Annotated in this window: 46 protein-coding genes and 4 tRNA genes (1 of these 50 running past the window's edge); 12 read left to right on the forward strand and 38 right to left on the reverse strand. The window is 61.8% G+C overall.

Features of this window, described 5'->3' with window-relative positions; all coding sequences use genetic code 11:
• The 12 genes from B9Z31_RS13330 to rpe form a co-directional block, all read right to left on the reverse strand.
• Window positions 1-139, reverse strand: a 139-nt coding sequence (locus tag B9Z31_RS13330) for a GTP-binding protein (RefSeq protein WP_233200730.1), incomplete at its 3' end; no start/stop codon positions are given.
• 73 nt (window positions 140-212) lie between these two features.
• Window positions 213-287 (reverse strand) — tRNA-Thr (locus B9Z31_RS13335).
• A 29-nt stretch (window positions 288-316) separates the two neighbouring features.
• Window positions 317-390: transfer RNA gene (locus B9Z31_RS13340), tRNA-Gly, on the reverse strand.
• Window positions 391-475: 85 nt separating this feature from the next.
• A tRNA-Tyr gene (locus B9Z31_RS13345) sits at window positions 476-561 on the reverse strand.
• A gap of 60 nt (window positions 562-621) precedes the next feature.
• On the reverse strand, window positions 622-1,383 hold the full coding sequence (locus B9Z31_RS13350; RefSeq protein ID WP_100120073.1) for a uracil-DNA glycosylase: 762 nt from the start codon (window positions 1,381-1,383) through the stop codon (window positions 622-624).
• Window positions 1,383-2,171, reverse strand: coding sequence for an indole-3-glycerol phosphate synthase TrpC (gene trpC / locus B9Z31_RS13355; protein ID WP_100120074.1), 789 nt, complete (start codon window positions 2,169-2,171; stop codon window positions 1,383-1,385). The genes B9Z31_RS13350 and trpC overlap by 1 nt, the downstream gene beginning before the upstream one ends.
• 136 nt (window positions 2,172-2,307) lie before the next feature.
• Entirely contained in the window at window positions 2,308-3,336 is a 1,029-nt protein-coding gene (trpD, locus tag B9Z31_RS13360) for an anthranilate phosphoribosyltransferase (RefSeq protein ID WP_100120209.1), read from the reverse strand.
• A gap of 79 nt (window positions 3,337-3,415) precedes the next feature.
• A complete protein-coding gene (gene ltaE / locus B9Z31_RS13365) occupies window positions 3,416-4,492 on the reverse strand; it encodes a low-specificity L-threonine aldolase (protein WP_100120075.1) in 1,077 nt (358 codons plus the stop codon).
• Window positions 4,489-5,070: an aminodeoxychorismate/anthranilate synthase component II gene (locus tag B9Z31_RS13370; protein ID WP_199174509.1), complete on the reverse strand. Its 582-nt coding sequence runs from the start codon at window positions 5,068-5,070 to the stop codon at window positions 4,489-4,491. Before B9Z31_RS13370 ends, ltaE begins: the two co-directional genes overlap by 4 nt.
• Before the next feature lie 2 nt (window positions 5,071-5,072).
• On the reverse strand, window positions 5,073-6,572 hold the full coding sequence (gene trpE / locus B9Z31_RS13375) for an anthranilate synthase component I (protein WP_100120210.1): 1,500 nt from the start codon (window positions 6,570-6,572) through the stop codon (window positions 5,073-5,075).
• 253 nt (window positions 6,573-6,825) lie between these two features.
• A complete protein-coding gene (gene gph / locus B9Z31_RS13380) occupies window positions 6,826-7,560 on the reverse strand; it encodes a phosphoglycolate phosphatase (protein WP_100120077.1) in 735 nt (244 codons plus the stop codon).
• Window positions 7,561-7,562: 2 nt separating this feature from the next.
• On the reverse strand, window positions 7,563-8,243 hold the full coding sequence (gene rpe, locus B9Z31_RS13385) for a ribulose-phosphate 3-epimerase (protein WP_100120078.1): 681 nt from the start codon (window positions 8,241-8,243) through the stop codon (window positions 7,563-7,565).
• Window positions 8,244-8,272: 29 nt separating this feature from the next.
• Here rpe and apaG point away from each other — a divergent pair, with 29 nt between their 5' ends.
• Genes apaG through B9Z31_RS13405 form a run of 4 tightly spaced genes read left to right on the forward strand, consistent with a single transcriptional unit; the run spans window position 8,273 to window position 10,666 of the window.
• The gene (apaG, locus tag B9Z31_RS13390) at window positions 8,273-8,665 is read left to right on the forward strand and encodes a Co2+/Mg2+ efflux protein ApaG (protein ID WP_100120079.1); all 393 of its coding nucleotides are present in this window, start codon (window positions 8,273-8,275) and stop codon (window positions 8,663-8,665) included.
• A 26-nt stretch (window positions 8,666-8,691) separates the two neighbouring features.
• Window positions 8,692-9,651, forward strand: a complete 960-nt coding sequence (gene thiL / locus B9Z31_RS13395) for a thiamine-phosphate kinase (protein ID WP_100120080.1) — start codon at window positions 8,692-8,694, stop codon at window positions 9,649-9,651.
• Window positions 9,648-10,187, forward strand: coding sequence for a phosphatidylglycerophosphatase A (locus B9Z31_RS13400; protein ID WP_100120081.1), 540 nt, complete (start codon window positions 9,648-9,650; stop codon window positions 10,185-10,187). The genes thiL and B9Z31_RS13400 overlap by 4 nt, the downstream gene beginning before the upstream one ends.
• Entirely contained in the window at window positions 10,187-10,666 is a 480-nt protein-coding gene (locus B9Z31_RS13405) for a CinA family protein (RefSeq protein WP_100120082.1), read from the forward strand. The genes B9Z31_RS13400 and B9Z31_RS13405 overlap by 1 nt, the downstream gene beginning before the upstream one ends.
• Before the next feature lie 65 nt (window positions 10,667-10,731).
• Here the strand turns inward: B9Z31_RS13405 and B9Z31_RS13410 are convergent.
• The 18 genes from B9Z31_RS13410 to rplN form a co-directional block, all read right to left on the reverse strand.
• A tRNA-Met gene (locus B9Z31_RS13410) sits at window positions 10,732-10,808 on the reverse strand.
• A gap of 18 nt (window positions 10,809-10,826) precedes the next feature.
• Window positions 10,827-11,213 (reverse strand): 50S ribosomal protein L17, encoded by a 387-nt coding sequence (gene rplQ, locus B9Z31_RS13415; RefSeq protein ID WP_100120083.1) that lies wholly within the window; start codon window positions 11,211-11,213, stop codon window positions 10,827-10,829.
• A gap of 82 nt (window positions 11,214-11,295) precedes the next feature.
• Window positions 11,296-12,288: a DNA-directed RNA polymerase subunit alpha gene (gene rpoA / locus B9Z31_RS13420; RefSeq protein WP_100120084.1), complete on the reverse strand. Its 993-nt coding sequence runs from the start codon at window positions 12,286-12,288 to the stop codon at window positions 11,296-11,298.
• Window positions 12,289-12,392: 104 nt separating this feature from the next.
• Entirely contained in the window at window positions 12,393-13,016 is a 624-nt protein-coding gene (rpsD, locus tag B9Z31_RS13425) for a 30S ribosomal protein S4 (protein ID WP_100120085.1), read from the reverse strand.
• Between the two features lie 86 nt (window positions 13,017-13,102).
• Window positions 13,103-13,507, reverse strand: a complete 405-nt coding sequence (gene rpsK, locus B9Z31_RS13430) for a 30S ribosomal protein S11 (RefSeq protein ID WP_019429279.1) — start codon at window positions 13,505-13,507, stop codon at window positions 13,103-13,105.
• Between the two features lie 19 nt (window positions 13,508-13,526).
• Window positions 13,527-13,892, reverse strand: coding sequence for a 30S ribosomal protein S13 (rpsM, locus tag B9Z31_RS13435; protein WP_019429278.1), 366 nt, complete (start codon window positions 13,890-13,892; stop codon window positions 13,527-13,529).
• Window positions 13,893-13,916: 24 nt separating this feature from the next.
• Window positions 13,917-14,030 (reverse strand): 50S ribosomal protein L36, encoded by a 114-nt coding sequence (gene rpmJ, locus B9Z31_RS13440; protein WP_028820150.1) that lies wholly within the window; start codon window positions 14,028-14,030, stop codon window positions 13,917-13,919.
• A 105-nt stretch (window positions 14,031-14,135) separates the two neighbouring features.
• Complete coding sequence (secY, locus tag B9Z31_RS13445) at window positions 14,136-15,455, reverse strand: preprotein translocase subunit SecY (RefSeq protein WP_100120086.1); 1,320 nt, start codon at window positions 15,453-15,455, stop codon at window positions 14,136-14,138.
• A 22-nt stretch (window positions 15,456-15,477) separates the two neighbouring features.
• Window positions 15,478-15,909: a 50S ribosomal protein L15 gene (gene rplO, locus B9Z31_RS13450; RefSeq protein ID WP_100120211.1), complete on the reverse strand. Its 432-nt coding sequence runs from the start codon at window positions 15,907-15,909 to the stop codon at window positions 15,478-15,480.
• A 10-nt stretch (window positions 15,910-15,919) separates the two neighbouring features.
• Window positions 15,920-16,102, reverse strand: coding sequence for a 50S ribosomal protein L30 (gene rpmD, locus B9Z31_RS13455; RefSeq protein ID WP_089951917.1), 183 nt, complete (start codon window positions 16,100-16,102; stop codon window positions 15,920-15,922).
• A 14-nt stretch (window positions 16,103-16,116) separates the two neighbouring features.
• Entirely contained in the window at window positions 16,117-16,635 is a 519-nt protein-coding gene (gene rpsE, locus B9Z31_RS13460; RefSeq protein WP_019429274.1) for a 30S ribosomal protein S5, read from the reverse strand.
• Window positions 16,636-16,652: 17 nt separating this feature from the next.
• The gene (rplR, locus tag B9Z31_RS13465) at window positions 16,653-17,018 is read right to left on the reverse strand and encodes a 50S ribosomal protein L18 (protein WP_062407202.1); all 366 of its coding nucleotides are present in this window, start codon (window positions 17,016-17,018) and stop codon (window positions 16,653-16,655) included.
• Between the two features lie 11 nt (window positions 17,019-17,029).
• Window positions 17,030-17,563 (reverse strand): 50S ribosomal protein L6, encoded by a 534-nt coding sequence (gene rplF / locus B9Z31_RS13470; RefSeq protein WP_100120087.1) that lies wholly within the window; start codon window positions 17,561-17,563, stop codon window positions 17,030-17,032.
• Window positions 17,564-17,576: 13 nt separating this feature from the next.
• Entirely contained in the window at window positions 17,577-17,972 is a 396-nt protein-coding gene (gene rpsH, locus B9Z31_RS13475; RefSeq protein WP_062407198.1) for a 30S ribosomal protein S8, read from the reverse strand.
• 18 nt (window positions 17,973-17,990) lie between these two features.
• Entirely contained in the window at window positions 17,991-18,296 is a 306-nt protein-coding gene (gene rpsN, locus B9Z31_RS13480) for a 30S ribosomal protein S14 (protein ID WP_053172533.1), read from the reverse strand.
• A gap of 8 nt (window positions 18,297-18,304) precedes the next feature.
• Window positions 18,305-18,844: a 50S ribosomal protein L5 gene (rplE, locus tag B9Z31_RS13485; protein ID WP_100120212.1), complete on the reverse strand. Its 540-nt coding sequence runs from the start codon at window positions 18,842-18,844 to the stop codon at window positions 18,305-18,307.
• Window positions 18,845-18,846: 2 nt separating this feature from the next.
• Entirely contained in the window at window positions 18,847-19,167 is a 321-nt protein-coding gene (gene rplX / locus B9Z31_RS13490) for a 50S ribosomal protein L24 (RefSeq protein ID WP_062407194.1), read from the reverse strand.
• A 9-nt stretch (window positions 19,168-19,176) separates the two neighbouring features.
• Window positions 19,177-19,545: a 50S ribosomal protein L14 gene (rplN, locus tag B9Z31_RS13495; protein ID WP_019427444.1), complete on the reverse strand. Its 369-nt coding sequence runs from the start codon at window positions 19,543-19,545 to the stop codon at window positions 19,177-19,179.
• A 327-nt stretch (window positions 19,546-19,872) separates the two neighbouring features.
• Between rplN and proC the strand changes: the two genes are divergently transcribed.
• Window positions 19,873-20,697, forward strand: coding sequence for a pyrroline-5-carboxylate reductase (gene proC, locus B9Z31_RS13500; protein ID WP_100120088.1), 825 nt, complete (start codon window positions 19,873-19,875; stop codon window positions 20,695-20,697).
• 22 nt (window positions 20,698-20,719) lie between these two features.
• Here proC and ubiA read toward each other — a convergent pair whose 3' ends face one another.
• The 3 genes from ubiA to recG form a co-directional block, all read right to left on the reverse strand.
• Complete coding sequence (ubiA, locus tag B9Z31_RS13505) at window positions 20,720-21,571, reverse strand: 4-hydroxybenzoate octaprenyltransferase (RefSeq protein WP_100120089.1); 852 nt, start codon at window positions 21,569-21,571, stop codon at window positions 20,720-20,722.
• A 110-nt stretch (window positions 21,572-21,681) separates the two neighbouring features.
• The gene (locus tag B9Z31_RS13510; protein WP_100120090.1) at window positions 21,682-22,644 is read right to left on the reverse strand and encodes a LysR substrate-binding domain-containing protein; all 963 of its coding nucleotides are present in this window, start codon (window positions 22,642-22,644) and stop codon (window positions 21,682-21,684) included.
• A gap of 16 nt (window positions 22,645-22,660) precedes the next feature.
• Entirely contained in the window at window positions 22,661-24,730 is a 2,070-nt protein-coding gene (gene recG, locus B9Z31_RS13515; protein ID WP_100120091.1) for an ATP-dependent DNA helicase RecG, read from the reverse strand.
• Window positions 24,731-24,841: 111 nt separating this feature from the next.
• Between recG and queA the strand changes: the two genes are divergently transcribed.
• A complete protein-coding gene (gene queA / locus B9Z31_RS13520; protein WP_100120092.1) occupies window positions 24,842-25,969 on the forward strand; it encodes a tRNA preQ1(34) S-adenosylmethionine ribosyltransferase-isomerase QueA in 1,128 nt (375 codons plus the stop codon).
• Here queA and B9Z31_RS13525 read toward each other — a convergent pair.
• The 3 genes from B9Z31_RS13525 to B9Z31_RS13535 are packed head-to-tail and all read right to left on the reverse strand — an operon-like array spanning window position 25,929 to window position 27,984.
• Window positions 25,929-26,246: a non-heme iron oxygenase ferredoxin subunit gene (locus tag B9Z31_RS13525; RefSeq protein ID WP_100120093.1), complete on the reverse strand. Its 318-nt coding sequence runs from the start codon at window positions 26,244-26,246 to the stop codon at window positions 25,929-25,931. The genes queA and B9Z31_RS13525 overlap by 41 nt on opposite strands.
• Window positions 26,243-26,716, reverse strand: coding sequence for an aromatic-ring-hydroxylating dioxygenase subunit beta (locus tag B9Z31_RS13530; protein WP_100120094.1), 474 nt, complete (start codon window positions 26,714-26,716; stop codon window positions 26,243-26,245). The genes B9Z31_RS13525 and B9Z31_RS13530 overlap by 4 nt, the downstream gene beginning before the upstream one ends.
• Before the next feature lie 2 nt (window positions 26,717-26,718).
• The gene (locus tag B9Z31_RS13535) at window positions 26,719-27,984 is read right to left on the reverse strand and encodes an aromatic ring-hydroxylating dioxygenase subunit alpha (protein ID WP_100120095.1); all 1,266 of its coding nucleotides are present in this window, start codon (window positions 27,982-27,984) and stop codon (window positions 26,719-26,721) included.
• A gap of 201 nt (window positions 27,985-28,185) precedes the next feature.
• Here B9Z31_RS13535 and B9Z31_RS13540 point away from each other — a divergent pair, with 201 nt between their 5' ends.
• Both B9Z31_RS13540 and tgt read left to right on the forward strand, forming a co-directional pair.
• Window positions 28,186-29,112: a LysR family transcriptional regulator gene (locus tag B9Z31_RS13540; protein ID WP_100120096.1), complete on the forward strand. Its 927-nt coding sequence runs from the start codon at window positions 28,186-28,188 to the stop codon at window positions 29,110-29,112.
• Window positions 29,113-29,133: 21 nt separating this feature from the next.
• Complete coding sequence (tgt, locus tag B9Z31_RS13545) at window positions 29,134-30,306, forward strand: tRNA guanosine(34) transglycosylase Tgt (RefSeq protein ID WP_100120097.1); 1,173 nt, start codon at window positions 29,134-29,136, stop codon at window positions 30,304-30,306.
• Window positions 30,307-30,747: 441 nt separating this feature from the next.
• On the opposite strand, the gene B9Z31_RS13555 is transcribed toward tgt, so the two are convergent.
• Both B9Z31_RS13555 and B9Z31_RS13560 read right to left on the reverse strand, forming a co-directional pair.
• Complete coding sequence (locus B9Z31_RS13555; RefSeq protein WP_100120099.1) at window positions 30,748-31,995, reverse strand: FIST N-terminal domain-containing protein; 1,248 nt, start codon at window positions 31,993-31,995, stop codon at window positions 30,748-30,750.
• Complete coding sequence (locus B9Z31_RS13560; RefSeq protein ID WP_100120100.1) at window positions 31,992-32,717, reverse strand: PhaM family polyhydroxyalkanoate granule multifunctional regulatory protein; 726 nt, start codon at window positions 32,715-32,717, stop codon at window positions 31,992-31,994. Before B9Z31_RS13560 ends, B9Z31_RS13555 begins: the two co-directional genes overlap by 4 nt.
• A gap of 759 nt (window positions 32,718-33,476) precedes the next feature.
• Between B9Z31_RS13560 and B9Z31_RS13565 the strand changes: the two genes are divergently transcribed.
• The 4 genes from B9Z31_RS13565 to B9Z31_RS13580 form a co-directional block, all read left to right on the forward strand.
• Window positions 33,477-33,983 (forward strand): hypothetical protein, encoded by a 507-nt coding sequence (locus B9Z31_RS13565; RefSeq protein WP_100120101.1) that lies wholly within the window; start codon window positions 33,477-33,479, stop codon window positions 33,981-33,983.
• 96 nt (window positions 33,984-34,079) lie between these two features.
• Window positions 34,080-36,926, forward strand: coding sequence for a DUF11 domain-containing protein (locus tag B9Z31_RS13570; protein WP_100120102.1), 2,847 nt, complete (start codon window positions 34,080-34,082; stop codon window positions 36,924-36,926).
• A 141-nt stretch (window positions 36,927-37,067) separates the two neighbouring features.
• Window positions 37,068-44,120: a DUF11 domain-containing protein gene (locus tag B9Z31_RS13575; RefSeq protein ID WP_143473851.1), complete on the forward strand. Its 7,053-nt coding sequence runs from the start codon at window positions 37,068-37,070 to the stop codon at window positions 44,118-44,120.
• 29 nt (window positions 44,121-44,149) lie between these two features.
• On the forward strand, window positions 44,150-57,671 hold the 5' portion of the coding sequence (locus tag B9Z31_RS13580) for an S-layer family protein (protein WP_158235688.1). Its footprint extends 4,490 nt past the window's final position; the window shows 13,522 of its 18,012 coding nt (coding positions 1-13,522); it begins with the start codon at window positions 44,150-44,152; its stop codon lies off the right edge, out of view.

Consider the following 57,671-nt stretch of genomic DNA (forward strand, 5'->3'; position numbering starts at 1 on the left):
ACGCTTTGGCAGCACCGCCGAACTTGGCAGCCAACACGGTGGTGATGGCGGCAGTCAGGGTGGTCTTGCCGTGGTCAACGTGACCGATGGTGCCCACGTTCACGTGGGGTTTGGTCCGTTCGAATTTCTCTTTTGCCATATCTTCGACTCCGAAAAGTAGTGGTCAACAACCAAGACAGAAGGCGCACAACTTCCATTGCGCGCCCCAAAACTGGTGCCCTTGGCGGGAATCGGACCCGCGACCTCTCCCTTACCAAGGGAGTGCTCTACCACTGAGCCACAAGGGCAAAACTTCTAACAAACTCGAGCAATTGACTGGAGCGGGAAACGGGAATCGAACCCGTGTCATTAGCTTGGAAGGCTAAGGTTCTACCATTAAACTACTCCCGCACTGAATGCGCCGCACGAGTGGATGCAACGCCAATGCTTGGAACCATTTCCAAATGCTCTCATCAACCGCCAAAAGGCAGTTTGCTGGTGGAGGAGACTGGATTCGAACCAGTGTAGGCGTAAGCCAACAGATTTACAGTCTGCCCCCTTTAGCCACTCGGGCACCCCTCCAGAAGCGAGTCTTAGATTATGCCATCTTTTTGTGACACACCGCAAGTCGCTTGAACATTTTTACCATTGGACTTTCTTTTCATGGTGTAAAGCCCAAAATCGAGCGGCTTGCTCAAAATGTCCGCACCCCAAAAAGGGCACAGGGGGACGCAAAGCAGACAGGGGCGAAGGGTGATTGGCCTGCAAAATCAAATGCCGACCCGTCGTATCGGCGGTTTCAATCAGCGTTTTTTTGGCTTGTGCCTGTGCACCCCAGAGCATGAATACGACCGGATGTTCGCTTTTTGCCACCGCCATGATCAGCGCATCGGTCAAAGCCTCCCAACCCCATCGGGCATGACTGGCAGCCAAGCCCTCTTCGACCGTCAAGCAGGCATTCAAAAGCAGCACACCTTGACCCGCCCAGTGCGCCAATGAGCCGTTGACAGGGCTTGCAAGGCCCAGACTTTGCTTGAGCTCTTTGAAAATATTGCGCAAACTCGGCGGCACACGCACACCCGGGGCCACAGAAAAGGCCAAACCTTCCGCTTGCCCTGGGCCGTGGTAAGGGTCTTGCCCCAGAATCACGGCCCGCACCTGATGCAAGGGCGTCAGGCGCAAGGCCCTCAATGGATCGGGCGGGTAAATGGTCTTGCCTGCTTTGAGGGCTTCGGTCAATCGCGCCGTCAGAGCAAGCCCCTGCGGCGAAGCCAAAAAGTCAGCCACCAAGGGTCTCCAGCCCTGGTCCAAGGTGCTCACCTCGGGCGGCCAATGCCGCAAACAAGCCAGGCCTGATGGCTCGGTTTCCAAGGCCAAGTTCAGCTGATCAAGTGGCCGAGACATCAGGCGAAGAGTTTGGCCAGGGCCTCGCCAGGTTCGTTGGCGCGCATGAACGCCTCACCCACTAAAAACGCATGGACCTGGGCCTCGCGCATGCGCTGCACATCGGCGGCCGTTTGGATGCCGCTTTCGGTCACCAGGAGGCGGTCTTGCGGCACGTCAGGCAGCGTGTCCAAGGTCGTTTGCAAGGACACCTCAAAGGTTTTCAGGTTGCGGTTGTTGATGCCGACCAGCCGCGTTTTGAGTTTCAGGGCGCGTTGCAGTTCGGCCCTGTCGTGCACCTCCACCAACACCGCCATGTCCAAGCTGCGGGCCACGGCCTCCATCTCGGCCATTTGGGCATCTTCCAGGCAAGCGGCGATGAGCAAGATGGCGTCGGCCCCCATGGCACGCGCTTCGTACACCTGGTAGACATCGACCATGAAGTCTTTGCGCAGCACGGGCAGGTCGCAACTGGCACGGGCTTGTTTGAGGTAATCCACACTGCCTTGAAAGAACTGCTTGTCCGTCAAGACCGAGAGGCAAGCCGCCCCGAATTCAGCGTAGCTTTGGGCTATGTCAGCCGGAATGAAGTCGGCCCGCAACACACCTTTGGATGGGCTGGCCTTCTTGATTTCGGCGATCACCGCCGCTTGGCCTGCAGCGATCTTGGCACGCATCGCCCCTTCGAAGTCGCGGGTCAGCACGCGGCTTTCGGCATCGGCCCGCACCACGGCCAGTGATTTTTGCTTCAAGGCCGCAGCCACTTCTTCGCGTTTGACCGCAACAATTTTGTCCAAGATGTCACTCATGATTTACTTTCTGTGCGGGCTCGGTGGCGCCGTTTTTCAAAATGCGAACAAAGAGGCGGTGCATCACCCATGCGGCGAGCAAAAACAAAGCCGAGACGCCACAAGCGATCCAGGCACCCTCGTCACGCCACATGGCTCACGTCGCCTTCTGACCAAAGGCCACAAACTGCGCCAGTTTGGCTTTGGCCGCGCCCGACTCGATGGCCACACGCGCACGCGCCAGGCCATCGGCGATGCTGCTGGCCACATTGGCCGCATACAAGGCCGCGCCCGCATTGATCATGACAATGTCCCGCGCCGCTCCAGGCTCATTGTCCAGCACGCCACGCAGCATGGCCATGGATTGCTCGGGGGTGTCCACTTTCAGCGCTCGGTTGCTGGCCATGGTCAAGCCAAAATCTTCTGGGTGGATTTCGTATTCGGTGATCTGTCCGTTTTTCAGCTCACCCACCAAAGTGGCCGCGCCGAGGCTGATTTCGTCCATGCCGTCGCGCCCGTACACCACCACCGCATGCTCAGCGCCCAAACGCTGCAAGGCACGCACCTGAATGCCCACCAAGTCAGAATGGAAGACGCCCATCAAGATATTCGGCGCGCTGGCTGGATTGGTGAGCGGCCCCAAGATATTGAACATGGTTCGCACCCCCAGCTCCTTGCGCACAGGCGCCACGTTTTTCATGGCCGGGTGGTGGTTGGGAGCGAACATGAAACCGATGCCCACCTCGTCGATGGAACGCGCGATCTGCTCAGGCGACAAGTGGATATTGCCGCCCAAAGCTTCCACGACATCTGCACTTCCGGATTTGCTGCTGACGCTGCGCCCGCCATGTTTGGCGGTTTTGGCGCCAGCGGCTGCGGCCACAAACATGGCGCAGGTCGAAATGTTGAAGGTATGGGCCCCGTCGCCACCTGTGCCCACGATGTCCACCAAATGCGTTGGATCGGCCACATGCACCTTGGTGGAAAACTCGCGCATCACTTGGGCGGCTGCGGTGATTTCGCCTATGGTCTCTTTTTTCACGCGCAAACCTGTGAGCAAAGCCGCCGTCATGACGGGCGACAGCTCACCCTTCATGATCATGCGCATGATGTGGAGCATCTCGTCATGAAAAATCTCACGGTGCTCGATCGTGCGTTGAAGTGCTTCTTGCGGTGTGATGGGCATGGCGTTGTCCTTGCGGTTGATCGGGGGCATGAAAATAAGGCGTCGATGGGTGCCGTTGAGCGCGGTGGGGGCCAGTGTGTCAATAAACGCCAGCGCTGCCATGGGCTGCGGGCGTCTTGGCCAAGGGCTGCGCCATGAAGCGCTGGATGCATGCCACGGCGTGGTCAATGCCCGCAGCATCCACGCCCAGGTGCGTCACAAAACGCAGGCCGATCAACCCTGTGGCCAAAACGCCATGGGCCTTCAGGTCTTCGAGCAGCGCCGGACCACGCCCATCGGCCACATCCACAAAAACGATGTTGGTTTGCGCCGAACGCACGCTCAGACCCGGCACGCCTTGCAGACCTTGGGCCAGCCGCTGCACCAGCGCATGGTCATCGGCCAAACGCGCCACATGGTGCTCCAAAGCATACAAAGCAGCAGCCGCCAAAATGCCGGACTGGCGCAAGCCACCACCCAGCACCTTGCGCCAGCGCAGCGCCTTGGCGATCAGTTCATGCGAGCCGCACAAGGCCGAGCCCACGGGCGCGCCCAGCCCCTTGCTGAAGCACACCGAGACGCTGTCAAAAGGGTCCACGATGCGACGCACGCTGGCCATGACCGGCCCGCCTTCGGCCTGCGCCACGGCCGCATTGAACAGACGGGCACCATCCAGATGCACCGCCAAACCATGCTGCCGGGCCAGGTCTGTGGCTGCCTGCAAATAAGCCTGCGACATCGGGTGGCCGTTCCAGGTGTTTTCCAGCGCCAGCAAACGGGTGCGTGCGAAGTGGCAGTCCATGGGTTTGATGGCTGCAGCGATGTCGCTCAACGCCATTTCACCTGCGGTGTTTTGCGCCAGCGGCTGGGGCTGGATGCTGCCCAGCACGGCGGCACCGCCGCCTTCGTAACGGTATGTGTGCGCGTTTTGACCCACGATGTATTCGTCGCCCCGCTCACAGTGCGCCATCAGGGCGCACAGATTGCTTTGCGTGCCAGAAGGCATGAACAGCGCGGCCTCTTTGCCGGTGATCTGCGCCATGCGCTCTTGCAGGGCGTTGACCGTCGGGTCATCGCCAAACACGTCGTCACCCAGGGGCGCGCTCAGCATGGCCTCGCGCATGGCGGCGGTGGGCTGGGTGACGGTGTCACTGCGCAGATCAATCGGCTGGTTCATGGGCGCACCAAAAAGTTTTTCAGCATGGCGTGACCGTGTTCGGTCAGGATGGATTCTGGATGGAACTGCACACCTTCGATGTCCAGCTCGGTGTGCCGCACGCCCATGATTTCACCGTCATCGGTCCAGGCGGTGACCTTCAGACAGGGCGGGCAAGAAGCCCGCTCAATGGCCAGGGAGTGGTAACGGTTGACCGTGAACTGCTGAGGCAAGCCTGCGAACACACCCTCTTGGGTGGTGCCGATGACACTGGTTTTGCCGTGCATCAACTCTTGCGCCCGAACGATCTTGCCGCCAAAGGCCGCGCCAATGCTTTGGTGTCCCAGGCACACCCCCAATATGGGCAGTTGGCCTGCGAAATGCTGAATCGCCGACACCGAAATACCCGCCTCGGCAGGCGAACAAGGACCCGGCGAGATCACCAAACGGTCAGGCTGGCGAGCCGCTATGCCCTCGAGCGTGATTTCGTCGTTTCGGAAGACCTCGACCTCGGCCCCCAACTCGCCAAAATACTGCACGATGTTGAAGGTGAAAGAGTCGTAGTTGTCGACCATGAGGAGTTTGATTTTGGGGGTCATGATCACTCCAAGCCTTCTTCCACCAACTCGCTGGCCCGCAGCAAGGCACGGGCCTTGTGCTCGGTTTCACGCCACTCCATCTCGGGCACGGAATCGGCCACCACGCCGGCAGCCGCCTGCACATACAAGGTCTGGTCCTTGATCACGGCAGTGCGGATCGCAATCGCCACATCCATGTCGCCCGCGTAGCTGATGTAGCCACACGCGCCGCCGTAGATGCCGCGTTTGACGGGCTCGAACTGGTCGATCAGCTCCATGGCATGCACCTTTGGCGCGCCTGTCAGGGTGCCCGCCGGGAAGGTGGCTTTGAGCACGTCCATGTTGCTCATGCCTGGGTTGAGCAAACCCTCGACGTTGCTCACGATGTGCATGACGTGGCTGTAACGCTCCACCACAAAGGCCTCGGTGACCTTGACGGAGCCAATTTGCGCGATGCGGCCAATGTCGTTGCGCGCCAGATCGATCAGCATCACATGCTCGGCCCGCTCCTTGGGATCGCTGATGAGCTCTTGCTCGGCCGCCTTGTCTTTCTCGGGCGTTGCACCACGGGGGCGTGTGCCCGCCAGCGGTCGGATGATGACTTTGGCGCCGTCTTCGGTCTGCTCTTGGCGCACCAAAATTTCGGGGCTGGCCCCAACAACATGGAAGTCGCCGAAGTTGTAGAAGTACATGTAAGGGCTGGGGTTGAGCGAGCGCAGCGCTCGGTACAAGGACAGCGGACTCTCGGTGTAGCGTTTTTTGATGCGCTGGCCCACCTGCACTTGCATGAAGTCGCCTCCGGCAATCAGCTCTTTGGCTTTTTCTACAGCCGCGATGTAATCGGCCTTTGGAAAGTCACGCTCAGCCGGGTAAGACTGCGTGGGTTTGACCACCGGGGCGCTGACCGAGTATTTGAGCTGCTCTTTCAAATCGCGCAGGCGTTTCTTGGCACCCACATAGGCTTCGGGCGTGCCCGGGTCGGCATAGACTATCAGGTAGAGCTTGCCCGACAGGTTGTCGATCACGGCCAGCTCTTCACATTGCAGCAGCAAAATGTCGGGCGTGCCCAAGGTATCGGGCGGGCATGATTTTTCGAGCTTTTTCTCGATGTAGCGCACAGCGTCGTAACCAAAGTAGCCTGCCAAGCCCCCACAGAAACGGGGCAGGCCAGGCCGCAAGGCCACTTTGAAACGCTGTTGATACTGCTCGATGAAGTCCAGTGGATTGCCCATGGACGTTTCCGTGACCACGCCATCACGCACCACTTCGGTCTTGGCATCGGCCCCAAAGCCGCTGGCGCGCAGCAGCGTGCGGGCGGGTAAACCGATGAAGCTGTATCGGCCAAAACGCTCGCCTCCCACCACGGATTCCAGCAAAAAACTGTATTGGCCGTTGTCCTTGGTGTGCGCCAGCTTCAGGTACAGCGAGAGGGGGGTTTCCAGGTCCGCAAAGGCTTCCAGCATGAGTGGAATGCGGTTGTAGCCTTGACTGGCCAGGCTTTTGAATTCAAGTTCGGTGATCACGGGCAAGAGCCTCCAAAGCGCTCAGCGACCTCTGGCGAGGTGCTTTCATTCATCCAGGTGCCCAGCCGATGCTGGGCGCGGGTGGCGGGCAAAGCCGCACGGTCGAAGTGTCAGGCTGGCTGACGCCAGGGCCAGGCTCCCCGGCCTTCCGCTGGGGAATGGCTCGGCAGTCTGACTGCGCAGGAGTGGCTGAGGATGAGGCTCATGATGTCGTTGAGTGTATCAAAGCTGGCTGCCCGTTTTCAAACCCGCATCATGCGCCGGCTGCACGCAAGCAGTCAGGCAACTGCGCCAGTGTGTCCAGCCAAGCGGCGGCTGGGGTGTCTTGCACAGCTTGCCCATGGTTGTAGCCATACGTCACCAGCACCACGGGGCAACCTGCGGCATGGGCCGCTTGGGCATCGTTGCTGGAATCACCCACCATCAAGGTTTGGCCTACCGGCACGCCCAAAGCCTCGCAGGTTTTGAGGATGGGCCATGGATCGGGTTTTTTGCGCTCAAAGCTGTCACCGCCAAAGACATGTGCAAAGTAAGGATCCAGCGATTTTTCTTTCAACAAGGCCTGCGCAAATGACAACGGCTTGTTGGTGAGGCACGCCATGGGCAAGCCCTGCGCTGAAAAGGCTTGCAGCGCCGCCAACACGCCGGGATACACATCGGCGAACTGCCCATTGATCTGGCGGTAATGGTGCTGGTAGCGCAACCAAGCCCGGTCATACAAAGCATCGACCGAGAGCGCAGCACAGGCCTGCCCCACACCCTTGACCTCTGGCCGCGCCAACTGGTGGGCCAGGAGTGTTCGAATCAGGTGCTCAGAGCCTTTGCCAATGGTCTGCTCGATCAAGGCATCGGAGACAGGGGGCAAGTCCAGATCGGCCATGGTGCGGTGCAAAGCCACCTGGAAATCACCCAAGGTGTGGACCATGGTGCCGTCCAGGTCAAAAATGACCGCTTTGATCTGGGACAGATCGCTGGCGTGAGGCGTCATGCTCAGCCCAAAGCCAGGCGCATCTGGTCGATCACCCCTTTGTAATCGGGTTTGCCAAAGATGGCGCTCCCAGCCACAAACGTGTCCGCGCCGGCGTCGGCCACACGGCGGATGTTGTCGACTTTGATGCCACCATCCACCTCGAGGCGGATGTCGCGCCCGCTCGCATCAATCAGCTTGCGAGCGTGCTCAATCTTGCGCAAAGCCGAGTCAATGAAGCTTTGCCCACCGAAACCGGGGTTGACGCTCATGATCAGGATCAAGTCAATCTCGTCAAGGGTCCACTCCAGCACATCCAGCGACTCCGCCGGGTTGAAGACCAAACCCGCTTTCACACCCTTGCTTTTGATGGCCTGGATGCTGCGGTGCACATGGCCGCTGGCATCGGGATGGAAACTGATCAAATCGGCCCCGGCCTCGGCAAAGGAAGCGGCCAGCGCATCCACGGGCGAAATCATCAAATGCACATCGATCGGAACCGCCACCCCGGCAGCCGTTTTGGCATGCGGCTTGAGGGCTTGGCAAATCATGGGGCCAAATGTGAGGTTGGGCACGTAATGGTTGTCCATCACGTCAAAATGGATCCAGTCTGCGCCAGCGTCGATGACGCTTTTGACTTCTTCGCCCAAACGCGCGAAGTCAGCTGAGAGGATTGAAGGGGCAATTCGGTAGGTCGTCGTCATGCCTGAATTGTCGCAGTTAACATGCGCAAATGCCTTCCTACACCGTTCAAATTGATGTCCAGCCCCAATACGTGGCGGACCAGAGCAATCCCCTTCAAAAGGTTTTTGCCTTCGCTTACACCGTCACGGCGACGAACACGGGTTCTGTCCCGGTGCAACTCATTTCAAGGCATTGGGTGATTCAAGACGAAAGCGGCCACACGGACGAGGTCAAAGGATTGGGCGTTGTGGGCCAGCAACCCTTGCTGCGTCCGGGCGAGTCTTTTCAATACACCAGCGGCTGCCGCTTGCATGCGCCCAGTGGCACCATGCATGGCAGTTACTTTTTTGTCGCCGAAGACGGGCATCGTTTTGATGCCCCCATTGCCACTTTCGTGCTCGAGTCCTCCGGCTCAGGACTGTCGGGCCGAACGCTCCACTGATTTCACCTTGGGTTAAGCTCTTGGCCATGGGCGAATTTGACCTGATTGAACGCTTTTTCAAGCGCCCGCCGCGCAAAGCGGATGTGGGCATTGGGGATGACTGTGCTGTATGGTCTGCGCGTGCTGGCCATCAGTTGGCTTTTTCTGCCGACATGCTCGTCGAAGGTCGACACTTTTTATCGACCGTTGAGCCATCTCGGCTGGGCCACAAAGCACTGGCCGTGAATTTGAGCGATTTGGCCGCCTGCGGAGCCACCCCTCAAGCTTTCTTGCTCTCTTTGTCCTTGCCCAGGGCTGATGAAGGCTGGTTGTCTGGTTTTTCCCAAGGCCTGTTTCAATTGGCCGATGCCCATCACTGTGAGCTGATCGGCGGCGACACCACCCAAGGCCCCTTGAACATTGCCATCACCGTGATGGGGGACGTCCCTGTGGGTCAGTCCATTTTGCGCAGCGGCGCGCAAGTGGGTGATGACATCTATGTGAGTGGTCATTTGGGCGATGCGCGCTTGGCTCTGGAAGCGTTTCGGGGTTCGGTTGGCTTGCCACAACCTGTGTTCGACACCGCACGACTGCGCATGGAACTGCCCACACCCCGCGTGGCTTTGGGCATGGCACTTCGAGGTATTGCACATGCCATGGCCGACATCAGCGATGGCTTGCTGGGTGATTTGGGCCATATCCTCAAAGCCAGCCATGTGGGGGCCGAAATTGATCTGGCCGCCATGCCTGACCTCATGCAAACCAGCCATCTCTGGTCGTGCCCATCCGATTTGGCACTGACCTGTGTTTTGTCAGGTGGCGATGATTACGAGCTCGTTTTCTGCGCGCCCCCCTCAGCCTCTGAAGCCATCCATGCGGTATCACAGGCTTGCATGACGCCCATCACCCGAATTGGCCGCATCACCGGTCAACCCGAACTGGTTTTACGGGATGCCCACGGGCAGATCGTTCCCTTGAAGTTCCGCTCATTTGATCATTTCGCATGACGACGCCTGTGACCACTTTTGAATCTGGCCAAGTTCGTGGCCCCGTTCAGCCAACGGTGGCCTTCATGCTGGCGCATCCGGCCCACGCCGTGGCTTTGGGACTGGGTTCAGGCCTGGCGCCCAAAGCTCCCGGGACGGTCGGCAGCCTGTGGGCTTGGCTCTCCTGGCTGGTCATTCAACATTACCTCTCATGGTCCGAGCAAGCCCTCTTGATCACCGCCACCTTTTTGGCTGGCTGGTGGGCTTGCACCGTCACGGCACGCCACATGCGGATCAGCGATCCCGGTGCCATTGTGGTCGACGAAATTGTGGCGATGTGGTTGATTTTGTTCTTGCTCATGCCCAGTACTTTCTGGGGTCAATTGGCTGCTTTTGCCCTTTTTCGCTTTTTTGACGCGGTCAAACCTGGGCCTGTTGCGTGGGCCGATCGTCTTTTTAAGGGGTACGGTTGGCGCGGTGGTTTCGGCATCCTGTTTGACGACTTGGTGGCTGCGTTTTGCACCCTGCTTGTGTTGGCGTTTTGGAGGTGGTTCTGATGACCGATATTTCCCATCGCCTGGCTGAACGTTTGTTGTCGCTGCAATGGCAAATGGCCACGGCGGAAAGCTGTACTGGAGGACTGATTTCGGCCTGCTGCACGGACTTGGCTGGATCCAGTGCTTGGTTTGACCGCGGATTTGTGACTTACTCCAACGATGCCAAAACACACATGCTGGGCGTACCACCCGACATGATCTCAGCGCACGGTGCCGTCAGTGAACCTGTTGCCCATGCCATGGCCATGGGGGCAGTTTACAGATCCAAAGCGCAAGCATCTGTCGCCGTCACTGGCGTTGCGGGCCCCAGCGGCGGCAGCGCAGAAAAGCCTGTGGGCACCGTTTGGTTTGGCTGGTGCATACAGGGCTTGGTTGCAACTGAAATTCAGCACTTTGGTGGCGATCGCCAAGCCATTCGGCAGGCGACCGCCTTGCACGCACTGGAAGGCCTTCTCAAGCGCTTACCCCATCTGAGCTGAAAGACATTCAGAAACGAAAAAACCCTCCGAAGAGGGTTTTTTGAAATTCAACCGAGGTTGAAATTTGGTTGCGGGGGCCGGATTTGAACCAACGACCTTTGGGTTATGAGCCCAACGAGCTACCAGACTGCTCCACCCCGCGGTATTCCTACATTGTACCTTACTCTGCTGCTGTTTCGGCAGAAGAATCAGCGCGATCGACCAATTCGACCAAGGCCATCGGTGCGTTGTCACCCACGCGGTAACCCATTTTCAGGATACGTGTGTAACCACCAGGGCGCGAAGCCGAACGTGGGCCCAACACATTGAACAATTTGGTGACGCTGTCACGGTCACGCAAACGGTTGAACGCCAAGCGACGGTTCGACAAGTTGTCCACTTTGGCCAAGGTGATCATGGGCTCGATCACGCGGCGCAATTCTTTGGCCTTAGGCACTGTGGTTTTGATGACTTCATGCTCGATGAGCGAGTTCATCATGTTCTGCAGCATCGCAAGGCGGTGCGAGCTGGTGCGATTGAGTTTGCGGAGGCCGTGTCCGTGACGCATGGTGCTTACCTTTCTTTATTAAACAGGCAGCCGTATCAGGTACTGCCCGTGCACACCCCGGATCAAGTCCGGGAACTTTGAATTAACGCTTTTCCAGACCTGCTGGAGGCCAAGCTTCGAGCTTCATGCCCAAAGTCAGACCACGGGAAGCCAAAACTTCCTTGATTTCGTTGAGTGACTTGCGACCCAGGTTAGGGGTTTTGAGCAACTCATTTTCGGTGCGCTGAATCAGATCACCGATGTAGTAAATGTTTTCTGCTTTGAGGCAGTTGGCCGAACGAACAGTGAGTTCGAGTTCATCCACAGGGCGCAAGAGGATCGGATCGAAATTGCCAGCGCCGCCGCGTTGGGCAGGCTCATTGAATGCAGACAATTCGCTGCCTTCGAGCTGCGCAAACACAGCCAACTGCTCGACCAGGATCTTGGCCGAAGAACGCACAGCGTCTTCAGCAGTGATGGCACCGTTGGTTTCGATCTCGATGACCAGTTTGTCCAAGTCGGTACGCTGCTCCACACGGGCGCTCTCAACGGTGTAGCTCACACGCTTAACAGGTGAAAACGACGCATCCAGAACAATACGGCCCAAAGCCTTGGTGGGCTCGTCGGCGAAACGACGCATGCTGCCGGGCACATAACCACGGCCCTTTTCGACCTTGATTTGCATGTCCAACTTGCCGCCATGCGACAGGTTGGCAATGACGTGCTCTGGGTTCACAATTTCAACGTCGTGCGGCGTCTGAATGTCGGCAGCCGTCACAGCGCCTTCGCCATCTTTGCGCAGACTCAAGGTCACTTCGTCACGGTTGTGGAGTTTGAAAACCACACCTTTGAGGTTCAACAAGATGTTCACAACATCTTCCTGCACGCCATCAATGGATGAGTATTCGTGGACAACACCCGCGATGGTCACCTCGGTGGCGGAGTAACCCACCATGGATGACAGCAAAACGCGGCGCAGCGCGTTGCCAAGCGTGTGACCATAACCACGCTCGAAGGGCTCCAACGTGACTTTTGCACGGTTGGCCGCCAATTGTTCGACTTGGATGGCTTTGGGTTTCAACAGATTGGTTTGCATTCAGACTTCCCCTCAATACCCCCGGTCCGTTACACCGGTAAGGCTGATGAAGCACCCGGTGCCGCTTCGGAAGACAGCCCGGGAACGATTGAAACGACTCAGAATTAACGCGAGTACAGTTCGACGATCAAGGATTCGTTGATGTCTGCAGCGAATTCATCACGATCAGGAACCTTCTTGAAGGTGCCTTCTGCCTTGTCGGCATTGACTTCCACCCAAGCAGGCATGCCCACTTGCAAAGCCAATTGCAAAGCTTCAACCACGCGGTTTTGCTTTTTGGATTTTTCACGAACAGCGATCACGTCACCGGCCTTGACCAGGTACGACGGGATGTTCACGGATTGGCCATTCACCGTGATGGCTTTGTGTGAAACCATCTGACGTGCTTCTGCGCGCGTGGAGCCAAAGCCCATGCGGTAGACCACGTTGTCCAAACGGCACTCGAGCAAAGCCAACAAGTTAGAGCCTGTGTTGCCTTTGCGGCGATCGGCTTCAGCGAAGTAGCGGCGGAATTGCTTCTCCAACACACCGTACATGCGCTTGACTTTTTGCTTTTCACGCAACTGCAAGCCGTAGTCTGATGTGCGCTGACCCGAAGTGCGGCCGTGTTGGCCAGGCTTGGTGTCAAATTTGGACTTGTCCGCAATCGAGCGACGGGCGCTCTTGAGGAACAAGTCGGTGCCTTCACGGCGAGAAAGTTTGGCCTTGGGGCCGAGGTAGCGTGCCACTTGATTTTCCTTTTATGCAACTACCGCATCAAAAATGCGGGAGCCAGGCGATGCAAGCATGGCCTGGCGGTGGGCTTGGTTTGAAATTAGATACGGCGACGCTTTTGTGGGCGGCAACCGTTGTGCGGGACGGGTGTCACATCAGCGATGGATGTGATGCGGATACCCAAGGCACCCAAAGCGCGAACGGAAGACTCACGACCGGGGCCTGGGCCCTTGATCTCGACGTCCAAGTTCTTGATGCCTTGTTCTTGCGCTGCGCGACCAGCCACTTCAGAAGCAACCTGGGCTGCGAAAGGTGTCGATTTGCGCGAACCTTTGAAGCCTTGGCCACCCGAAGAAGCCCAAGACAGAGCATTGCCTTGGCGGTCGGTGATGGTGATGATGGTGTTGTTGAACGACGCGTGAACGTGTGCAATACCGTCAGCAATGTTCTTGCGAACTTTTTTGCGGACACGTTGTGATGCGCTGTTTGATTGTGCTTTTGCCATAGTGGTCTCTCAATCCTGCTTATTTCTTCAGAGCCGCAGCGCCTTTGCGCGGACCCTTGCGAGTACGTGCATTGGTGCGTGTACGCTGACCACGCATGGGCAAGCCACGACGATGACGGAAACCACGGTAGCAACCGATGTCCATCAAACGCTTGATGTTCATGGTGGTTTCGCGACGCAGATCACCTTCAATGGTGAACACTGCGATTTGATCGCGAATTTTTTCGAGATCAGCGTCCGTCAGATCTTTGATCTTTTTGGAATAAGCGATGCCAGAGGCCTCGCAAATTTGTCGAGCGCGGGTGCGACCAATACCAAAAATGGCTGTCAAGCCAATTTCAGCATGTTTGTGCGGCGGAATGTTGATGCCAGCGATACGTGCCATTTTCGTCCTCTAAAACTAATTCAATCAGCCTTGACGCTGCTTGTGACGTGGATCTGTACAGATCACACGAACAACGCCTTTACGGCGAATGACCTTGCAGTTACGGCAAATTTTTTTCACCGAAGCAGAAACTCTCATGGTTCTCTCCTAAAACTCATCGATACCCAGACTTTTCAGACCAGGTGAAAAATATGGCCTTGCACAAATTGCGCAAGGTTCTTTACCAAACCTCGATCAAATCCATCAAGACTTGAAGCTCGCCTTTTTCAAAAGCGAATCGTACTGTTGTGACATCAAGTAATTTTGTACTTGAGCCATGAAATCCATGGTCACGACCACAATGATCAGCAACGATGTGCCGCCAAAGTAAAACGGAACATTGTATTTCAGAATCAAAAACTCAGGCAGCAGACACACGAAGGTGATGTATGCGGCACCGACAGCTGTCAAACGCAAAAGAATCTTGTCGATGTGCTTTGCAGTTTGGTCTCCGGGGCGGATACCTGGAATGAACGCGCCGCTTTTCTTCAAATTGTCTGCGGTCTCACGGCTGTTGAACACCAACGCTGTGTAGAAAAAACAGAAGAAAATGATCGCAGCGGCGTAAAACATCACATAGACAGGCTGACCGGGGGCCAATGCGTTCGCCACATCTTTGAAGAAACGAACGACAGCACTCTCAGAAGAGCCTGAACTGAACCATCCAATCAATGTTGCAGGCAACAAAATGATGGAAGACGCAAAAATTGGAGGAATCACACCCGCCATGTTCAGCTTGAGGGGCAAATGGGATGACTGACCGCCATACACCTTGTTGCCCACTTGACGGCGAGCGTAATTCACAAGAATTTTTCGCTGTCCGCGCTCGACAAACACCACAAAGTAGGTGACCAGAGCCACCACCACAATGATCAATATGGAGATCAAAGGGTTCATGGCGCCCGTGCGAACCAACTCAAATAAGCCACCCAAAGCACTGGGCAAGCCAGCGGCAATGCCAGCAAAAATCAGAATCGAAATGCCGTTGCCCAAACCTCGTTCGGTGATTTGTTCACCGAGCCACATGAGGAACATGGATCCAGCAGTCAAACTGACCACAGCTGTCATCCGAAATCCCATGCCAGGATTGATCACCAGGCCGGCCGAAGCCTCCAGTGCAACCGCAATACCGAACGACTGAAAAAGAGCCAGACCCAAAGCACCGAAGCGCGTGTACTGGGTGATTTTTCGTCGGCCAGCTTCGCCTTCTTTTTTCATCTGTTCAAACGATGGCACCACATACGTCAACAGCTGCATCACGATGGAGGCAGAAATGTACGGCATGATGCCCAGGGCAAAAATAGTGAACCGGGACAATGCGCCACCGGAAAACATATTGAACAGATTCAAGATGCCGCCTTGCTGACCGTTGAACAACTGCTTGAGTTGTTCAGGGTCAATGCCCGGCACAGGAATGTGAGCGCCTGCACGGTAAACAACCAGGGCGAGCAACAAAAACAGAAGACGACGACGCAAATCGCCGAACTTGTCTGCTTTAGCTGTTGTATTAGCGCTGGTTGCCACAGTGTTTCTCGCTTATGAACATTCAGGCGATGGAGCCGCCAGCAGCCTCAATGGCTGCCTTAGCACCTGCAGTTGCACCAATGCCTGTCAACTTGACAGCTTTGGACAACTCACCCGTGTTGATCACTTTGACCACTTTGGCCATTTGCGAAACCAAACCGGCTTGCTTCAATGCCAAAACATCCACTTCAGCCAAGTCCAAACGAGACAAGGTCGTCAGTGTGATTTCAGCGTTGTACTTGAGCAAATGCGATTTGAAACCGCGCTTAGGCAAACGACGCTGCAAAGGCATTTGACCGCCTTCGAAGCCCACCTTGTGGTAGCCGCCTGAACGTGATTTTTGACCTTTGTGACCACGGCCGGCGGTTTTACCCAAACCCGAACCGATACCACGGCCCACGCGACGTGGCGCGTGCTTAGAGCCTTCTGCGGGCTTGATGCTGTTAAGTTCCATCATTCGCCTCTTAGAGAACTTTGACCAGATAGCTGATCTTGTTGATCATGCCGCGCACTGCGGGCGTGTCTTGCAACTCGCTCACAGAATTGAGCTTGCGCAGACCCAGGCCACGCACTGTGGCGCGGTGTGACTCTTTGGTGCCAATCGGGCTGCGAACCAGTTGGACTTTCACGGTGGATTGTGTCGTCATGTTCGATCTCCGGTTCAGCCGAACAACTCTTCAACCGACTTGCCACGTTTGGCAGCCACGTTGGAAGCTGTTGTGCAGTTGGACAAAGCGTCCAAGGTGGCACGAACCATGTTGTAAGGGTTGGATGAACCGTGGCTCTTGGCCACGATGTCCGTGATGCCCACCACTTCAAACACGGCGCGCATAGGACCACCAGCGATGATGCCGGTACCCTTTGGCGCTGGCGCCATCATGACGCGTGCAGCGCCATGGTGACCGTGCACTGCATGGTGAATCGTGCCGTTCTTGAGGTGAACTTTGGCCAAGTTGCGACGGGCTTCTTCCATCGCCTTTTGCACGGCTGCTGGCACTTCTTTCGATTTGCCTTTGCCCATGCCTACTTTGCCATCGCCGTCACCGACCACAGTCAAGGCTGCGAAACCGAGGATACGGCCGCCCTTCACCACTTTGGTCACGCGGTTGACCGCGATCATCTTCTCGCGCAGACCGTCTTCAGGACCGTCGCTCTGCGGTTTTGCTGTAAATTTAGCCATTTGTAACTCCGATCCGTTTAGAACTGCAGACCTGCTTCACGGGCTGCTTCGGCCAAAGCCTTGACGCGACCGTGGTAAGCGAAACCTGCGCGGTCGAAGGCGACCTTCTCAACGCCAGCGGCTTTTGCTTTTTCAGCAATGCGCTTGCCAATCACTGTGGCTGCAGCGGCATTGCCGCCTTTGCCTGCAGCACCCAAGGCCGTGCGCACTTCGGCTTCGGCGGTGGATGCGCTGGCCAACACTTTGGTACCGCAGCCAGAGATAACGCTGGCATAGATGTGCAGGTTGGTGCGGCTCACTGTCAAGCGCGCCACGCCTTGCTGTGCAATGCGGATGCGTGTTTGGCGTGCACGACGCAGACGCTGCTCTTTCTTGGTCAACATGATGCAGCTCCTTATTTCTTCTTGGTCTCTTTGATCGTGATCTTCTCATCCGAATAACGGATGCCCTTGCCCTTGTAAGGCTCAGGAGGACGAACAGCACGGATCTCAGCAGCAATTTGGCCAACACGTTGACGGTCGGCACCCTTGATCACGATTTCAGTCGCGCTGGGGGTGGCCACCGTGATGCCAGCAGGCATGTCGATGTTGACGGGGTGTGAATAACCAACAGCCAGGTTCAATTTGGCGCCAGAGGCGGCCGCTTTGTAACCCACGCCAACCAGGTTGAGCTTCTTCTCAAAGCCTTTGGTCACGCCAGTGACCATGTTGTTCACCAACTGACGCAAGGTGCCGCTCATGGCATTGGCTTCACGTGAATCGTTGGCAGGGGCAAAGCTCAGCTTGCCACCTTCGTTGCTCACATTCACCAGCATGTTGGCGGCGATGGCCAATTGACCACCAGCGCCTTTCACACTGATTTGATCTTGTTTGATCGACACATCCACACCAGCGGGGATGGTCACAGGCATTTTTCCTACGCGGGACATTCTTTTTCTCCCTTTAAGCGACGTAGCACAGCACTTCGCCGCCGACACCGGCTGCACGTGCTTTGCGATCAGTCATCACGCCCTGAGGTGTGGTGACGATGGCCACGCCCAAGCCGTTTTGGACTTGAGGAATAGCATCACGGCCTTTGTACACGCGCAGGCCAGGACGGCTCACGCGCTCAATACGCTCGATGACCGGACGGCCAGCGTAGTACTTCAGGGCGATTTCGAGGGTGGCTTTGCCATCTTCGGTTTTGACTTGGAAGCCATCAATGTAGCCTTCATCTTTGAGCACTTGAGCAATGGCCACCTTCACTTTGGATGAAGGCACCATCACGGCGGCTTTGGCCACCATCTGTGCATTACGGATGCGGGTCAACAGATCGGCAATAGGATCACTCATGCTCATGTTGTTATCTCCTGCCGATTACCAGCTGGCTTTGGTCACGCCCGGAATGTTGCCTGCGAAGGCTAATTCACGGATCTTGGCGCGGCCCAGACCAAATTGACGGAACGTACCGCGTGGGCGACCGGTGATTTCACAGCGGTTGCGTTGGCGGGTCGGGTTGGCGTTGCGCGGGAGCTTTTGCAGACCCAGACGGGCAGCTGCACGCTCTTCATCGCTGCGCTTGGCATCGTTGGCGATGGCTTTCAATTCCGCATATTTTTTTGCGAATTTGGCCGCCAGTTTTTCACGCTTGAGCTCGCGCTCGATCAAAGCTACTTTAGCCACGTGACACCTCAGTTCTTGAAGGGGAAGCGGAAAGCTGTCAAGAGCGCTTTGCACTCTTCGTCAGACTTGGCCGTTGTGGTGATGCTGATGTTGAGACCGCGCAAGGCATCGACCTTGTCGTACTCAATCTCAGGGAAAATGATCTGCTCTTTAACGCCGATGTTGTAGTTGCCACGGCCATCGAATGCGCGACCAGAAATACCGCGGAAGTCACGAACGCGAGGCAAAGCCACGGTCACGAAACGATCCAGGAATTCATACATCTGAACACCGCGCAAGGTCACCATGCAACCGATAGGCTGTTGTTCACGGATCTTGAAGCCGGCAATGGCTTTCTTGGCCTTGGTCACCACAGGCTTCTGGCCTGCGATCTTGGTCAAGTCGCTCACAGCGTGGTCCATGACTTTCTTGTCAGCCACAGCTTCAGACACACCCATGTTCAAGGTGATCTTGGTGATGCGAGGAACCTGCATGGGTGACGTGTAACCAAATTTGGCCGTCAGTTCAGCAGCGATTTTCTCGCGGAAGAGTTGTTGCAAACGTGCCATGCTCATGCCACCTTGATTTCTTCGCCGCTCGACTTGTAAACGCGAACGCGTTTGCCGTCAGCTTGCAGCTTAATGCCCACGCGATCAGCCTTGCCTGTTGCGGCGTTGAAAATCGCCACATTGGATTGGTGAATCGGCATGGCCTTTTCGATGATGCCGCCAGTTGTGCCCTTCATGGGGTTTGGCTTGGCGTGTTTTTTGACGATGTTGATGCCGTCAATCAGCAGGTGCGAATCGCTGGCGCGCGACGAAACTTTGCCGCGCTTGCCTTTGTCACGACCTGTGATGACGATGACTTCGTCGCCTGTGCGAATCTTGTTCATGGCGCGTCCTTACAGTACTTCAGGAGCCAGGGACACGATCTTCATGAACTTCTCGGTACGCAGTTCACGCGTGACCGGGCCGAAGATGCGGGTGCCGATGGGCTCCAACTTGGCATTCAGCAACACAGCAGCATTGCCATCGAATTTGATGAGGGAGCCATCGCCACGGCGGATGCCTTTGGCAGTGCGAACCACCACAGCACTGTAGATCTCGCCTTTTTTGACGCGACCACGTGGAGCGGCTTCTTTGATGCTCACTTTGATGATGTCGCCAACACTTGCATAGCGACGCTTAGACCCGCCGAGCACCTTGATGCACAGCACGGACTTGGCGCCGGTGTTGTCGGCCACATCCAACCGAGATTCTGTCTGGATCATTTCTTTGTTCCCAACTTGTATTTCTTATGCGCCAGCCTTGAAGCCAACGCACTGAAATCAGTCTTGGACCCGTCATTCACACCGCGAACCACTCGCTGCGCTTCAGATTGGGCAGATAACTACGCCTTTTGATAGGCGAAGCCCACGATTATGACTGAAAAGACAGCCGTGCGCAACATCTTTGGGAATTTATTTGCAAATATTTGGTGTCAGAGCCCCATTTTTGGGGCGGGCCAGGGCCTGGTTGCCCGATCTCGGTCCAGGGTCACCCCCGAAAAAGGGACAATGCCTCCTGCATTTCACCGATTTCCCGATCTCCTCACACCTATGTTCACATTTTCCAATTCCTTGGCATTCATCGGCGGCGGCAACATGGCCAGCGCCATTATCGGCGGTTTGATCCGTCAGGGCATGAAGCCTGAGCAAATCATGGTGCTGGAGCCGTTTGCGGAGACAGCTGCCAAACTCCAGGCCGATTTCGGCATCACCGCACTGCGCGCCGCTGACGCTTCTTTGTCACGCGCCGACATGGTGGTTTGGGCGGTCAAGCCCCAAGTCTTTGCCGAAGCGGCCATCCCGGTCATTCCCCATACACGTTCTGCACTCCATTTGTCGGTTGCCGCAGGCATTCGCACCGACAGCATCTGCCGCTGGGTGGGAACCGAACGCGTGGTGAGGTGCATGCCCAACACGCCCGCGCTGGTGGGCCAGGGCATCACCGGCTTGTTTTCTTGTCCATCGGTCACGCCCACAGACCAGACCTTGGTCGAGCGCGTCATCGGCACCACCGGGCAATTCATGTGGGTTCAGCAAGAAACCCACCTCGATGCCGTCACGGCGCTCTCGGGCTCGGGCCCAGCCTATGTGTTTTATTTCCTGGAAGCCATGACCGAAGCGGGTGTCGGCATGGGCCTGAGCGCCGAGCAAGCCCATCAATTGGCGGTCGCGACTTTTTCAGGGGCATCCTCTTTGGCTGCCGCATCGGCAGAACCGGTGGAAGTGCTCCGTCAGCGCGTGACCTCCAAGGGCGGCACGACTTATGCGGCCATCACCTCACTCGAAGCCTCGGGCGTCAAAGCTTCATTTGTGAAAGCCATGCAAGCGGCCGAGGTGCGTGCGCGGGAGTTGGGCGATGAGTTTGGCAAGGCCTGAGGCTCACGGAGAAGCGGGCTGATCAGCGGTACGACAAGACCACGCCCGCAAAGACGCTGAAGCCCAACCAATGGTTCAGCCGAAAGGCCTTGAAGCACCCCTCGCGGGTGCGGTCCTTGATCAGCAGGAGATGCCAAACCACCTGAGCGGCGGCTCCGGCCAGCCCCATGAACAACCCAAGGCCGCGTGCTGAAACGTCCAGCAAGACCGCCCACATCGCCAAGTACGCCACATAAAAGCCTGCGATGGCCACCACATCCCAGCGCCCCAAGGTGATGGCCGAGGTTTTCATGCCGATTTTCAAATCGTCATCGCGGTCCACCATCGCGTATTCGGTGTCGTAGGCCAGCACCCAAAACAAATTGCCCACCAGCAAACCCCAGGCCAAGGGGGGCACTTGCCCCTGAACTGCGGCAAACGCCATGGGGATGCCGAAACTGAAAGCCACACCCAGCACGGCCTGAGGCATCGACACGAGGCGTTTGGCATAGGGGTACAAGAGCGTGACCGCCAAAGCCGCAAACGACCACTGGATGGTGGCGGCATTCGTGGTCAAGACCAAAGCGAAGGCGCACAGCGCCAGCACCACCCCCACGGCCAGCGCCTCTTTGACAGCGATGCGACCGCTGGTCACCGGGCGGTTGGCGGTGCGTTTGACGTGCCTGTCAAAGTCGCGATCGGCCACATCATTGATGCAGCAGCCTGCGCTGCGCATCAGGATGGTGCCCAGCGTGAACACGGCCATCAAATGCCAACCGGGAAACCCGTCAGCGGCGACCCAAAGTGCCGCCAAAGAGGGCCACAACAACAGCAACCAACCCGCGGGTCTGTTCCAGCGGATCAGGTCCAGATAGAGCTTGAGTTTGTCGGTCATGCGGACATTATCTGTTTGTGGATGGTTTGTGGGAGGCTGCCCCTGCGGCCGAATGCCTACAGTGGCTCATGCCCCGATTCGCGAGCAGGGGCTCGCTCCCACACAAACACTCAGGACAGGCGCGTGACGCCCGGCAGTGGACAGGCGTAAATGGCGTTGCGAACAGCCGCAATCGCTTCGTAGCGGGTGAAACTGCGGCGCCAAACCAGCACCACGCGCCGGGTGGGCGGCTTGCCGCCCGCAGGGTCCACGATGGGCAAGTAACGCACAGGAGAGTCGTGGTGCCCGCCCGAGCGCTTGTGAACAGGTTTGAGGTCAGGCACCGACATGCGGGGCACCAAGGTCACCCCCATGCCCGCGGCCACCATGTGCTTGATGGTCTCCAGCGACGAGCCCTCAAACGTCTTGCGGATGCCATCGGTTTGACTCGCATACCGGGCAAATTCGGGGCACACCTCCAACACATGGTCGCGGAAACAGTGTCCTGCCCCCAGCAAAAGCATGTTCTCGTTTTTCAGTTGCTCTGTAGAGATGGACGTCTCTTGGGCCAAGGCGTGGTTCAAGGGCAAGGCGGCCATGAAACTCTCGTCGTACAAGGGCGCCACCGCCAGTCCCGACTCGGGAAAGGGCTCGGCCAATATGGCGCAGTCGAGCTCGCCCGTGCGCAGCATCTCGAGCAGGCGTACCGTGAAATTCTCTTGCAGCATCAAGGGCATCTGCGGGATGTCGGTGATGATCTGGCGCACCAAGTCAGGCAGCAAATAAGGCCCAATGGTGTAGATGACGCCCAAGCGCATGGTCCCCGCCAGCGGGTCTTTGCCGCGCTTGGCAATTTCCTTGATCTCGGCGGCTTGCTCCAGCACGCTTTGCGCCTGACGCACGATCTCTTCGCCCAGCGTGGTCACCGACACCTCGCTGGCACTGCGCTCAAACAGTTTGACTTCCAGCTCTTCTTCGAGCTTCTTGATGGCCAGTGACAGCGTGGGCTGCGACACAAAGCAAGCCTCGGCGGCCTTGCCAAAATGCTTTTCTCGGGCCACGGCCACGATGTATTTGAGTTCGGTCAGGGTCATGGGTGTTATTTGAACATCAAGCCTTCAGGTACTCGGATTTTCCGCCCAACCAACGGCCAATGTGGCGTTCGGCAAGTGGCGCGTGCTGGTCCAGCATCTGCGGGGCCAGGGCCCGCGCCCAATCGAGCAAATGCCCATCGGTTTCCAGCTCGGCAAAGCGCAGCAAGGGCGCACCCGACTGGCGGGCCCCCAAAAACTCGCCCGGCCCACGAATTTCCAAATCGCGGCGCGCGATCTCGAAACCGTCATTCGTCTCCACCATGGCCCGCAAGCGTTCGCGGGCGGTTTCACTCAGGCGTCCCCCCTCGGGTGTGCCGTACAGCAACACACAGGCCGACGCCGCCGCCCCGCGCCCCACCCGGCCGCGCAACTGGTGCAGCTGGGACAGGCCAAAGCGCTCAGCGTGTTCGATCACCATCAGCGAGGCATTGGGCACGTCCACGCCCACTTCAATCACCGTGGTGCTGACCAGCACACCCATGACGCCTGCGGTGAAAAGTTCCATCACGGCCTTCTTTTCGGCCACGGGCATGCGCGAATGCAGCAGGCCCACCATCACGCCCGGCAGCGCTTCGCTCAGGTCGGCGTGCGTTTGGGTGGCGTTGGTCAGGTCCAGCGCCTCGCTTTCTTCGATGAGCGGGCACACCCAATACACCTGCCGACCCTCTTGCAACTGCGCCCCAATGCGCGAGACCACTTCATCGCGGCGGTGGTCCGACACCACCCGGGTCACGATGGGGGTGCGCCCGGGCGGCAACTCGTCGATCACCGAGACATCGAGGTCGGCGTAATAGCTCATGGCCAGGGTGCGCGGAATGGGTGTGGCCGTCATCATCAGCATGTGGGGCTCCATGCCATCGGCCTGCATCTTGCCGCGCAAAGCCAAACGCTGCGCCACGCCAAAACGGTGCTGCTCGTCGATCACGGCCAGCGCCAAGTTTTTGAACTTGACGTGCTCTTGAATGACCGCGTGCGTGCCCACCACCAGCGCGGCTTCGCCCGACTCGATCAGCGCCAGCATTTCTGCGCGCTCTTTCTTCTTTTGGCTGCCAATCAGCCAGGCCACTTTCACGCCCAAAGGCTCGAGCCAGCCCACCAATTTGGCAAAGTGCTGGGTCGCCAAAATTTCGGTCGGCGCCATCAACGCGCATTGCCAGCCCGCGTCCACCGCCACCATGGCCGCCAGCGCGGCCACCACGGTTTTGCCCGCGCCCACATCGCCTTGCAGCAGGCGGTGCATGGGCACCGGTCGGGCCAAATCCAGGGCAATTTCTTGGCCCACACGCTGTTGGGCATTCGTCAATCCGAATGGCAAAGCGTCTAATAGCTGTCCGTACAGCCCTTGGGGCTTGAGCTTGAGGGCTGGGGCGCGCAGCAAATCGCGTTCGCGCTTGGCCGTCAGCTGCGACAACTGCTGCGCCAGCAGCTCCTCGCATTTGAGGCGAATCCAGGCCGGGTGGCTGCGGTCCTCCAAGGCGGCCAGCGACACATCGGGTGTGGGGTGGTGCAAAAAACGCAAGGCATCGCGCAGTGACCACGCCCCTCGGGGGTCGGGCCAAGCGATACCCGCAGGCATGGTTTCACTCAAGTCGGCATGGTTCAGCCCGTTGATGACCGCCCGGCGCAAATAGGCCTGGGCCAGGCCGGCCACGGTGGAATACACCGGCGTCAAAGCCTCGGCCAAGTTGCCGCCCGCCGCCTTGAAGGTCGGGTGCATCATGGTCAATCCCATGAAACCGCCCTTGACCTCGCCCCGCGCCCGAATGCGGTTGCCCACCGCCAGCGCCTTTTGGTGCGAAGGGTAAAAACTGAAAAACCGCATCACGCAAGTGTCCGAGCCGTCGTCCACCGTCACCAACAACTGGCGGCGCGGCCGCATCGTGATCTCGCAGGCGGTCACCGTCGCCTCGATCTGCGCGGTATCGCCCTCGCGTGCATCGCGCAATTTGACGATGCGCGTCTCGTCCTCGTAGCGCAGCGGCAGGTGCAGCGCCAAATCAATGTCGCGCCGCAAGCCCAGCTTGATCAGCGCTTTTTGGGGCGCGGACAGCGTTGAAGTGGGTGGGGGTGCAGGCTTGGGCGGCATGCCCTGATTGTGCCGTGACTGCCACGCCCCAAGATCGCTTCGAGGAAATGCATCGTTCAGGCAAAATCCTGTTTTCTTTTGCTTTGTTCGGGCCTGTCAAGCCCCACCACCATGTCCTCTTCTGCCGCCCCCCGCGACTTCACCCTGAGTGATTTCGACTTCGAACTCCCCACCCCACTGATCGCCCAACACCCGGCCACCGAGCGCAGCGCCTCGCGTTTGCTGGACGGCTCCTCACCCGCGGTGGTGGACCGGATTTTTCATGAGCTGCCGGGCCTGCTCAATGCCGGCGATCTGCTGGTGTTCAACGACACCAAGGTGGTCAAGGCGCGCATCTTTGGCGAGAAGGCATCGGGCGGCAAACTCGAGTTGCTGATCGAGCGCGTGCTCCCGGGCCACCAGGTGGTGGCGCACATGCGGGTCAGCAAAAAGCCCCTGCTCGGCGGCAAGATGCATTTGGCAGGCGGCGCGCGCCACGGTGGTTTCGATGCTGTTTTGCTGGGCCGTTGGCCTGATGAAAACGGCCAGCTGTTTCACCTGCAGCTGAGCGACGAGCCGCACGCCTTGATGGAAAAGCACGGCGTGATGCCCTTGCCCCCCTACATTGAGCGCCCAGCGGGCACGGGCGAGCATGCCGACACCGCAGAAGACGCACAGCGTTACCAGACGGTGTTCGCGCGCGCGCCCGGCGCAGTGGCCGCACCCACGGCGGCGCTGCATTTTGACGAGGGTGTACTGACCGCCTTGAAGGCGAGAGGCGTGCAAACGGCCAGCGTGACGCTGCATGTGGGCGCGGGCACCTTCCAGCCCGTCAAGACCGAGAACATTGCCGAGCACACCATGCACAGCGAGTGGTACGAGGTGCCCGAAGCCACGCAGCAGGCGATTGCCGAATGCAAGGCGCGTGGTGGCCAAGTGGTGGCGGTGGGCACGACCACGGTGCGCACGCTCGAATCCTGGGCCCAGTTTGGCCAGGCCAGCGGCGACACACAAATTTTCATCACCCCGGGCTTTGACTTTCAGGTGGTCGACCGGCTGATCACCAACTTTCACTTACCTAAAAGCACGCTGATGATGCTGGTGAGTGCCTTTGCGGGCTACGAGCACATCATGGGGCTGTACCGCCACGCGATTGCGAACCAGTACCGCTTCTTCAGTTATGGTGATGCGATGCTGCTCAAGCGCACCGCACTGGATCTCAGCCCAGCTGAAGGAACACCCGACCGCCTTCGAGTTTGATCGGCCAGGTCTTGGCCGGTTCTGTGGCGGGGCCACAAGCCACCGCCCCATCGCGCAGGCTGAACTGGGCTTGGTGAAAGGGGCACTCCACGTGGTCGCCTTCCACAAAGCCATCGCACAATTTGGCGTTGCCGTGGGTGCACAGGTTGTTGATGGCGAACACCTCGCCCTCCACGCTGAACAAGGCAATGTCTTGTCCTTCGGGCGTCACGGCGATGCCCGCGCCTTCGAACAAATCGGCCTCGGCGGCCACGTCAATCCAGTTTGTCATGGTCATATCGGGTAAATGATGGCGTTGGGGATCATTTCGCTGTCGTACACACACAGGCGTTCGGCGAACTTCAGGCCTTCGGGGGTTGGCACGATGGTGTCGATGTAGCGGCCCACATTGAACACGGTGCTGGCCTTGTCGAGTTTGGTGCGGAACACCGCGTAATTGGCTTCCGATTGGATGCGGTCGCCCTCGACCTGTCGCACCACGGGCGCGCCCACCACGTGGCGCTGGTAATACGGGTCGTGGTACAGCGTCTCTTGAATGCCGTAGACACGGTCTTTGAGCATGCCTTTGCTGGTGAACGACAGCGTGCACAGCGGAAAGCCGCGCTCATGGTTCTCACGCGGAATGAGTTTGTACACGCACTGCTCGGTGAAAAACTCGGGCCACAAATCCCATTGGCCGCTGTCCACGGCCAGGGCGTAATCGGCATACAGGCGGGTGAGGGCCATGTGGGTTTCAAAGTTCACCATATTCAGGCCTCCATCACTTTGCGCCAGTATTCGTACATGCCCCGAATCAGCGTTTCGGTCACCATGTGGTCGGTCTCACCCACATCGCGCCCGCCCAACTCCACCAGCATGCGGTGCTCGGGTTTGGTCTCGAAAGCCTGCTGCGAGAACTCGATCACCTCGCCATCGTCCGCACTCACAAAACCGGCCGGGCCAAACAGATTGGACTGGCGCAAGCGCCGCTCGGTCATCTCGGGCGTGTCGTCTTCAAAACCAAAGTGCGTCCAGACAAAATCAAACGCACCATGTCCGTCGGGCTGGATGTGTCGCGTGGACACGCTGTTGACCTGCTGCTGAAAAATCACGCTGGGGAACAGCGTCATCATCACCGCCGTGGGCATCTGCTCGCCCATTTGCCACCAGCCTTCGGGCACGATGTCCAAGAAACTCGGGTCATGGAGCTGCATGCTCTCTTTGAAGCTGCTCACCTGTGTCACCTGCGACGCCTGCCCCGTGGCCTGACCCGCGCTGCCCCGGGTCGAGACCATGGCGGCATGACGGTGGTGGGCGTCCATGCGCAGCTCGCTCTTGTTGTCCGCTCGCCAGAGGCCAAAAGTCACAAACCAGGTGTGCAAGAGGCCGGGGTGGTACGGGTCTTTGATGTTTTCCTGCATCAACTTCCAGTTGCCTGGAATGCGCTGGCGGTTGTAGCCCAGCACCACCAGCTTGCGGCCATTGAACAGGCGGTCAAAGTACTGGAGGATGGTCGGGCCCATGAAGTCTTCCAGCGACTCCACACCCTGGTCAAACGCCGCGAACACCACGCCGCCGCGCGTGGCCACCTTCAAGGCGGTGAGGCCGTGGTCTTTGGGGTCGAAGTCGGCGGGCATGCCGCCGTTGACCTTGCCGTCTTGCCGCACACCGCGGCGAAACGGCACGCCCTGCAAGTCACCCTTGAGCGTGTAGCTCCACTGGTGGTAGGGGCAGACAAACTCTTTTTTGTTGCCATGGCGCTCGCGGCAAAACTGCATGCCCCGGTGGGCGCAAACGTTTTCGACCACGTGGATCTGGCCGTCGGCGGCGCGCGTCATGATGACCGAGCGCTCGCCCACCACGGTGCGCTTGAAGTCGCCGGGGTTCGGAATCTCGGCTTCCAGGCCCACATAGCTCCAGTGGCTTTTGTAAAAGAAGCGCTCCAGCTCCTTTTTGTGCCGGTCTTCGTCGGTGTACACGGCAAACGGGACGCGGCTGGTGCCTTCCGTTTCCCAGTGGATGGGGTGTTCGGTCACGGTGTCTCCTGCAATGTGTGGGTTGGCGCCGAGCTTGTGGGAGCGAGCCCCCGCTCGCGAATGGCCGCTTGGGCACTGCAAGGGTTCGGCCGCGACCACCCACAGGGCTAGATGCACATCATGTCGCCGCCATCGAATTTCGTAAATCGAAATTCAAAGATAATCATTATCTGAATTTCAAATAATCATAGCCTCGCCACCATGGACCTCGCACGCCTTGACCTGAACCTGCTGCTGGTGTTTCACCACCTGCTGCGGGAAAAGCGCGTGTCGGCTGTGGCCAGCGTGCTGGGCATGAGCCAGCCCGCCGTCAGCAGTGCCCTGGGCCGACTGCGCAGCAGCTTGGGCGACGAGTTGTTTTTGCGCACCCAGCGCGGCATGGCGCCCACGCCTTACGCCCTGCAACTGGCCGAGCCCGTGGCCACCGCGCTCGAGGGCCTGCAGCAAGCGCTCAATGTGCGCGCCTCGTTTGACCCGACCACCACCGAGCGCAGTTTCACCTTGGCCATGACCGATGTGGGCGAAATGTATTTCCTGCCCGTGCTGATGGACGCGCTGGCGCAAACAGCCCCGGGCGTCACGCTCCATGTGGTGGCGGTGACCAGCGCCAGCCTGAAGGACGACATGGCCTCAGGCCGCACCGACTTGGCGCTGGGCCTGCTGCCGCAGCTGCAGGCGGGCTTTTTCCAGCAAGCGCTGTTTCGCCAACCGTATGTGGCCCTGATGCGTGAGGGCCACCCCTTGGCCCATGCGCAGGGTTTGACCTTGTCCGACTTTGCGCAGGCCAGCCATGTGCGGGTGATGGCCGCGGGCACGGGCCACGGGCGGATCGATGAAGCCATCCGCGAAGCGCTGGAACGACAGGGCTTGCAACGCCGCATTCGCCTCACAGTGCCGCACTTCGTGGCCTTGGGCGATGTGCTCGGGCATTCGGACCTGATCGCCACCGTGCCTGAGCGTTTCGCCCAGCGCGTGACCGGCCCCTTTGCCCTGACCACCCGACCACTGCCCCTGGCGGTGGACGGCAGCGCGATTCACCAGTTCTGGCATGCCCGGCTGCACAAAGACCCGGGGCACCAATGGCTGCGCGGTGTGGTCGCGCAATGCTTTGGCGACGGTACCGACTGACCCCCTCCTACAATCCCTGCCATGCTCCAATTCGACCTGCTCAAAACCGACCCCTCCAGCCACGCCCGCCGTGGCACGCTGACCCTGAACCACGGTGTGGTGCAAACACCGATCTTCATGCCTGTGGGCACCTACGGCACCGTCAAAGGCGTGATGCCGCGCAGCCTGCACGAGATGGGTGCGCAGATCATTTTGGGCAACACCTTTCACCTGTGGATGCGCCCAGGCCTGGACATCATGAAAGGCTTTGGCGGCCTGCACCAGTTCGAGAAGTGGGACAAGCCCATCCTGACCGACTCGGGCGGGTTTCAGGTCTGGTCGCTGGGCGACATGCGCAAGATCACCGAAGAAGGCGTGACCTTTGCCAGCCCCGTGAACGGCGACAAGCTCTTCATGTCGCCCGAAGTGAGCATGCAGATCCAGACCATCCTGAACTCGGACATCGTGATGCAGCTCGACGAGTGCACGCCTTACGAGACCAAAGGGCACCTGACCACCGAGGCGGAAGCGCGCAAGTCGATGGAGATGAGCCGCCGCTGGGCCGTGCGCTCCAAAGACGAATTCGCCCGCTTGGAAAACCCCAACGCGCTGTTTGGCATCGTGCAAGGCGGCATGTTTGAAAACCTGCGCCAAGAATCGCTGGACGCCCTGGTCGAGATGGACTTCCCCGGCTACGCGATTGGCGGCGTGAGCGTGGGCGAGCCCAAAGACCTGATGCTGCAGATCATGGCCCACACGCCGCACCGCCTGCCTGCGAACAAACCCCGCTACCTGATGGGCGTGGGCACGCCCGAGGATTTGGTGCAGGGCGTGGCCGATGGCGTGGACATGTTCGACTGCGTGATGCCCACCCGCAACGCCCGCAACGGCACGGTGTTCACCCGCTTTGGCGACCTGAAGCTGCGCAACGCACGCCACAAAAACGACCCACAACCGCTGGACACCAGCTGCACCTGCCACGCGTGTGCCGGAGCGTCCGGCGTGTCATGGGACCAAGGCGGCCGAGACGGTTTCAGCCGCGCCTACATGCACCACCTGGACCGCTGCGGTGAAATGCTCGGCCCCATGCTGACCACCATCCACAACCTGCACTACTACCTGAACCTGATGCGCGAGGTGCGCGAGTCACTCGACGCGGGCGAATTCTCCACGTTCCGGGCGCGGTTCAATAGCGAGCGCGCACGCGGGGTTTGACTTCGCCCGCCAGCATTTGATTTCGTGGGAGGCCGCCCCTGCGGCCGAATGCACGCTTTTGCAGCACCTGTATTGTGGGAGGCCGCCCCTGCGGCCGAATGCACGCCTTTGCAGCACTTGTATTGTGGGAGGCCGCCCCTGCGGCCGAATGGAAGCTTCTGCAGCACAAGCCATTCGCGAGCAGGGGCTCGCTCCCACAAAGGCAAGCACCCACTGAGGCAAGGGCCCACGAGGGCACCCCCCCACAAAGGCAAGCGCAAGTCATGTGGGAGGCCGCCCCTGCGGCCGAATGGAAGCTTCTGCAGCACAAGCCATTCGCGAGCAGGGGCTCGCTCCCACGAAGGCTAACCCCTAAAAGGCAAACCTCCACCAAGGCAAGCGCAAGTCATGTTGGCGGCCGAATGCACGCCTTTGCAGCACAAGCCGATCGCTCAAGGGGGTTCAATCGGTCGTGAACACCGTCAGCACGCCGGTGTAACCGTACAGCTGTTGGCGTGCAATTTCGCCTGCGGCAAAAAAGCCCACCAAGGGCACATCGCCCAAGGCATGGCGAATGATCTGCATCTCGGCACTCGGCCCGCCAAAGTGCGGACCACCGCGTCCGGTGCAGCTCACATAGACAGCGCCCGCCATGCGCTTTCCGGCTTGGGGCAAGGTGGGCACCGGGTCGTCGCTCAGGGCGTTGATGGCCTCGATGGACAGCATCTCGGGCTCCAGCGCTTCGCGGATTTCGGCGCACACGCGCACCAAGTCGGCACGGGCCGCTTGCACATCGCGGCGGCAAAACGTCAAACGCATGCCCGGCTCGAGGTGCTCGGCAATGGCCACACCTTGGCGCAAAGGGTCCAGGCCAATGATGTGGCGCACCCGAACGTCGTTGCCCAGATTGCCCGCACGGCCCACGCCAGACTGCCCGGGTGCACTCAGGCCCACCAAGGTCGCACGGACCACGGCAATGGCTTTTTGCGGGTCCTTCAGGCTGATGCCCAAATCCCCCAACATGAGGTCCAGCGCAGGCTCTCCCGCCAATTTGAGCACCACATGGTCTTCGTATTCGGTGATCTCTCGCTCAGGGGCCACAGGCTGACAGCCTTGCGTCACGCGCGACAAAAGCGCCACATCGGGTGAGAAGGCCACGCCACTCAAGCCACCTTGGAGCACGCCGCCGTGCACCTCTGGGCCACCCGCATCTTCAGCCCGTACCGCGAACTGCACACTGCGCGTGCGGCTGGCGCCCAATCCGCCAAACAAATAGCCTTGCTGCGTGCGCTCGGCCATCTCTTTGATCAGCTCGGCCAGGTCGGGGGTGTTGGGGTCGGCGTGCACCAAGGCCGCATCGGCCCAGCCCGCTGGCAGCGGCGACACCCCCGAAAACACGCGGTATTGCGCGGGCGTGAGGTCGCACAACATGAGCGCCATGGCGGGTTCGTCAAAGTACTCGGCGTTGTTCACCGCCACGCCAATGCCCACCGTGCCCGCCCAATCGGTCACCTCGGGCAAGGCTTGACGCAGGTGGTCCAGCAGGGCTTGCGCCTCGGGCGCGTAATGGTCGGTGATGTAGAGCAAACCCAATCGGGGCTGGCTGGCGTAATCCGGCAAACCCATCTGGGCACGCAACTGCGCCAGCACCAAGCCAGCGGCCATGCGCCACTGCGGGTGGGTGGCATGGCCACAGGGAAACAACTTCATGGTGCTTTGCGCTTGGCGGCCGCTTGGCGCGGCGCAGATTTGGCAACCGGTTTGGTTTTGGCAGCGGCTGACTTTTTGGCCACGGCCTTTTTGGCGGGGCTTGGTTTTGGGCCCGCTGCTGAGGTGCTGGCCCCTTTGGCCGTCATGCCCGTCTTCATGGCTTCGGCGGCCACGTCTTTAACGGCCGCTGCGGCAATGTTTTGAAACTGCTGGGTCAAAGCACCCCACCACTGCATCGGGTCCACCGCAGGCTTGCCCGCAGCGGCTGCCTTGGCGGGTTCTTCAGGCGCTTCGTTCCCCGCATCTGCTGGAACGGGTTTCGGCGCGGGCGCGGGCTGTGGCGTCACCGGTTGAGGCGCAGCAGCTTGTGGCTCAGCAACAGGTGCTGGTGCAGGGGCTTTGGCCGTGAAGGCCTTGGCCAGATCGGTCATGCTGACGTTCATGCTCTGCAGCGTGGACAAGGTCATTTTTTGCACCTCCATCGCCTGGATGGTGGCCTTGAGCGCCGTGGTGTTTTGTTCTAACCAAAAAAGCACCGACTTCAACTCTTGGATGCGTTTGTCGATGTCTTCGATGCTGAGCGTGGGCGCCACCCAACTGGCCATGCCGGGCATCCCGGCGCCCGCCGCGGGCTGGGCCTGGGCCGAGGTTTTGGACAGATTTTGTAAAAAGTCAAAGCCCGGCACAAATTGGCCAAAGCCGAAGGCAGAGGGTTCGCTCATGGCAGTTCCTTGGAAAGTGTTCTGCAAAGCTTACCCGAAGAGCCTTTCAACCCGCCACCAACACCCTCGCCTTGCGTGGCGTCAGCACCAAGGTTTCACCCTCCTTGAAGTCTTGCTGGCGGTATGGCGATGCCGACAGTTGCGCTTTGATGGTGGCGCTGCAGCGGCATGGCCCTTTGTGGCGTATTGGGCGATTTTGAAGACACCTCTACAAAACTCAAGCCAATGTTTGCACCCTGCTAATGCTCAATTTGCTCTAAAGAGATCCCGAACACCTCATCTCTGGGTGCAGATCTGTTCGAAGCTGCTGCCATCTGCCACGTGGGCTTTGTCGACCCGTCCTGGCCGCAGAAGCGTGCGGGACGATCAAGGACAAGCGCTCAGTCCACGGGATCACCCAGCGCATCTCATGGAGGCATTCCCGCGTGCGCGTGCGCTGGGTGACCCCTACAAAAACTGCATGGGCCAGGCTCAACGGTCACAGATCAGGCCACCACATGACTAATTTTGCACAAAATCATTCAATTCAGCTATTTTTCATCCTATACTTTACCTTTAGGTAACAAATTTGATATCATTCTAAGCAGATTGGATTTGTCATTGAACGGACTGCTTATACGCAATTTTTCCCTCATGGAGTTCTTAATGATTCAAAACGAGCAAGATGCACTGATCTTCGTCAGAAATAGCAGACATGGCCGACGTTCACGTCATTTTTCAAAACACTTCCTCCCTAAAAATTCAACAATTTGCCATCTATTGGCTGCACTTTTGGTGACCTTGGGTGCCGCCTCAGCACACGCCCAATCCCCTGCAGTCCCTCCGGAATCGGCCGCTGCGCAGTCGGCCATCAAGGTCGATCTGAAACAGTTCCTCGTCACCCAAGAGGCCGGCAAGGAAGTGCTCAAACCGGCGGACGCCGTCAAGCCGAATGACCTCATCGAATACCGGGCGGTCTACGCCAACCAAAGCGCCCGTGTGGTGCGAGATGTAACGGCCGAGCTGCCCATTCCTGTCAGCCTCGAATACCAGGCCAGCACGGCCAGACCCCGCCAAACCGCCCAAGTCACCGTCGACGGCAACCGCTACGGCACCGAGCCGCTGATGCGTGAGCTGCCCGGCGGCAAGAAAGAACCCATTCCCCCAGCCCAGTACCGCCGCTTGCGCTGGACCTTGGGCCAGATCGACCCTGGCGCCAGGGTCGAAGTCTCGGCCCGGGCCCGCGTGCCCAGCAGCCCATCTGCTCCCCCTTCAACCCAGCCTTAATGGCCAGCCCCTCACGGCGCAGCCGTTGCAGGGGTACATCCGTTTGACCCAAGGAGTCCATTCATGAGAACAAATTTTTCAGATCGCGGAAGTGTCATGCACACTTGGCGCCAGCGGGGCGTGGTCCTGCTCGCGTGGGTGGGCGGGCTTTGCGCAAGTCAGCTCGCCTTTGCAGCGGCACCACCGGCTGGCACCAGCATCACCAACCAGGCCACGGCGTCCTACAAGGACAACACCGGGGCGTCTCAGCTGTCCACCTCCAACACCGTCGTCACCACGGTCAGTCAAGTCGGCTCCTACACGCTCACGCCGGCCAGCAACGCCAAGAGTGCCGGTCCCGGTGCCACGGTCTACATGGCCTACATGCTGACCAACACCGGCAACGGCACCGACAGCTTCAACATCAAGGCGGTTGAAAGTGCGACCACACCGGACTTCACCAAGATCGAGATCTACCCCGACAACGGTGGTGGCCTGCCCCAGGGCACACAGGCCCTGTGTACCCAGGCCACGGCCGGTCAGGACTGCGTGCCCGCAGCGCAAACCCTGGCTGCGGGTCAGAGTTACGCCTTCGTGGTGGCCTACACCATCCCGAGTACGGCCACCCTCGGAACCTGGCCCAGCAACACCGGCACGGTCACGGTCACACCCTCGGCGACCCTGGCCAGCCTGTACAGCACGGCCACGCTGTCGCGCACCGACACAGTGACCTTGACCAACAGCGCGGCCTTCTCGGTCACCAAGCAAATTGGCGCGCCCCAGGTCAGCCCGGTCAACGGGACCTGGCCCGTGGCCACCAGCGGCCCGCGCGGCACCACCACCACCTACACCATCCATTACACCAACAACGGTGCGGCGGCCGGTGACCTGTACATCAAGGACACCCTTGTGGCGGGGCTGAGCTACAAGAGCGGTCAGTCCGTCATCAGCTGTCTGGGTGGCAACGCCCTGACCGAGGCGGGCGATGCGGCTATCGCCTGCGGCGCGGGATCGCAGACCGTGGCGTTCGAGCAAAGCGGTCAGGTCATCCAGGCCCTGGTCAAGAACGTGCCCGTGGGCAGCAGCGGCACCCTGAGCTTCCAAGTCGATGTTTCCAACGCCGCCACCATTGGCACTTTGAGCAATTCGGCCCAGTACACGGCCAGCAGTTGTGTCATTGGTACGGTGACAGGCTGTTCTGCTGAAACTCTGGTGAACACCAACGCGGTGGACTTCAATGTCACAGCCAACCGAAGTCTGCGCCTGAACACGGTGGACACCACCGCAGGCACCCCCGCTGGCGCCACGGACGGCGTGACCTCGGCCAACATCGTGCCTGGCAGCTTCGTTCGGCAAACGCACACCCTGGTCAACACCGGCAATGCGCCAGACACGTTCAACGTGACGGTCAACCCCGGCAACTTCCCGGCGGGCAGCACCTTCACCTGGCTCAACGCCAACCTCACCCCGCTGCTGGACAACAACAGCGATGGCATCATCGACACGGGTCTCATGGCTGCTGGCAGCACCTTGTCGCTGATCTTGCAGGTCACGGCGCCCAGCGGCACGCCTGTGGCCAATGGCGTCAACTACAGCGCCACCGTGACGGCCACGTCGATCAACGACGTCAATGTGAAGGACGCCACCTTTGCCAAGATCACCGACGTGATCGGCGGCTATGTGGACCTGGTCAACAAACCGGTCACCGCCCTGGCCGGCGATGTGGGCCCTGGCCCTGGCAATTCACCCGCCTTCACCACCACCGCCAAGGTGGCGGGCAGCGGCTACAGCGAAATTCCGCTGACCATCCGCAACTACGATGGCAACGCCAACACCTACACGCTCAGCGTCAGCAGCAGCTCCAGCTTCCAAGGCGGTCTGCCGGCAGGTTGGTCGGTGGTGTTCAGCGCCACAGCCTGCTCCGCGCCCACCGCATTGGCCAACGCCACCACCGGTTCGGTTGCAGCCATCAGTGGCAGCACACCGGGTTCGCTGGACATCTATGCCTGCGTGAGTTCGCCCGCAAACGCCCCCACCTCGACGCAGCCGCTCTTCATCAAGGTGGCCGCTGGGGGTGTCACCTCCAATGGTGCTCCGGCCAACGACGTGCTGTATGACGCCGTGTCTGTGCTGGCCGCCAACGCCTACAGCTTCTCGCTCACGGCCAATGGCTCCGCCAGCGTCGCCCGTGGTCAGGTCGTGGACTATCCGCACAACCTGGTCAACACCGGTGTCAGCACCTGCGGCGCAGGAACGGCCAACAACTACATCAAGGTGACGGCCACAACCAGTGCCCCGAACTGGACGGTCGCCATTTACAAAGACGTCAACAACGACGGTGTCGTCGACGCGAATGACACGCTGATCACCAACGGTCAGCTCGTGACGGGCGGCTTGACCTCCTCTGTCACCAACCCAGGTGCCACGACCCACTCTGTCAAATTCATCGTGCGGGTGTTCGCGCCGGGTGGTGCCAACGCCGGCGACACGGCCACGGTCACGGTCACCGTCAGCGACGTGGACAGCACTGGCAACACCGTCCAGAACGCGCCCAACGGTTGCGGCCAGCAGATCAACACCGACACGGCGCGCGTTGTGACGGGAGCGCTCACGGTGTTCAAGACGCAAGGCACCACGGCAGGCGCCTGCACCAGCACCTTCCCGAGCTTGGTGACGGCCTCGCAAACCGCCAAGCCCGGTGACTGCGTGTACTACGAGGTGGTGGCCACCAACAACAGCGCAGCCCCGGTTCGGGATGTGTCCTTGAATGATGCGGCCCCGGCCCAGACCACCCTGGTGTCGTCCTCGCCAGCACCCAGTTGCAGCGCGACCGGCCTGACGTCCGGGACCAGCATCACGGCCACGCCTGCCAACAACGGCGTGAGCTGCGGTACCTCTGGCACCAACACCTTGGCGCCTGGTGGCTCGATCACCCTGAAGTTCGCCATCCAGATCAACAACTGAAACTCGCAGGCGTTTCAAGCGGCCCTGCCGCTTGAATCGCCTTGTGGTTTTTGGAGGGGACAGCCCCCGCGGACTGTCGCGTCTTGGCGAGAAATTGTGAAAGTTTCTGCCGCCCCCGCCCAAAGATCTCCAGGATCCCCCTTGAAACGCTGCCGCACGAATTGGATGCTCAAGCCATGGACCCATGGGTTCGGGTGGCTGTGCGCCCTGACGATTTTGGCCCTGTTGGGCCTGCAGCCCTCGCTGGCCGCCCCCCCTTTGGCCGGCACCCGAATCACCTCCCAAGCCACCGCCACCTACAAACCCGACGGCTGGGCCCAGACCGAAACCACTTATTCAGCACCGGCCATGCTGGAGGTGCTGCCGGTAGAGATGGCCAGCCTGGCTGGCGAATCCTGGTTGGCGCGTGCGCCCGGCACGGGCATCAGCGTGCCCTGGCGGCTGAGCAACTTGGGCAATGTCACCAGCAGCTTCACGGCCGTTGCGCAGAACGCCGGCAGCTGCAACGGCCAAACCGACACCACCGATGTGGCCAAGCTCCAAGTTGTGGTCGACGCCAACAGCAACGGCGTGGCCGATCCGGCCGAACTTGCGGCAGGCGCCACCGTGGCGCTGGCCGCCGGACAAACGGCCTCGCTGCTGGTGTTGGGCGAAGTGCCCTTGGCGCGCACCGGCGGGGCCTGTGTGAGCCTGACCGCCACCACGGGACTTCATGGCCTCAGCCGCAGCGCCTCGTTCTTCATCAGCATCGCCGACAACCCGGTCGTGCAGCTGATCAAGTCGGCCAGCTACGCACAGGCTTTGCAGCGCGGCGACACCACCAGCCGCGCGCGCTACACCATCAGCCTGAGCAACATCGGCACGCGCGCGGCCACGCGCACGGCCACCGCCAGCGGTGGCGAGTCCATCCTCATCCATGGCATCCCCGCCTCGGTTGTGCTGGTGCGCGACGTGTTGCCCGCAGGCGCGCAGTACCAACTGGGCTCTTGGGTGGCCAGCCACAGCCACGCGCTCAAACTCTTTCGCCTGGCCTCGGACCCGGCCTTCAGCTACCGCATCGGTGACGATGCCGCCGCTGCCGAAGTGGCCTTGGCCCTGCCCGCCGACCTGCTCACCGGGCAGACCCTGAGCATGGGTTTTGACGTGGTGGCACTGGCCGGGGCAGGCAGCCAGTTGCGCAACGTGGCCCAGGCGCATTACGGCAATGTCACCGGTTTGAGTGGTGCCACCAGCACCGACTCCAACGCCGCCATCGTGCCCGTCGCTGGCGAGCGCATCGGTGTGTCGCACTGGGTGGTTGAGCGCCAAGTCCAGCGGGGCGCCAACACCCAGAACGACGGCACGCTGACCTACACCCTGGCGGTGCGTGTGCGCAATGAAGGCGACGCACCGTTGTTCAACCTCCAGCTGCCACAAATTTTGGCCGGCACCAGCACCGACCGCTGGGGCAGCCACACCGCCAACGCAGTGCCGGCGACCGGCCAGTACACCGTGGTACCCGGCAGCCTGGCTGTCCTCAGCGGGACGCAGGTGAGCATCAACCGCGCATTCACAGGCGTCGCCGGTCAGCACCAGTTGCTCGGCTCGGGGGTGCAGCTGCCGGTGGGCGCCGAGTTCACCCTGCACTACCAAGTGCGCGTCAATGCCGAAGGCCGTGCCCAGCAGGTCATCCAGAACCAACTCACCGCCCAGGCCAGCCTGCACGCCTACAGCACCACCCCGGAACTGAGCGACCGCTCCACCGACGGCCCCACGCCCGACCCGGACGGCGACGGCGACGCCAGCAACAACAGTGCCCCCACGCTGATCACTTTGCCAAACCTGGCCCAAAACAATGCCCTGGCGGCCGGCCTGTCCATCACCATGACGAGCGCCAACCCGGTGCGTGTGAGCCCTGGCGTGTATGAGCTGAACTACACCCTGAACGTGGTCAACCGCAGCGCCGTGCGTGCCGAGAACGTGCGTGTCATCAGCAACGTGGCGTGCCTGGTGACCGGCTCGGCCAACGTGGCCCAGGCCAGCCTGGTGGGCCGGCCCACGCTGACGCGCGGCGTGCTCAGCATCTCGTCGGCGTTTTCAGACCAGTCCAGCTGCGACCCCGCCAGCGACGCGTCCACCGACCCCAACGTGCTCCCGCCGGACCCACGCACCGCCCTGAACAACGGCGCTGGCGTGCTCAACCCCGGCGACAGCGAGGAGCTGCACTTCAAGGTGCGCGTGCACCAAACCACGCCGGGCGCGCCCACCGAAGTGCGGGCCAAGGCGTGGCTGGCCTCCATGCAGGACAACAGCGTCACGGGCAGCGCCGTGGTGGCGGCCACCAGTGTCACGGCCTCGCAGTTGCTGGTGGACCCGCAAGGTTATGTGTACGACTCGCGCACCCGCAGCCCGGTGGCCGGCGCCACAGTCACGCTGCAGCGCCTGAGCTGTGAGAACAGCACCGCCGGCCCCATCACGGCGGACCAGATCCTCAACGGCGACAACGGCCAGTACACCTACAACAGCAGCGACCGCTCCGTCAGCATCATCACCGGCGCCGATGGCCAATACCAATTCTTCTGGAAGGTGCCGCCCATCGCCGACATCTGCACCTACAGCATCACGGCCCAGCCCGCCGCCGGCAGCCCCTATGTGCAAACAGCCACCCTCCTGCCCGAGAACGGCGTGTTCACCGGCTGCGGTCAAGTGGTGGCTGTGGACGGCATCCCCACCGGCGCGCAGCCCACCACCTGGTACCGCCAGTTCCGCAGCGGTTACCGCGCCGCAGTCCAGCCGCCCGACTGCCCAGTCTTTCACAACAACCTCCCGCTGGACCCGTCCACCGCACCGGTGGGCGGCCTGCTTCTGAGCAAGAAGGCCGACAAGCGCACGGCCGAGATCGGCGACTTCGTGGACTACGAGCTCACCCTGGTCAACCAGGCCAGTGGCCCGCTCAACGCCCAGACCCTGGTCGACCTGCTGCCCGCCGGCTTCAGCTACGTGCCGGGCAGCAGCACACTCCAAGGCGTGCGCATGGCCGAGCCGCAGCGCCTCGCACCGGCCAGTCCGCGCGAGCGCGGCAGCCTGGTGTTCAAGCTCGGTGGTCAGGCCATGCCGACCAAGGCCAGCTTGACGCTGCGCTACCGCGCCGCCATTGGCGTGGGCGCCATCCCGGATGCCGAGGCCGTCAACACGGCCCTGGCCACAACCCAGGTGCCCGGCACTTTGACCACCCTGCAGTCCAACACGGCGCAGGCCAGCGTGCGCGTCAGTGGTGGCGTGTTCAGCACACGCGGCTTTGCGGTCGGCCGCGTCTACCTGGACTGCAACGCCAATGGCCTGCAGGACGGCCCCGACGAGCCCGGCATCCCCGGCGTGCGCCTGTACATGGAAGACGGCACCAGCGTCATCACCGACAACCACGGCCGCTGGAGCCTGTACGGGCTCAAGCCCATCACCCACGTGCTGCGCCTGGACCGCAGCACCCTGCCTGTGGGTGCGCAGCCCGTGGTCAGCGACAACCGCAACGCCGGCGTCGCCGACAGCCGTTTTCTGGATGTCAAGAACGGTGAGCTGGTGCGCGCCGACTTCGCCGTGGGCCATGCTTGTCAGGATGCAGCCGTGCGCGCGCAAATCGAAGAGCGCCTGGCGCTTTTTGCCAAAACCGACGAGCAGCAGCTCCAGGCCCTGGCCACCGCCCGGCTCTCCCCCACGCTGCAGGTGCCCGTGCAGGTGGACTCACGCAGCATGCCGGCCTCCGGTGCGGTGGGCGGCACGGCGGCCCTGGGCCTGCCGGTCATGACCACACCGGCGCAGGACAGCCCCTTGATCGCACTGCCTGGCCGCTTGATGCAAGGCTTGCACAACACGGGCGCATCAGCGGCTCCCCTGCCAGCGGGGGCCATGGCGGCACCCACACTGCAAGCCGTGCTGGGAACGCCTGTGCCGACCTCTCCCGCCCCAGAACCCCCCGCCCGCCTGGTCACGCCCAGCACCACGCCCCTCGAAGATCTGATCCGCGAGCTGCCTGCGCGCGCAGCCTTCCTGGGCCTGAGCGACGGCGACACCCTGCTCACCAACCAGGCGTCGGTGCGCGTCACCGGCCCGCAGCAGTCCCAGCTGTACCTGAGCCTCAACGGCAGGCCCGTCCCTGACAACCGGGTGGGCAAAAAGTCCGTGGTGGTGGAAACCGGTCTGGTCGCCCATGAGTACATCGGCATCGAGTTCCAGCCCGGCCTGAACCAGCTGCTGCTCGAAGCCACCGACGAATTTGGCAACGTGCGCGACCAAGCCCAAATTCAGGTGCGTGCACCGGGCGAGGTGGCCCACATCGACCTGCGTCCCCTGGGGCCCTTGCACGCCGACCCCATGCGCCCCGCGCGTCTGCGTCTGCAGCTGAGCGACGCTGCGGGTGTGCCCATCGTGGCGCGCACCGCCGTCACGCTGGACGTGCGCGAGACCCGCTGGCTCAATGAAGACCTCAATCCCCATGAGCCTGGCGTACAGCTCTTTGTGGAAGGCGGCACCGCTGAACTGCTGCTCCTGCCCCCTGGGCAGCCCGGCACGGTCAACCTCCGTGCGAGCGTGGGCACGCTCTACCGCGACGATGCCCTCACCTTCTTGCCGGCCATGGCACCGCTGCAGGGCATCGGCATCGTGGAGGGTGTGCTCGACCTGAGCAAGGCTGGCCGCCTGCCGCTGGGCCAGCCCCAGGCGGGCAACGCCTTTGAGGCCGAGCTCAGCAGCCTGGGCGGCAACGACAGCCGCGCCACTGGCCGCGCCGCCTTCTATTTCAAGGGCACCATCCTGGGCGAGTACCTGCTGACCGCGGCCTTCGACTCCGACAAAAAGCGCCAGGAGCGCCAGTTCCGCGACATCAAGCCCGACGAGTTTTACCCCGTCTATGGCGACAACGCCGCCCGTGGCTTTGACGCCCAGAGCTCGCAACAACTCTACGTGCGCATTGACAAGAACCGCAGCTTTTTGCTGCTGGGTGACTTTTCCACCGCCAGCAGTGCCGAGGTGCGCCAGCTCAGCCAGTACAGCCGCACCCTGAGCGGTGTGCAGCACCGCTACGACGATGGCAACGCCCGCATCACCTCCTTCGTGGCCGAGACCCAGGCTGCGCAGCAGATCGAGGAAATCCCCGCCAACGGCCTGTCCTTCTACACGCTGAACAGCACCACGGGCGAGGTGCGCAACGCCAGCGAGAAAGTCGAGCTCATCGTGCGCGACCGCCGCCAGCCCAGTTTGGTGCTCTCGGTGCGCACACTCGCCCGCTCGGTGGACTACAGCTTCGAGCCGATCAGCCGCCGCCTGACGCTGGCCCAGCCCCTGTCCACGTTTGACATGGCCTTCAACCCCCAGTCCCTGCGCATCACCTATGAGCTCGACAACGGCGGGCCCAGCTACACGGTGTGGGGCACCGACGCCCAGTACAAGCTAACCGAGCGCATCCAGCTCGGCGCCGTCGTCGTGCGCGACGACAACCCCGCCAACCACCGCGACCTCCATGCCGCCACCGCCCTGGTGCGCCTGGGCGAAGCCACCGCCCTGGCCGCCGAAGTGGTGCAAACCACCAGCGACCTCAAAGGCACGGGCCAGGCCGCCCGCGCCGCCTTGCGCCACGACGGTCAGGACCTCAAGGCCCAGTTGCAGGTGCAAAAAAGCGGCAACGCCTTCGACAATGCCAGCGCCATGTCGAGCACTGGCCGCACCGAGGCCAACGCCAGCGCGCAATACGCCTTCAGCCCGAGCACCCAGCTGCGGGCCGAGGCTTTGCTCACCCGCACCGAGGCCAGCGGCACCGCCGCCGCCAGCGAGCGCAGTCACGTGGGCTTGGCCGTCCTGCACAAGCTCAGCGACACCTTGGCCATCGAGGCTGGCGTGCGCCACGGCAATGCCCGTGGCGGCACCGCCTCCGGCGGCTTTGACTACGGTCAGCTCGGCTCTGGCAGCACATCGTCCAGCCCGCTGGGCAGCCTGGGCGCGGCCGCACCCCAAAGCGCCACCCCCGAGGACAGCACCACCATGCGCGTGCGCGTCATTGCCCAACCCACCCGCGTGCCCCGCCTGCAGCTCACCGGCGAGTTGGAGCAGGACGTCAAACACAAGGCGCAGCACGCCCTGACCGTGGGCGCCCAGTACGGCCTGACCGACAAAACCCGCCTGTACGCCCAGCATGCGGTGCTCAACACGCTGTCGGAGGTCGCCCCCATCAACGGCCAGGCCCTGCGCAGCGCCACCGTCGTGGGCGTGGACAGCGCCTACATGGAAGGCGGCCGCCTCTACAACGAATACCGCGCCAACTCCAACGCCGCCGCGCAAAACGCCAGCGGCGTGCGAAACACCTTCCGCCTCAATGAGCGCTGGAGCTTGAACGCCGGCGTCGAACGCGTCACCACCCTGGGCAGCGTGCCCGGCGCATCCACCACGCCCACCACCACGCCCACCACCACCGCCAGCCAGGATGCCACCGCTGTCGTACTGGGCCTGGACTACGCCGCCCAACCCTGGCGCCTGGGCAGCGCCTTCGAAAAGCGCCACAGTGCCACTTCAGACGCCTCGCTGGTCAGCCTGGTCGGGGTGTGGCGCCTGCATGAAGGGCTGAGCCTGCTCGGACGCAGCCTGATGACGCGCCAAAGCGACAGCAACGGCGGCCACAACGATGTGGATCGCTGGCAGGTGGGCATGGCCTGGCGCCCCGCCTTTGCAGACCGCTGGAACATCCTCTCGCGCTACGAACACCGCGTGCAAGACGTTGCCGCCAGCAGCGGCATCAGCACCACCGGCGCCAACGCCAGCGTGGGCGTGACCACCACAGACATTGTCAGCACCCACGCCCACTTGGCCATGGACCGCAACCAGCAGCTCTCGCTGCGTTTTGCCGCCAAGTCCAGCGCGCTGGCCCATGCGGCCGAGAACAGCACCGCCCGCGCGCAGCTCGTGCACAGCCGCTACACCCGCAATCTCAGCCCCAACTGGGACCTGGGGCTGCAGGCTGGCCTCATGCGCAGCCAGGGCGGCGCACGCCAGGCCACGGCCGGCATGGAGCTGGGCTACCAGCTCATGAAAAACGTCTGGCTCTCTGCGGGCTACAACGTGCTGGGCCTGCGCGAGCCAGACCTGACCGGCCAGAACTACACCCACCGCGGCGCCTACCTGCGAATTCGCTTGAAGTTCGACGAAACCGCCTTTGCCGCCCTGCGCCACTGAAGTCCATGCCCAAACTGCCTTGCATCTCTATGAAACGCCTTCACTCTCTTGCGCCATGGGCCCTGGGCTTTTTGTTTGCCATGGGCGTCACCGGCAGCGCCCTGGGCGGTTCTTTCTGGGGGGGTACCACCGGCACCTGGAACGCCAGCAACAAGAACTGGGCCAACAGCAACGGCGGTGCCGTCAACGACACCTGGACCGATAACGGCCCTGCTTATTTCCCCGGCAATGCCAACATCACGGTCACCACCGGCAGCGGCTTCACGCCCAATGTGACCCTCATCCATTCTTACAACAACTACCTCAACCTGGCTGGTACCGTGAGGCTGGTGGGCAACCCGACACGGACCAGCAACAACGCCAATTGCAACTTCCACACCTCGTTCGCGGGCAGCGTCATCACGTCAACCGACTTGACGATCAATTCCGGCAACCTCCTGTTCGCTGGCACCAGCCCTGACTTTCAACCCCCGAACATCACGATCGACGGTTGTGAATTTCGCATGGTCGACAGCGCCCTCCTTTCGGGCGGCACACTCAGCAGCAACTTCACCTCGACCGAAGGGGGGCGCATCGACATCGCGACCAGCGCCAACCAGACCTTCACCGGCGTGATCAGTGGCAACATTCGCTTGTCCAAGCGCAGCACCGGCACGCTCACCCTGAGCGCGGCCAACACCTACACCGGCACCACCACCGTCAGCGGCGGCACCTTGGCCATCGACGGCAGCGGCAGCCTGGGCAGCGGCACTTACAGCAACACCATCACCAACAACGCCAGCCTGGCCTTTGCTTCTGCAGCGGCTCAGACGCTGTCCGGGGTCATCAGCGGCACAGGCTCGCTCAGCAAGTCGGCCAGCGGCACGCTCACACTCACGGCGGCCAACACCTACACCGGCACCACCACCGTCAGCGGCGGGCGGCTCAACATCAACGGCAACCAAAGCAGCGCCAGTGGCGCGGTGACCGTGCAAAGCGGTGGCACGCTCGGCGGCACCGGCACGGTGGGCGGCGCCACCACGGTGCAGTCGGGCGGCACGCTCAGCTCCGGTATGAGCCCCGGCATGAGCCCCGGCACGTTCACGTTCTCCGGCAACCTGACCTTGCAGTCGGGCAGCACCACCCGCTTTGAGCTGGCCCAGGCCGGCACGGATGGCGGCAGCTGCAACAACTGGGTGCCAGTGGGCGGTAACCTCGAGCTGGCGGGCACCTTGGTGGTGACCGCCACCAGCGGCGCTGCCGGCTGCAGCAGCACCTTTGGCGAGGGCAGCTACACCCTGTTCACCTACACCGGCACCGCCACCGGCAGCTTCTCCTCCATCACCTTGCCCGCTGGCTTTGCCGGCCAGGTGCGCATCGACACCAACCTCAAGCGGGTTGTCTTGGTCGTGGTGCCAGGCAGTACTTTGAGGTTCTGGGACGAAACCACCAACACCTCGGCCAACGCCAACAACAACACGGTCAACGGCGGCACCGGCACCTGGGACGCCTCCAGCAACAACTGGACCGACAGTGCCGGCGCGTTCAACGGCCCCTGGGCGGGCACCACGGCCACAGCGGTGCTGGGTGGCACGGCCGGCACCGTGACCCTGGCCAATGGCTACAACGCGCCGGTGGGCGGCATCACCTTTGACACCACGGGCTACACCCTGGCCAGCACCGGCTCCGGCACGCTGGCCTTGCAGCAAAACGCCACCCTCAGCACGCCAGCGAGCGTGGTCAACGCCACCATCAGCGCGCCCATCACCGGCAACTTCGGTCTGAACTGGAGCCCGGGCGCGGAGGGTACGCTCACGCTCAGCGCAGCCAACACCTACACCGGCTTCACCACGGTCAGTGGCGGCACGCTGGAGATGAGCGGCAGTGGCAGCACCTTGGCCAGCGGCGCGATTTTCGTGGGCGACAGCGGCATCTTGCGGCTCAGTCGCAACAACATCTGGGGCAGCGCCGGCAGTGCAGGTCACAGCCATCTCAGCGTCAATGGCCGGCTTGAAACCAACAACAGCTACAACACCTTCACCAACCCGACCTTCAGCGATCAGTCTTATGTCTGGCTCGGCGGCGGCAATTCGGTCGAAGGCGCTGCACTGGGTCTGAAGGGTACCGTCACCACCAGCGGCACCGTCCTGATGGAGGCGGCTTCAGGCAGCACCCACAGCGTCATCCTCATCGGCAGCGGTTCAGGCGGCAGCACCACCTTCGATGTTTCGGGCCAGCTCAGCTTGGGCGTGCCTTTGGCCAACAACGGCGGCACGACCAGCGGCCCGATCAAAACCGGCAGTGGCAATCTCTCCCTCAATGCGGACAACGCCTTTACCGGCAACATCGCCATCAACGCTGGGTCAATCCGTGTCAACGGTTCCTTGGGGCCTGTGGACACCAGCGTTTCCACCCGCGGCCACAACTACGCAGGCAACATCACCAACAACGGCAAACTGACCTTCAGCAACAAGCTCACCAAAGACTACCAAATGCTGTCGGGCGTCATCAGCGGCACCGGCTCCTTGGTCAAAGAAGACAGCGGGACGCTGGCGCTTTACGCCAACAACACTTACACCGGAACCACCACCATCAAAGGCGGCGCCGTCAGGGTGCGGGGTGACATGAGTCTGGCCACCGGTGACGTGACCGTGACCGATGGCGCCATTCTGGGTGGCTACGGCACCATCGGCGGCAACACCACCGTGATCGGCGCGCGGCTAAGCCCCAGCACAAGCCCGGGCACCATGACCTTCAATCGCAATCTGACCATGGGGGCGAACGCCCAGATCACCGTCGAGCTTGGCGACCCCAGCCGCCCCCAGTGCACCAACAGCCGAACCAACGCCGACAGCGACTGCGTGGTGGTGCGCGGCGACTTGACCATCGACAACACGCCTGGCTCAGGCGCCAAGATCTCGGTCATTCCGACCTCGGGCATCTCCTTGCCGGCGGGGACCTTCACACTCCTGACCTACGGTGGCACGCTCACCGGTGGTTTTGACAACAGCAACATCATTTACCCGTCGGGCTACAAAGGCCGGATCGTGACCGACACGGCGAACAAACGCATTTTGCTCACCACCGAAGTCGACACCGACACCGTGTTTTGGGATGGCACCGGCACCACCGCCAACGATGCCGTCGGCGGCGGCAGCGGCACCTGGAATGCCACGGCCACCAACTGGACCACCAGCACGGGTGATCGCAACACCGCTTGGTCGGGGAGCACCAAAGTCCCGGTGTTCCGCGGCACTGCCGGCACGGTGACCTTGGCCGATGGCTATGCGGCTTCGGTCGGTGGCCTGTCGTTTTCCGGGGTCAGCGGCTACAACATCACGGCCACCGGCACCGGCAGGCTGAGCTTGGCAAGCAATGCGGTCATTCAAGGCGATGTTGGCGGGCAGACCGCGACGATCAGCGCACCCATCACCGGCGGCTTTGGCCTGGAGTGGGCACCCGAGGAAACGGACGGCGGCACACTCACCCTCAGCGGCGCCAACACCTACACCGGCACCACCAAAATCCGTGATGGCGCTCTGGTGCTGCAAGACAGTGCCCTGGGCCGTTCAGGCGACAGCACCATTCGGTCGGGCTCTGCGATCGAGGTGCCCGTGAACACCACGCTCACCTTGCAGCGCACCAGCGCCTCGGGGTTGCTGGCCATGCCCAGCCACCTTTCGGGTGCAGGCGACGTGGTGGTCGATACCGCGGCCGCCACCCAAGCTGGCGCTCTGGTCTTGCCTAGCACCGTTGCCCTGACGGGCACACTCCAGGTCAACCGTGGCTGGTTCGGCACCGATGGCGTGGCCGCCAACTGGAGCGCCAACACGGCCGATCTCACGGTCAGCAGCGGCTCGGTCTTCAGCCACCGGGGCAACACGATCACCCTTGGCGGCCTCAACGGCGCGGGTACGGTGGCCGCCAGCTGGAGCGGGCAAACCACCCAGGTGCTGCGCATCGGCGCCGGCGACAAGGACGGCAGTTTTTCAGGTGTGATCCGAGGCAACAACACCGGCACCGACTTTGGCCTGGACGCTGGCGTCACCCACCTGGAAAAAATCGGCGCCGGAAAGCAAATTCTGGGGGGCGCCAACACCTACAGTGGCACGACCAAAGTTTCTAACGGCACGCTGGAAATCAGCGGCAGCGGGAGCACCCTGTCTACCGCCGCCATCCAAGTCGAGGCGGGCGCCACCTTGCTGCTCAGCCGCACCGACATCTGGGGAAATGCCGGCAGTGCAGGCCACCAAAACCTGACGCTCAAGGGCACCCTCAAAAGCAACAGCAGCTACAACACCCTCACCAACCCAACGCTGACCAAAGGCGCTGTGCTGCTGGGTGGCGGTAAAGACGTCTCTTGGGGCGCGTTTGGCTTCAAAGGCACGGTCACCAGCAGTGACGCCAGCAGCATCAGCATCGCTTCGGGCAACAACAACCGCATACACATCGGCACCGGACTGTCTGGCGGCGTGACCACTTTCAGCGTGACGGACACACTCACCGTGTCGGCCCCGCTGGTCGACCAAACCGTCACCAGTGCTTTGACCAAGACCGGTAGCGGCACCCTTTCATTGTCTGGCGCCAATGCCTACACGGGTGCCACCACGGTCTCGGCAGGCACGCTCAGAGTCGACGGCACCGGCACCTTGGGGGGTGGCAGCTATGCCGGCAACATTTCCAACAGCAGTGCGCTGGTTTTCAACACCAGCAACGACCAAAGCCTCTCGGGCGTGCTCAGCGGCACAGGCACGCTCACGCAATCAGGCTCGGGAAAGTTGACCCTCAGTGGCATCAACACTTACACCGGCGCGACCACCATCGGTGGCGGCACCTTGGTCATCGGCGGCAGTGGCAGCCTGGGCAGCGGCACCTACAGCAACACCATCACCAACAACGCCAGCCTGGCCTTTGCTTCTGCAGCGGCTCAGACGCTGTCCGGGGTCATCAGCGGCACGGGCTCGCTCAGCAAGTCGGCCAGCGGCACGCTCACGCTGAGCGCAGCCAACACCTACACCGGCAGTACCACTGTCAACGGCGGCACCCTCGAGCTCGCCAGTGCAGGCACCACGCCCGCCACGGGCACCTTCACCGTCGCCAGTGGCGGCACGCTCACGCTCAGCCGCAGCAACGCCTGGGGCCTGCACACGGCGGACGGCCACAGCAAAATGACCGTGGCCGGCACGCTCAAGAGCAACAGCACCTTCAACACCTTCACCCACCTCACCCTCAACGGCGGCACACTGCAGGCCCATGGCGGCGAGAGCGCCAACTTTCCTGCCTTCGCGCTCAAGGGCACGCTCACCAGCACGGGCACCAGCAGCATCTCAGCAGGCGCCACCACCACCCACAACGGGGTGATGATCGGCACCAACGCCAATGGTGGACAGACCGAATTCAACGTCACGGGCAGCCTGAACTTGGCCGTGCCCGTGGTCAACAACCGAGACGCTGGCAGCAACGCTGTCACCAGCCACCTGAGTAAGAGCGGCAGCGGCACGCTCACCCTGAGCGCGGCCAACACCTACACCGGCACCACCACCGTCAGCGGCGGCACCTTGGCCATCGACGGCAGCGGCAGCCTGGGCAGCGGCACTTACAGCAACACCATCACCAACAACGCCAGCCTCGCCTTTGCTTCTGCGGCGGCGCAGACGCTGTCCGGGGTCATCAGCGGCACGGGCTCGCTCAGCAAGTCGGCCAGCGGCACGCTCACACTCACGGCGGCCAACACCTACACCGGCACCACCACCGTCAGCGGCGGGCGGCTCAACATCAACGGCAACCAAAGCAGCGCCAGTGGCGCGGTGACCGTGCAAAGCGGCGGCACGCTCGGCGGCACCGGCACGGTGGGCGGCGCCACCACGGTGCAGTCGGGCGGCACGCTGAGCCCTGGCATGAGCCCCGGCACGTTCACGTTCTCCGGCAACCTGACCTTGCAGTCCGGCAGCACCACCCGCTTTGAGCTGGCCCAGGCCGGCGCGGATGGCGGCAGCTGCAACAACTGGGTGCCGGTGGGCGGTAACCTGGAGCTGGCGGGCACCTTGGTGGTGACCGCCACCAGCGGCGCTGCCGGCTGCAGCAGCACCTTTGGCGAGGGCAGCTACACCCTGTTCACCTACACCGGCACCGCCACCGGCAGCTTTGCCACCGTGACCCCACCGTCCGGCTTCACCGCCTTGGTGCGCATCGACACCATCAACAAGAAGGTCATTCTCGATGTGGCGCCCAACAACGGCTTTGTTTACTGGGACGGCCCGAACGACATCCAGACCAACGCCGCCAACGGCGTGATCAATAACGGCGGCGGCACCTGGGACACCACCAGCACCAACTGGACCAACAGCACGGGCCGCATCAACAGCGTCTGGACAGACAACGGGCCCGCGAACTTCATGGGCAACTGGGCGGGCACGGTGACCACGGCCAGCGGCTTCACACCCAAAGTCACGCGCATCAATTCGGGATGGAACTACCTCACCATCGCCAACAACATTGCGCTGACGGGCAGCCCGACCGTTCTGACCAACATCGGGGCCTGTCCTTTTTCGGTGAGTTTCAGTGGTGATGTCGTCACGACTTCTGCGCTGTCCATCACCAACGGCAGCACCTTTTTCACGGGCAACAGCCCCGGCTTCAAGCCCCCCAGCATTGGCCTGAGTGCATGCGATCTGGTTGTCGAGGGCAACGCCTTGGTGTCCGGCGGCAACTGGAGCAGTGCCATCAGCTCCACAGCCAGTGGCCAGCTGAGGTTCAACACCACCGCCAACCACACCCTCAGCGGCGTACTCAGCGGCGATATGCGGCTGCTCAAGCAAAACACCGGCACGCTCACGCTCAGCGGCGCCAACACCTACACCGGCAGCACCACCGTCAGCGGCGGGCGGCTCAACATCAACGGCAACCAAAGCAGCGCCAGCGGCGCGGTGACCGTGCAAAGCGGCGGCACACTCGGCGGCACCGGCACGGTGGGCGGCGCCACCACGGTGCAGTCCGGCGGCACGCTGAGCCCCGGCATGAGTCCCGGCACGCTCACGTTCTCCGGCAACCTGACCTTGCAGTCCGGCAGCACCACCCGCTTTGATCTGGCCCAGGCCGGCACGGATGGCGGCAGCTGCAACAACTGGGTGCCAGTGGGCGGTAACCTCGAGCTGGCGGGCACCTTGGTGGTGACCGCCACCACCGGCGCTGCCGGCTGCAGCAGCACCTTTGGCGAGGGCAGCTACACCCTGTTCACCTACACCGGCACCGCCACCGGCAGCTTTGCCACCGTGACCCCACCGTCCGGCTTCACCGCCTTGGTGCGCATCGACACCATCAACAAGAAGGTCATTCTCGATGTGGCGCCCAACAACGGCTTTGTTTACTGGGACGGCCCGAACGACACCCAGGCCAACATCGCCAACGGCGTGATCAATAACGGCGGCGGCACCTGGGACACCACCAGCACCAACTGGACCAACAGCACGGGCCGCATCAACAGCGTCTGGACAGACAACGGGCCCGCGAACTTCATGGGCAACTGGGCGGGCACGGTGACCACGGCCAGCGGCTTCACACCCAAAGTCACGCGCATCAATGCGGGAGCGAACTACCTCACCATCGCCAACAGCATTGAGCTGACGGGCAGCCCGACCGTGGTGACCAACACCGGAGGCTGCCCTTTCCCGCTGACTTTCAGTGGTGATGTCGTCACGACTTCTGCGCTGTCCATCACCAACGGCAGCACCTTTTTCACGGGCAACAGCCCCGGCTTCAAGCCCCCCAGCATTGGCCTGAGTGCATGCGATCTGGCTGTCGAGGGCAACGCCTTGGTGTCCGGCGGCAACTGGAGCAGCGCCATCAGCTCCACGGCCAGCGGCCAGCTGAGGTTCAACACCACCGCCAACCACACCCTCAGCGGCGTACTCAGCGGCGATATGCGGCTGCTCAAGCAAAACACCGGCACGCTCACGCTGAGCGCAGCCAACACCTACACCGGCAGTACCACCGTCAACGGCGGCACCCTCGAGCTCGCCAGTGCAGGCACCACGCCCGCCACGGGCACCTTCACCGTCGCCAGTGGCGGCACGCTCACGCTCAGCCGCAGCAACGCCTGGGGCCTGCACACGGCGGACGGCCACAGCAAAATGACCGTGGCCGGCACGCTCAAGAGCAACAGCACCTTCAACACCTTCACCCACCTCACCCTCAACGGCGGCACACTGCAGGCCCATGGCGGCGAGAGCGCCAACTATCCGGCCTTCGCGCTCAAAGGCACGCTCACCAGCACGGGCACCAGCAGCATCTCAGCAGGCGCCACCACCACCCACAACGGGGTGATGATCGGCACCAACGCCAACGGTGGGCAGACCGAATTCAACGTCACGGGCAGCCTGAACTTGGCCGTGCCCGTGGTCAACAACCGAGACGCTGGCAACAACGCTGTCACCAGCCACCTGCTCAAGAGCGGCACCGGCACGCTCACCCTGAGCGCGGCCAACACCTACACCTACACCGGCACCACCACCGTCAGCGGCGGGCGGCTCAACATCAACGGCAACCAAAGCAGCGCCAACGGCGCGGTGACCGTGCAAACCGGCGGCACGCTCGGCGGCACCGGCACGGTGGGCGGCGCCACCACGGTGCAGTCGGGCGGCACGCTGAGCCCCGGCATGAGCCCCGGCACGCTCGCGTTCTCCGGCAACCTGACCTTGCAGTCGGGCAGCACCACCCACTTTGAGCTTGCGCAGGCGGGCACGGAAGGCGGCAGCTGCAACGACCTGCTCAGTGTGGGCGGCAACTTGACGCTGGCCGGCGCGCTCAAGGTCACGGCCACCGCCTCTGGCACCGCGGGCTGCAGCAGCACGTTTGGGGTGGGCAGTTACACCCTGTTCACCAGCCCAAACAGCATCACAGGCAGCTTTGCCACCGTTGAGCTGCCGCCCAACTTCACGGGCCTAGTGCGCATTGACAACAACGCCAGCCCCAAGCGCGTGTACCTGGAGGTGAGCCAGTCCGGCTCCTTCACCTTCTGGGACACCAACGCCGGCAACGGCCAAATCGATGGTGGGACCGGCACCTGGAACGCCAGCAACACCCACTGGACCCACAGCGCTGGCTGGGTGCACGGCGCCTGGCCTGGCGGAACGGCCACGGCGGTGTTCGGCGGCACAGCGGGCGTGGTCACCATGGCCGACGGCTACAGCGCCCCAGTGGGCGGCATCACCTTCAACACCACAGGCTACAGTTTGCAGCGCAACATCAGCGGCACGCTGGCCTTGCAGCAAGACGCCACCTTCGACACCCCGACCGGTGTGATCAACGCCACCATTGCCGTGCCCATCACGGGCAATAATCGCGGCCTGACCTGGAACCCCGCCGGGGGCGGCACGCTCACGCTCACGCATGAAAACACCTACACCGGTGCCACCACCGTGAGCAAAGGCACACTGGAGCTTGCAGGCAACCTGTCGAACGCGCAGTCCAGCACGCCAGCGGACAGCAGCTTCAGCGTGGCCAGCGGCGCCACCCTCAAGCTCAGCCGCAACAACGCCTGGGGTACCCACGGCACCGCGGGACACAGCAACATGACCGTGGCCGGTACGCTGGCCAGCGGCAACAACTTCACCACCTTCACGGGCTTGAAACTCAACAGCGGCACCCTGCAGGCCAATGGTGGCGAGAGCAGCACCTGGCCCACCTTTGGTCTGAAGGGCACGCTCACCAGCACGGGCAGCAGCAGCATCTCGGTGGGCACCGCTTCGGGTTTGAGCGGCGTGATGATTGGCGGCAACGCCGCCCATCAAGCCACCACCTTGGATGTGACCGGTAGCCTGGGTGTGGCCGTGCCCGTCATGAACAACCGCAACGCCGATGCAAGCGCTGAGGTCGACGGCGACCTGGTCAAGAACGGTGGCGGCACCCTCACGCTGAGCGCTGTCAACAGCTACAGCGGCACCACCACCATCAACGCCGGCACGCTCACCGTGGATGGCAGCGGCAGCCTGGGCAAAGGCTCTTACAGCCAAGGCATCACCAACAACAGCGCCCTGGTCTTCAGCACCTCGGCCAACCAGACCCTCGCTGGCGTGCTCAGTGGTACAGGCACGCTCAGCAAGTCCGGCACGGGCACCCTCACCCTGAGTGGGGCCAACACCTACACCGGCACCACCACCGTCAGTGGCGGCACATTGAAGGTCAGTGGCTCGGCCAGCCTCGGGAGCAACAGCACCTACGCGGCCAATATTTCCAACAGCGGCGCTCTGGATTTCAACACCTCGGCGTCTCAGACGCTGTCGGGCGTGATCAGCGGCACGGGCACGCTCATGCAATCGGGCAGCGGCACCCTCACACTCAGCGGCACCAACACCTACACCGGTGCCACCACGGTGTCTGCCGGCACGCTGGTGGTGTCGGCCACGCAAAAATCGTCCTCGTATGCCATCGCCTCCGGTGCAGTGCTCGAATACAGCATGGCCTCGGGCCTTGGAATTGGCACCACGGATGCCGTGAGCTACACCGGTACCGGTACTTTGCGCAAGACGGGTGCGGGCACGTATTCCAACGGCGTGGCGGTCGCGACTTATGCGCTCGGCGCGGGTGCACTCATTGACATTCAGGCCGGCACCTTCGCGGCCAGCTCTTTTGGCAACGATCGCTGGAGCGACAACAAGTCCGACGTGAAGGTGAACACTGGCGCGACCTTGGACATCAATTCGGGCGATGTGTACGCCGACAAGCTCACGGGTGGGGGTTCGGTGCTGGTGGGCTATGCCGGAGGCCTGGGCACTTTGCGGGTGGGCGTGAACAACGGCTCGTCCACCTTTGACGGCACGATCGGCAATTTCGGCAGCGACCCTGGCCAGCTGATCAAGGCGGGCACCGGCACGTTCACGCTGAGCGGCGCCAACACCTACACCGGCACCACCACCATCAGCGGCGGCCGGCTGCACATCAACGGCAACCAAAGCAGCGCCAACGGCGCGGTGACCGTGCAAAGCGGCGGCACGCTGGGCGGCACCGGGACCGTGGGCGGCGCCACCACCGTGCAAGACGGCGGCACGCTCAGCGCCGGCACCAGCCCCGGCACGCTGAGCTTTTCCAACGGTTTGACCTTGGCGGCGGGCGCCACCTCCGCCTTTGAACTGGCCCAGGCCGGCGCCGCGGGCGGCTCTTGCAATGACTTGATCCAGGTCACCGGCAACCTCACGCTGGGCGGCACGCTCAAGGTGGACGCCACCACCGGCGTGGCCGGCTGCAGCAGCGCCTTCGGGGTAGGAAGCTACACCTTGTTCACCTACACCGGCACCCGCACGGGTGACTTTTCCACCGTCACCTCGCCATCGAGCAACTTCTCGCTACGCGTTCGCTATGACGACAACTCCAGCCCCAAGCGCGTGATGCTGGACGTGGCGGTGGCCGGCGAGTTGACCCGCTGGGACGCCACCACCGCCAACAATGCGGTGATTGACGGCGGCACCGGCACCTGGAGCGCCAGCAACCCAAGCTGGACCGATGGCACCGGGCAAGTCAACGGCATCTGGGCAGGCGGCACCGCCACAGCGGTGTTCGGTGGCACCGCTGGCACCGTGACGGTTGAAGACGGTTACAACGCCCCCGTGGGTGGCATCAGCTTCAACACCACGGGCTACACGATCCAGCGCAGGGGCGCCAGCGGCACCGGCACGATCGCCTTGCAGCAAAACGCCACCTTCAGCACGCCCAGCAGCGGCGTCAATGGCGCGGGCATCGATGCCAGCATCAGCACACCCATCTCGGGCAACTACAGCCTGAGCTGGAAACCCACCAGCACCGGCACGCTGACTTTGAGCGGGGTCAACACCTACACAGGCAGCACCACCGTCAGCGCCGGAAAACTGACCATCCAGGCCACACAAGCATCCGCGTCGTACAGCATTGCCTCGGGCGCAGTGCTGGAATATGACACCGCCCCGAGCGGTTTGCAGCAAACCTCCGGCGCCGTGACTTACAGTGGAGCGGGCACCTTGCGCAAGTCGGGCACCGGCGTCTTGGGCAGCGGCTCCTCCTCAGCCACCTATGCGCTGAGCGCAGGTGCCGTCATCGACATCGTGGCGGGCACTTTTTCTGGCAGTGCATTCGGCAACGAAAATTGGGACCACAACAAGTCGGATGCCAGAGTCGCTGCGGGCGCAACCTTTGACATCAATTCGGGCACCGTCCGGGTTGACAAGCTGGAGGGTTTGGGCTCGGTCAAGGTCGGTTACCCCGGGCCTCTGGGTTCCTTGACGGTGGGCGTGAACAACGGCAGCGCCACCTTCCATGGGGTCATCGGCCAATTCAGTGACAAAGGTGATCTGATCAAAGAAGGCACGGGCGCCTTCACGCTCACCAACGACAACAGCTATACCGGCACCACCACGGTCAATGGCGGCACGCTCGAGATTTCGAAAAACGGCAGCACCAGCAACGGCAAGATTCCGAGCACCCAGACCACGGTGAATTCCGGTGCCACCTTGAAGCTGAGCCTCAGCCACATTTGGGGCGACGCCCTCAGCGCAGGTCACGCAGCCCTCACCTTGTCCGGCGGTACCCTGTACAGCAACAACAGCTACAACACCTTCAGCGCCAGCGCGTTCAATGGGGGCAAGGCGGTGCTTGACGGGGGCAGCAGCAGCACCCTGGGCGCCCTGGGCCTGAAAGGCACCCTCAACATCAGTGGCACCACCAGCATCAGTGCCGCCAACCCGCAAAGCGCCTTCAGCAACGGCTACAACTGGATTCACATTGGCAGCGGCCTGGCCAATGGCGTCAGCACCTTCCATGCCGGTGCCTTGACCGACAGCATGGAGATCTCGGTCCCCATCCACGACAACGGCGTTGCCAGCGGCCTGAGCAAAACGGGCGCGGGCCTGCTCACCCTGAGCGCCGCCAACCGGTATTCCGGCGACACCACCATCGATGGTGGCACCCTCAAGATCGACGGCGTCGGCAGCCTGGGCCAGGGCACTTACAGCCCCAACATCCGCCTCAGCGCTGCCCTGGTGTGGAACAGCACCGCTGCGCAAACCCTGGGCGGCACCCTCAGCGGCAACGGCACACTGAGCAAGTCGAACACGGGCACGCTCACCCTGAGCGGCACCAACACCTACACCGGCACGACCACGGTGGAAGGCGGCACCTTGCTCGTCAACGGGAGCACGGCACCGGGCAGCACCGTCACGGTCAAGTCCAGCGCCGTCGGCACCGCCACCCTGAGCGGCACCTTGGGCGGCACCGGCACGGTGGGTGGCGCCACCACGGTGCAGTCGGGGGGCAAGCTCAGCCCCGGCACCAGTCCGGGCACCCTCACCTTTGGCAACGGCCTGACCTTGCAGGCGGGATCCACCACCACCTTGGAGCTGGCCCAGGCCGGCACCGCAGGCGGCACCTGCAACGACCTGATCAACGTCACCGCCGGTGACCTGACGCTGGCCGGCACGCTCGAAGTCACCGCGGCCAACGGCGCCGCCGCTTGCAACAGCCAGTTTGGTGAAGGCAGTTACACCCTGTTCAATTACGCGGGAGTGGCTTCTGGAAGCTTCAGCGCCGTGAGCCTGCCCGACCCCAAAT

Source organism: Limnohabitans sp. G3-2 (assembly GCF_002778275.1).
Classification (GTDB): domain Bacteria; phylum Pseudomonadota; class Gammaproteobacteria; order Burkholderiales; family Burkholderiaceae_C; genus Limnohabitans_A.

Bases quoted from the DNA above. Each gene is read 5' to 3' on its own strand.
- queA (WP_100120092.1), top strand. From the start codon at position 24,842: ATGTCCTCTTCTGCCGCCCCCCGCGACTTCACCCTGAGTGATTTCGAC.
- trpD (WP_100120209.1), bottom strand. From the start codon at position 3,336: ATGCCCATCACACCGCAAGAAGCACTTCAACGCACGATCGAGCACCGT.
- B9Z31_RS13560 (WP_100120100.1), bottom strand. From the start codon at position 32,717: ATGAGCGAACCCTCTGCCTTCGGCTTTGGCCAATTTGTGCCGGGCTTT.
- B9Z31_RS13540 (WP_100120096.1), top strand. From the start codon at position 28,186: ATGGACCTCGCACGCCTTGACCTGAACCTGCTGCTGGTGTTTCACCAC.
- rplR (WP_062407202.1), bottom strand. From the start codon at position 17,018: ATGTTGACCAAGAAAGAGCAGCGTCTGCGTCGTGCACGCCAAACACGC.
- rplO (WP_100120211.1), bottom strand. From the start codon at position 15,909: ATGGAACTTAACAGCATCAAGCCCGCAGAAGGCTCTAAGCACGCGCCA.
- rplE (WP_100120212.1), bottom strand. From the start codon at position 18,844: ATGGCACGTTTGCAACAACTCTTCCGCGAGAAAATCGCTGCTGAACTG.
- rpsE (WP_019429274.1), bottom strand. From the start codon at position 16,635: ATGGCTAAATTTACAGCAAAACCGCAGAGCGACGGTCCTGAAGACGGT.
- rpsK (WP_019429279.1), bottom strand. From the start codon at position 13,507: ATGGCAAAAGCACAATCAAACAGCGCATCACAACGTGTCCGCAAAAAA.
- rpsM (WP_019429278.1), bottom strand. From the start codon at position 13,892: ATGGCACGTATCGCTGGCATCAACATTCCGCCGCACAAACATGCTGAA.
- B9Z31_RS13525 (WP_100120093.1), bottom strand. From the start codon at position 26,246: ATGACCATGACAAACTGGATTGACGTGGCCGCCGAGGCCGATTTGTTC.
- apaG (WP_100120079.1), top strand. From the start codon at position 8,273: ATGCCTTCCTACACCGTTCAAATTGATGTCCAGCCCCAATACGTGGCG.
- rpoA (WP_100120084.1), bottom strand. From the start codon at position 12,288: ATGCAAACCAATCTGTTGAAACCCAAAGCCATCCAAGTCGAACAATTG.
- B9Z31_RS13570 (WP_100120102.1), top strand. From the start codon at position 34,080: ATGCACACTTGGCGCCAGCGGGGCGTGGTCCTGCTCGCGTGGGTGGGC.
- rplX (WP_062407194.1), bottom strand. From the start codon at position 19,167: ATGAACAAGATTCGCACAGGCGACGAAGTCATCGTCATCACAGGTCGT.
- proC (WP_100120088.1), top strand. From the start codon at position 19,873: ATGTTCACATTTTCCAATTCCTTGGCATTCATCGGCGGCGGCAACATG.
- B9Z31_RS13510 (WP_100120090.1), bottom strand. From the start codon at position 22,644: ATGACCCTGACCGAACTCAAATACATCGTGGCCGTGGCCCGAGAAAAG.
- thiL (WP_100120080.1), top strand. From the start codon at position 8,692: ATGGGCGAATTTGACCTGATTGAACGCTTTTTCAAGCGCCCGCCGCGC.
- rpmJ (WP_028820150.1), bottom strand. From the start codon at position 14,030: ATGAGAGTTTCTGCTTCGGTGAAAAAAATTTGCCGTAACTGCAAGGTC.
- B9Z31_RS13405 (WP_100120082.1), top strand. From the start codon at position 10,187: ATGACCGATATTTCCCATCGCCTGGCTGAACGTTTGTTGTCGCTGCAA.
- gph (WP_100120077.1), bottom strand. From the start codon at position 7,560: ATGACGCCTCACGCCAGCGATCTGTCCCAGATCAAAGCGGTCATTTTT.
- rplQ (WP_100120083.1), bottom strand. From the start codon at position 11,213: ATGCGTCACGGACACGGCCTCCGCAAACTCAATCGCACCAGCTCGCAC.
- rplN (WP_019427444.1), bottom strand. From the start codon at position 19,545: ATGATCCAGACAGAATCTCGGTTGGATGTGGCCGACAACACCGGCGCC.
- B9Z31_RS13530 (WP_100120094.1), bottom strand. From the start codon at position 26,716: ATGGTGAACTTTGAAACCCACATGGCCCTCACCCGCCTGTATGCCGAT.
- B9Z31_RS13370 (WP_199174509.1), bottom strand. From the start codon at position 5,070: ATGACCCCCAAAATCAAACTCCTCATGGTCGACAACTACGACTCTTTC.
- rpsH (WP_062407198.1), bottom strand. From the start codon at position 17,972: ATGAGCATGAGTGATCCTATTGCCGATCTGTTGACCCGCATCCGTAAT.
- B9Z31_RS13555 (WP_100120099.1), bottom strand. From the start codon at position 31,995: ATGAAGTTGTTTCCCTGTGGCCATGCCACCCACCCGCAGTGGCGCATG.
- trpC (WP_100120074.1), bottom strand. From the start codon at position 2,171: ATGAGTGACATCTTGGACAAAATTGTTGCGGTCAAACGCGAAGAAGTG.
- ltaE (WP_100120075.1), bottom strand. From the start codon at position 4,492: ATGAACCAGCCGATTGATCTGCGCAGTGACACCGTCACCCAGCCCACC.
- tgt (WP_100120097.1), top strand. From the start codon at position 29,134: ATGCTCCAATTCGACCTGCTCAAAACCGACCCCTCCAGCCACGCCCGC.
- ubiA (WP_100120089.1), bottom strand. From the start codon at position 21,571: ATGACCGACAAACTCAAGCTCTATCTGGACCTGATCCGCTGGAACAGA.
- recG (WP_100120091.1), bottom strand. From the start codon at position 24,730: ATGCCGCCCAAGCCTGCACCCCCACCCACTTCAACGCTGTCCGCGCCC.
- rpe (WP_100120078.1), bottom strand. From the start codon at position 8,243: ATGACGACGACCTACCGAATTGCCCCTTCAATCCTCTCAGCTGACTTC.
- B9Z31_RS13400 (WP_100120081.1), top strand. From the start codon at position 9,648: ATGACGACGCCTGTGACCACTTTTGAATCTGGCCAAGTTCGTGGCCCC.
- B9Z31_RS13350 (WP_100120073.1), bottom strand. From the start codon at position 1,383: ATGTCTCGGCCACTTGATCAGCTGAACTTGGCCTTGGAAACCGAGCCA.
- rpmD (WP_089951917.1), bottom strand. From the start codon at position 16,102: ATGACGACACAATCCACCGTGAAAGTCCAACTGGTTCGCAGCCCGATT.
- rplF (WP_100120087.1), bottom strand. From the start codon at position 17,563: ATGTCCCGCGTAGGAAAAATGCCTGTGACCATCCCCGCTGGTGTGGAT.